Here is a 56037-nt window from a genome sequence, read left to right on the forward strand (position 1 = left end):
TCGCCGCCTTCGTCGCGAGCACGCCTGCGCTCTACGTGCCGATCTTCACCACGCCGCTGAAATGGGTGGTGATGCTGGCCCCGCTCGCCTTCATCTTCGTGCTGTCCTGGCGCTTCGACCGGATGTCCTCGTCGGCGCTCCAGATGACGTTCTGGGCGTTCTGCGCCGTCATGGGCGTATCGATGGCGTCGATCTTCCTGGTCTTCACCGGGGCCAGCGTCGCCCGCGTCTTCTTCATCACCTCCGCGATGTTCGCGGCGACCAGCCTGTGGGGCTACACGACCAAGACCGACCTGTCCAGGATGGGCTCGTTCCTCATCATGGGTCTGATCGGCATCGTGATCGCCAGCATCGTCAACATCTTCCTGGGGTCGAGCGCGCTGCAGTTCGCCATTTCGGTGATCGGCGTCGTGGTCTTCACCGGCCTGACCGCCTATGACACCCAGAACATCAAGGAGAGCTACGCCGAGCATTACGGCCATGACACCAACACCAAGCTGGCCGTGATGGGCGCCCTCAGCCTTTACCTGAACTTCATCAACCTCTTCCAGATGCTGCTCCAGCTCACCGGGCAGCGCGAGGAGTAAGCGGGCGGAAGCCTTGTCCTTCGCCCCATCGCCATCAGACCCATAACAATCTCAGCGGGACAACCATGGACCAGAACGAACGCCAGATCATCGAGGAACTCTTCGGCAAGCTGCGCCAGGCCGAGGCCCAGTCCGGGCCGCGCGACGGCCAGGCGGAGAGCTTCATCCGCGAGCAGGTGACCCGGCAGCCGGCGGCCCCTTACCTGATGGCGCAAGCGATCGTCATCCAGGAGCAGGCCCTGGCAGCTTCCCAGGCCCGCATCCAGGAGCTGGAGCAGGAACTGCAGTCGCGCCCCGCGTCGGGCGGCGGCGGGCTCTTCGGCAGCCTGTTCGGCGGCGGTTCGCAGCAGCGCCAGCCGGCGCCGCCGTCCAACTCGCCGTGGGGAAGCCAGCGGCAGGCGGTCCCTCCCGGTGACCCGCGGGTGGCGGCCTATGCCAACCCGCAGTACCAGCAGCGCCAGGGCGGCGGCTTCATGGCGGGCGCCATGCAGACGGCCATGGGCGTCGCCGGCGGCATGCTGATCGGCAACGCGCTCGGCAGCATGTTCTCGTCGGGCGAGGCGATGGCGGAGGACGCCGTCGGCGCGGTCGAGGAGCAGGTTCCGGAAGACTTTGCTGCCGACGACGGCGGCGATTTCTTCGGGGGCGACGAGGAGCTCTGACCCTTCCCCCCTCGTCGGGGCTGAGGCAATGTGATCACCGGGGGCGCGGGCATCCTGTCCGCGCCCCCGGACCGTATTGCGGGCCGGCTTCCGCCAGCGGTCCGGTGCCTCGGGAGATCCCACCGTGTCGTTCAAGTTCCGCTTCGTCCTGCTGTTCTCCTCCGTGCTTGCCTTGGCGGTGCTGGTCGCCGGCGTCGCGGTCGTGGTCAACGCCCGGACCGCGGTCGAGACCGAAGTGGAAGCGGGAATGGAACTGGCGACGACGCTGGTGATCCGGACGTTGGCGGGAGCACCCGATCCCAGATCGGCGGCGGACGCCATCAGTTCCGCGCTGGCGATGCTTCCGCTCAGGCATGTCCGGATCGCGATCGCCGCCGACGGAGCCGCGACCGCCCTGCCGGCGCTCGTGGCTACCCGGGTTCCGGACTGGTTCTACCGTCTGATCGGTCCCGACCATCGTCAGCAGGAGATCAGGATGCGCCTGTCCGACGGCGCGCCCGCGCGCGTCCTCGTCGTCGCGGCGCCGGAGGACGAGATCGCCGAGGTCTGGGCCGACCTGTCCAACCTGGCGCTGATCCTGGCGGCGGTGTCGGCCGCGGCGATCATCCTTTCCTGGATCGCCATAGACAGGGCCTTGCGGCCGCTGACGCAGCTGTCCGGCGCCCTGGAGCGTCTGGGGCGCCACGAGTACCAGGTTCGCCTGGAGCCGATCCGTGTCCACGAGCTCCGGCGCATCGGAGACACGATCAATACCCTGGCACAGGAACTGCGCCGGGCGGAGGACAGGAACCGCGAACTCGGCCGCAAGCTGATCGAGGTGCAGGAAGCGGAGCGGCGCCAGATCGCGGGCGAGATCCACGACGAACTGGGGCCATGCCTTTTCGGCATCCGGGTCGAGACCCGGTCGCTGGCGCAGGTCGCGCGGACGCTGCCCGACGGTCCCGGCAGCGCCGTCACGGAAAGGTGCGACGCCGTGCTGGAACTCGCCGATACGGTTCAGCGCATGAGCCGGCGTCTGCTCGACCGGTTGCGGCCCATGGCACTGGAGCATCTGCCGCTCTCGTCCGTGCTCGCCGAGACTGTCAAGCGCTGGCACGTCAACATGCCGGGTATCGACTGGCGCCTTCGCCTGCCAGCCGACGTTGCCCGCACCATCGACCGACTTGACGACACCGCCTCGGTGACCCTCTATCGGGTCGTCCAGGAGAGCCTGATGAACGCGGCCCGACACGCCGGAGCCACCCGGGTGGAGGTCGAGATCGGTTGCGCGCCGGAACCGGACGCCGGTGCCGCGGTCGGGTTCAGCGTTCAGGACGATGGCCGGGGGATCGCTTCCGACGGCCGGGCCGGGATCGGCATTCACGCGATGTCCGACCAAGTGAGGGCGCTGGGCGGTTCCATCGCCATCCTGTCGCCACCCGGGGGCGGCGTAACGGTCCAGGGAAGGATCCCGTTCGTCCCGGGCTGCGACCCGGCGTCAGAGGAGATAGAGGATGACAGCAGCGCCCGCCGCAACGCCTGAGAGATTGCTGCTGGTGGACGACCATCCCGTGGTCCGGACCGGCTGCCGCCGGCTTCTGGCGTCCGCCGGTCCCTACGAGATCATGGAAGCCGATAACGGAAGCCGGGCGCTGGAACTCTGCGAGGGCGAGCCGCCCGACGCGGTCGTCCTCGACCTGGGGCTGCCGGACATGGGCGGACTGGAGTTGTTGGACCGGTTGCGCCGGGCAGTTCCCGATATCCGCGTCCTGGTCTTCAGCATGCATGACGACCCCGTATTCGCGGCGCGCGCGCTGGAGGCGGGGGCCCGTGGCTACGTCACCAAGAACGACGCCCCCGAGGAACTGGTCGCCGCGGTCGAGACGGTGCTGGCCGGCGGCATCTATCTGAGCCGCGACATGGCGCGGGAGGTCGCCGTGATGAACTTCGCACCGAACCGCAGCTCCTTGCAGGGATTGACGGCCCGGGAACTCCGCGTCCTTGCGGAACTGGGGCAGGGAAGTGCCATAGCCGACATCGCCGATCGCCTGGGCGTCAGCTACAAGACGGTCAGCAATACCTGCACCGCCATCAAGACCAAGCTTGGCGCCCGCAGCGTAAGGGATCTGATTCGCATCGCCGTCGAGCATCGCGTGACGCCCTGACCCGGGTCCCGAAGGGACAACCGGGAAATTTCGGCAAGTTCGCCCGGGAAGAAGAGGAAATCCGGGAGTTCCGAAACAAGAATACAGATTGTTCGAAAAGAAAACTGTTGCGCAGTATCACATGTCTTATGAAACTATGCCCGGAAAAGAAGAGCGATAAACATGAGGAAACGTCACATGGTGGTTCCCATTGACACATTGAAGCGTATTTTGCTTGGCAGCGTCCTGGCGATCGCCTCGGCCTTGCCGGCCGCCGCCGACACGATCTACGTCTCGAACGAAAAGGATAACACCATTTCGGTCGTGGACGGCGATACGCTGACCGTCACGGAAACGATCCGCGTCGGTCGCCGGCCGCGGGGGATCACCTTCAACCACGACATGACGCAGCTTTACGTCTGTATCGGTGACGAGAACCGGATCGACGTGATCGACCTGTCCACCAACAAGGTCGTCAACCGCCTGCCGTCCGGCCCGGATCCGGAACTGTTCGTCCACCACCCGACCGAGAACGTGCTGTACGTCGCGAACGAGGACGACAACATGGTCTCCGTCGTGGACACGAAGGAACGTAAGATCCTGGCCGAGATCCAGGTCGGCGTCGAGCCGGAGGGGATGGGCATCAGCCCGGACGGCAAGTTGCTGGTCAATACGTCCGAGACCACCAACATGGCCCATTTCATCGACACCTCCACGAAGGAGATCGTCGCGAACGTGCTGGTGGACAGCCGTCCCCGAGTGGCCGAGTTCACCTCCGACGGCAAGAATGTATGGGTTTCGGCCGAGATCGGCGGTACCGTCAGCGTGATCGACTCCGCGACCCGCCAGCCGGTCAAGAAGATCGAGTTCGCCGTCAGCGGCGTGTCGAAGGAGGCCATCCAGCCGGTCGGCATCCAGATCACGAAGGACATGAAGCGCGCCTTCGTCGCCCTGGGGCCCAGCAACCGCGTGGCGGAGGTCGATCCCGCGACCTACGAGGTGCGCAAGTACCATCTGGTCGGCCAGCGCGTCTGGAACCTCGCGCTGTCGCCCGACGAAAAGCGTCTCTATTCCACCAATGGCGTCAGCAGCGACATCAGCGTCATCGATGTCGAGAACAGCAGGGTCATCAAGTCGATCCCGGTCGGCCGCGCGCCCTGGGGGGTGGTCGTAAAGCCCTAGCGGACATCCAGTAACCTCCAGCAAACGCAACCGAGACTTCCCGCCCCGGACCGCCGCCAGACTGTCCGGGTACTTTTTTGCGTCCTCGTAACAGTTTGTTACATTGCGGCGCTTGTCAGACATACTCCAGTCATCAACGTTCCGTCTAATGGTGGCGTTGCTCGCGACGGGAACGGCGTGTAGCCCATTCGACTGTTGATGACAGAGGTTGATCCTTCGATGAAGATGGCTGGTCTCATGGCGGCCGCGCTTGCCGTCGGCGTGGCGGTTGCCGGCGCGGGCTATTGGCACTCCGACGGCGCCCGCGCCCAGGGACAGCAGCAGGGCAGGCGACCGGCGCCGGCTCCGGCCGTCGAGGTCGCACCGGTCAAGGTGGACCGTGTCACGACCATGATCGACGCGGTCGGTACCCTGGAGCCGGCGGAGTTCGTTTCCCTGGCGCCCGAGATCGAGGGGACCCTGGCGGAGATCCTGTTCCGCGAGGGTACGCCCGTCCCGGCCGGCCAGGTACTGGCGCGCCTGGATGACGCCATCCTGAAGGCGGAACTGGCCAAGTCCCGCGCCGAGTTGGTCCTGGCGGAGGCGAATTTCGAGAGGGCCGACACGTTGCTGCGGCAACGCTCGGGCACCCAACGCACGCGCGACGAGGCTTTCGCCGCTCTCCAGTCGGCCAGGGCGTCGGTGCAGCTGGCCCAGACCCAGCTGGACAAGACGGTGCTTCGGGCGCCGTTCGACGGCATTCTCGGCCTCCGCGCCGTCAGCAAAGGGGAGTTCGTCAGCCGCGGCGACACCCTGGTCACGCTCCAGTCGATCGACCCGCTCAAGGTCGACTTCCGAGTGCCGGAGACGCTTCTGTCCAGCATACGGGTCGGGCAGAAGATCACCTTGCGGACCGACGCGCTGCCCAGCCGCTCCTTCGAGGGGGAAATCTACGCGCTCGACCCGCAGCTCGACGTGAACGGGCGGGCGCTGAAGATCCGGGCGGAGGTCGACAACTCCGACCAGGTGCTTCGGCCCGGGCTGTTCGCCCGCGTCGGCATCGCCGCTTCCAGCCGAGACAACGCCATCCTGATCCCGGAGTCGGCGGTCGTGCCGGAAGGGAACGGCCGCTACGTCTTCAGGATCGTGGACGGCAAGGCGGTCCGGACCGAGGTCAAGCTGGGCCAGCGCCGCGCCGGCGAGGTCGAGATCGTCGAGGGGTTGTCTCCCGGCGACACGGTGGTGACCGGGGGACAGCAGCGGGTCCGTCCCGGCGCCTCGGTCGAGGTGGTCAACCGCGCGCCGGGCGTCTGAAGCCATGCGGATTTCCGACATCTGCATCCGCCGTCCGGTCTTCGCGACGGTGATGAGCCTGATCCTGATCCTGCTCGGCGTCGTCAGCTACGACCGGCTGAGCGTGCGGGAATATCCCAACATCGACGAGCCGGTCGTCTCGGTCAACACGACCTATCTCGGCGCCTCGGCCGAGATCATCGAGACCCAGGTCACCCAGGTGCTGGAGGGCTCGATCGCCGGCATCGAGGGCATCGACGTGCTGTCCTCCGTCAGCAGGCCGGAGAGCAGCCGGATCACCGTGCGCTTCCGTCAGAACGTCGATCCGGACGTCGCGGCGAGCGACGTGCGCGACCGGGTCGGCCGGGTCCGCGGCCGCCTGCCGGACGAGATCGACGAGCCGATCATCTCCAAGGTGGAGGCCGACGCCCAGCCGATCATCGTGATGCCGTTCACCAGCGACCGCCTGTCAGGGCTGGAGATCACCGACTATATCGACCGTTTCATCGTCGACCGGTTCAAGAACCTGCCCGGCGTCGCCGACGTCCAGATCCTGGGCGAGCGCCGCTATGCCATGCGCCTGTGGATCGACCGCGCCCGGCTGGCGGGATACGACCTGACCGTCCAGGACGTGGAAGCAGCGCTTCGCGGGCAGAACATTGAGGTCCCGGCCGGCCGGGTCGAGAGCACCGACCGGGAGTTCACCGTACTGTCGCGCACGGGCCTCGTGGAGCCGGAACAGTTCGGAGACATCGTGGTCAAGCTGGCCGACGGCTTTCCGATCCGCGTACGCGACATCGCGAGGGTGGAACTGGGCGCCGCCGACGAGCGCCGGGTCAGCCGATCCAACGGCCGGAACTCGATCGCGATCGGCATCATCAAGCAGGCCACGGCCAATCCGCTCGACGTCTCGGAGGCGGTGAAGAAGACCCTTCCCCTGGTTCTGGAAGATCTGCCGGAAGGCATGCGGGGCGAGATCGTCAACGACAGCGCGGTCTTCATCGACCGCTCGATCCAGGCCGTGTTCCACACGATCCTGGAAGCCGTCGTACTGGTCGTGCTGGTGATCCTGTTCTTCCTGCGGACCGCGAGGGCCACGATCATTCCCGTCGTCACCATTCCGGTTTCGCTGATCACCACCTTCGCGCTGATGTACGCGGCCGGCTTCACGATCAACACGCTGACGCTGCTTGCCATGGTGCTGGCGATCGGTCTCGTGGTGGACGACGCCATCGTCGTGCTGGAGAACGTCTACCGCCACATCGAGATGGGAAAGAAGCCGATGCAGGCGGCCCTGGTCGGCACGCGGGAGATCGGCTTCGCCGTGGTCGCCATGACCCTGACCCTGGCCGCCGTCTACGCCCCTGTCGCCTTCGCGCCGGGCCGCACCGGGCGGCTGTTCCTGGAGTTCGCGCTGACCCTGGCCGGCGCCGTCCTGGTATCGGGCTTCGTGGCGCTGACCCTGACGCCGATGATGTGCTCCAAGCTGCTGAAAGCGCACGAGAGCCACGGGCGGTTCTACAACGCGCTGGAGCGGTTCTTCGTGGCGCTCGGCAACGGATACGACCGGCTGCTCCGGGCCAGCCTGCGGGCACGGCCGCTCGTCGTGCTGCTGGCGCTGGGCGTCGCGGGGGGAAGCGTCGTGCTGTTCCTGTCCCTGAAGTCGGAAACCGCGCCGGTCGAGGACCGGGGCGTGATCCAGGGCCTGGGCGTGGCTCCCGAAGGATCCACCATCGACTTCAATGCCCGCTACGGCCGGGAACTCGAACAGGTCTATGCCGGGGTCCCCGAGATCCAGAGCTACATCGTGATCTCCGGCGTGCCGGAAGTCACCCGCACCCTGTCGTTTGCCCGCCTGAAGGACTGGGACGAGCGCGAGCGCAAGCAGCAGGACATCGTGGCCGAGCTTCAGCCGAAGCTGTCCAGGATCGCCGGCATCAGCGTGTTCGCGCTCAACCCGCCGTCGCTCGGGCAGCGCGGGGGCAGCAAGCCGGTCGAGTTCGTGATCCAGACCTCCGGCACCTATGCCGAACTGGACGGCTATGTCAGCCGCATGCTCGACAGGATCGCGGAGTATCCCGGCCTGATCAACGTCGACAGCGACCTGAAGCTGAACAAGCCGCAACTCGACGTCGTCGTCAACCGGGACAAGATCGCCGACGCCGGAATACAGGTCGACGTGGTCTCCCGGACGCTGGAAAGCCTTCTGGGCGGCCGTCAGGTCACCCGGTTCGAACGCAACGGCGAGCAGTACGACGTCTATGTCCAACTCGGCGAGTCCGATCGCGCCACGCCGGGCAACCTCAGCCAGATCTATGTCCGGGGCGGCGACGGCGCGATGATCCAGCTCTCCAACCTGGTCGAGGTGAGGGAGGTGGTCGCGCCGAAGGAGCTCAACCGTTTCAACCAGCTCCGTTCCGCGACGATCAGCGCCAGCCCGGCTCCGGGCGTGTCGCTCGGCGAGGCGCTGGCCTTCATGGAGCAGGCGGCGGAGGAAGTCCTGCCGCAGGGCGTCCAGGTCGATTATGCCGGCCAGAGCCGCGAGTTCCGCGACGCCGGCTCCAGCCTGCTGTTCGTCTTCGTGCTGGCCCTGGGCTTCATCTACCTGGTGCTGGCGGCCCAGTTCGAGAGCTTCGTCGATCCCTTCGTGATCATGCTGACGGTCCCGCTGTCGATGACCGGCGCGCTGCTGGCGCTGTACCTGAGCGGCGGCACGCTGAACGTCTACAGCCAGATCGGCCTGGTGACCCTGGTCGGGCTGATCACCAAGCACGGCATCCTGATCGTCGAGTTCGCGAACCAGCTCCAGGACGAAGGCAGGGAGAAGCTGGACGCCGTGATCGAGGCCGCCGTGCTGCGCCTGCGCCCGATCCTTATGACCACGGGGGCCATGGTGCTGGGCGCCCTTCCTCTGGCCCTGGCGACCGGTGCGGGGGCCGAGAGCCGCCAGCAGATCGGCTGGGTGATCGTCGGCGGCATGTCGCTCGGCACGCTGCTGACCCTGTTCGTCGTTCCCACCATGTACACCCTGATGACGGGCAAGCGCGGCCAGGTGGCGGAGGACGATCTGGAGGCTGGGCAAGCCGCGCCGGCGGAGTGAGCGGTCTCCCGCGCATTGCCACTTGCCAGAAGGCCCGCCGGTGCGACATGTCTGGGACCGAACGAGCCGCGGCGGGAACCGTCGCGGGGCATGGCAGGAGGAGCAGCGGAATGTTCATCGCGATGAACCGCTTCAAGGTGGTACCCGGCGCGGAAGCCGATTTCGAGGCGGTCTGGCTGAACCGGGAGAGCCACCTGCACAAGGTTCCCGGATTCGTCGAGTTTCACATGCTTCGTGGTCCGCAGCGCGACGATCACCGGCTCTACAGCTCCCACACTGTCTGGCAGTCGGAGGAGCACTTCCTGGGCTGGACCCGGTCGGAAGCCTTCCGGGACGCCCACAGGGGAGCCGGCGGAAACAAGCCGCTGTACCTGGGCCATCCCGAGTTCGAGGGCTTCGAAGTCATCCAGACCGTGACCAATCCCCCCGCCGGGGAATAGCGCCTTGGCCGGAGCCGGACTGTCGGAGTTCTTCACCCTGTTCCCGATGCGCCGGGTCGGCAGCGCCGATCTGGACGCGGCGCTGTCCGAACAGGCGCCCGAAGCGCTGACGGTGCTGTTCCTGTGGGGGCGCAACTGCCCCAATTGCGACATCGCGAAGCGGGCGATGATGTCGGCGCCGGAGCGCTTCCAGTCGCCGGACGTTCGATGGTTCCATGACAATGTCTACGACGACTTCGACATGGCGACCCGTTTCGGCGTCCACGGCATTCCGGTCTTCTTCCTGTTCCATGGACGCAAGCAGCTCGGGCGGATCACAAGCTGGCCGGGCTCCGACGCGTTCCTGGACGTGATCGGCCGGCAACTGCGCCGGATCGCTCCGGCGTAGTTGCCCGTCCCGCCTGTCAGCTGTGCTTCAGCGGGCAGGTGCGGATGCCCAGCAGGGTGTATGCCGGGCAGAAGCCGACGAAGGCGGTCAGCAGCGGGACCAGACCGATCCAGCCCCACGGGGTCTGGGGACCTACGAAGACCAGCGAGATCAGCACGAGGCCGGCGACGATCCGCAGGGCGCGGTCGATCATTCCCATATTCTTTGGCAGCGACATGGCACGTTTCCTTTCCATCTTGGGGCCGTGCCGCAAGCATCGCGCGGTGCGCCGCTTGGCTCAGTGACTAAGTCACATTGGGCCTCAGCCGGGGGGCGCCGTGGCAAGATACCGCAGGCCGCCGGGGTCCAGCACCTCCAGCCGACCGCGTCCCAGCCCGACCAGCCCCCGGTGCTCGAAGTCCTTGAGTTGCCTGCTGACGACCTCGCGGGCGGTGCCGAGCTCGGTCGCCAGGGCTTGGTGGGTGAGGGGAACGACGCCGCCCCCGGGCGCGTGCTTGACCAGTGCCTCTGCCAGCCGGCACTCGATCCTGCCGAACGCCACCTCGCTGACCAGCTTCATCAGGTCGGTCAGCCTGGCCCCGAAGCTCCTGAACACGAAGTCACGGAAAACGCCGGATCGGGTGATCAGCATATCGAACGCAGCCTTGGGCAGCGCCACCGCCGAAACCGCCGCTTCGGTCACGCCTTCCGCGCTGTAGCACTCGCTCCCGATCAGGCAGGACGTGGTCAGGACACAGGTCGATCCGGGTCCGACCCGGTAAAGCACGATTTCGCGTCCCAGTTCGGACAGCAGGTGGACGCGCACCGAGCCTTCCAGGACGATCAGGAAGTTCGTGCAGAGATCGCCCGGCCGGAACAGCACCGTCCCGGCTTTCAGGGTGACCAGTTCCGCCTGCCGGGCAAGGATGTCGCGGGCCGCGTCGTCCAGGTGCCGCAAGGCGGGAAACGATCCCAGCCAATCGATCGCCATGCTCATTTCCGATGGGGACTCCCGGCTCAGGTCACCCGTTGCGGGCCTTGACGTCACGGAACTCGTCATAGGCCTCCAATGCCTGGGCAGCATACATGACGCTGGGACCCGCGCCCATGTAGACGGCCATGCCCATCGTCTCCAGCACTTCCTGTCGGGTGGCTCCCTGCTTCACGGCGGCTTCGGCATGGAAGGCGACGCAGCCGTCGCACCGGGTGGCGACCGCGATCGCGAGCGCGATCAGCTCCTTCGTCTTGGTATCCAGCGCGTCGGCCTTCAAGGCGGCCTGCGCCAGCGCCGAGAAGCTCTGCATCACCGCGGGAGCGCCGCCGCGCAGTTCCTTGATGGCGGCCGACAGGTCGATCGTAGTGTTCGTCCAGCTTCCGGACATGGGGGATCCCTCGGATATGGAAAAGAATGCAGTTGCGACGCTAGGGCTGCCGCATTATATAAGTCAATGCTAATTTAAAGGGTGAGGCACTCGGAATGGACGGGTTCACGCCATATTCATCGGCAGCGGGCGGCGCGCTGATCGGCGCCGCCGCTGCCCTGCTGTGGTACGGGGCCGGGCGCATCATGGGCGTCAGCGGTATCGTCGGCGGCCTAGCGACTGCGCGGGGCAGCGATATCGGCTGGCGGCTCTGTTTCCTGGCGGGGCTGCTGGCAGCGCCCCTGCTGCTCTGGGCCGTGGCCGGGATCGACCGCCCTCCCTCCCTCCAGACCTCTCCGATGCTGCTGATCACCGCCGGATTGCTCGTCGGCTACGGCACCAGGCTGGGCAGCGGCTGCACCAGCGGCCATGGTGTCTGCGGGCTGGCACGCCTTTCCCCGCGTTCGCTGATAGCGACCGTTCTGTTCATGGCGAGCGGGGCAGCGGTCGTATTCGTCGCCCGCCACCTGCTGGGAGCGTGAAACCATGCCCATGATGATCGTGGCACTGCTTTCCGGCCTGCTCTTCGGCTCCGGACTGGTCGTTTCCGGGATGATCGATCCGACGAAGGTGCTCGCCTTCCTCGACGTCGCGGGTAACTGGGACCCGAGCCTTGCCTTCGTGATGGCCGCCGCCATTCCGGTCGCGATGATCGGTTTCAGGGCGTCCCGCAGATGCCGGCAGCCGGTCTGCGGCGGCAGCTTCTCCGCGCCGACGAAGACTGCGCCGGATGGCTCGCTGGCCCTCGGCGCAGTGCTGTTCGGTGCCGGATGGGGACTTGTCGGCTATTGCCCCGGGCCGGCCCTGGCCGCGCTTTCATACGGCGATCCGGCTACTTGGCTGTTCGTCGCGGCCATGGCGGCCGGCATGGCCGCGCGCGGCCTGCCGATGCCGGGCAGAGCCACGCGGTCCAGGGCCTGATGCCTCGCCTACAGAAGCCATGAGGTATGGTGCGCGACTTCCTGGCTGCCTCGATAGATCATGTCGAGCGCCACGTAGGTGATGATCGCCAGCCCAATCCAGCCGATCCAGCGATACCGGTGCAGGACATGGGCGATCATGTTGGCGGCGGCGCCCATCAAGGCGACGGACAGCAGCAGCCCGATCACCAGGATCGTCGGATGCTCCTTGGCGGCGCCGGCCACCGCCAGAACGTTGTCGAGAGACATGGAGACGTCCGCGACCACGATCTGCCAGATCGCCGCGCCGAAGGTCTTGGTATGCCCGGGCGCAGGAGCACCCGCTTCCAGCGCCTCGTCCGGAGCCACCTCGTCCTTGCCCTGCTCGCGCAGTTCGCGGAACATCTTCCAGCAGACCCACAGCAGCAGCACGCCGCCGGCCAGGGTCAGGCCGATGATCGCGAGAAGCTGGGTCGTGATCAGGGCGAAGAAGATGCGCAGCCCGATGGCCGCGCCGATTCCGTAGAAGATGACTTTCCGCCGCTGTTCTATCGGAACCCCGGCGGCAGCCATGCCGACAACGATCGCATTGTCGCCGGCCAGCACAAGGTCGATCGCGATTACCTGCCCGAGGGCGATCATCTGCGACCACAGCCCAACGTCTTCCATGATGTCCGCTTTTCCTTGTTCGAGCCATGGCCGGCCTCCGGGAAGGCGCCTGACTCAGCAGGGCGCGCTCCCGGAGCACTCTTCGACCAAGGCCGGTCCGAGCCTCCTCAGTCGTCCGGCCGTCTTTTGTCCGAGACCTCGGTGTCCGCGTCGCGCAGAACCTTCGCGGTTTCGCGCTGGTTGCGCTCGATGCCTGAAGGAGGTGTCCGGAGGCCGGAGTCCGGTCCCGGGACAGCCGTCCCGGAGGTCTCGTCTTTCGTCTTGTCGCCGCTCATGTCGGTCTCCCGCCCGCTGTTCCCGGCCCCATGCCGGTGGAACCGATGAAACAGGCGAGCGGGAACAACGCTCCAGGATCACGGCGTGGTGGGAGTTCCTCCGACGAGGTCGGGGGTGGCCTCGGCCGTGCCCCGGCGAAGCCGGTGCTCGCCCAGATACAGCAGGATCGGCGCCGCGATGAAGATCGACGACGACGTCGCCAGCACCACGCCGAACAGCAGCACCAGCGCGAACTCCTGGAGCGCCTCGCCGCCGAACAGGGCCAGCGGAAGGGTCGCCAGGAAAAGGGCGACCGAGGTGCCGATGGTCCGGCTCAGCGTCTCGTTGATGCTCCGGTCGATAAGCTCGCCCAGGGGCATCTTGCGATACAATCTCAGGTTCTCCCGGACGCGGTCATAGACGACGACCTTGTCGTTGATCGAGTAGCCCATGATGGTCAGGATCGCCGCGATGGCCGTCAGGTTGAACTGCATGCCGGTCAGGGCGAAGAAGCCGATGGTCTTCGTCACGTCGAGCAGCATGGTGACCACGGCGCCGACGCCGAACTGCCATTCGAATCGGAACCAGATGTAGATCAGCATCGCGACGGCGGCCAAGCCGAGCGCCAGCATGCCCTGCTGGAACAGTTCGCCGCTGACCGACGCCCCCACGGATTCGACGCGCCGGATGGTGGTCCCCGGGAACTCCGAGATGAGCTTGTCCTGGACAGCCCTGACCGCCTGCTGCTGGGCCGCCTCGTTGCCGGGTTGCCGCTCGAAGCGGATCAGCACGTCGGTGGGTTGGCCGAACTGCTGGAGTTGGACGGGACCCAGGTTGAGCTGGGCGAGGCTTTCGCGAAGCTCGGGGAAGTCGGCTGGCTGCTCCGTCCGGACCTCGATCACGATGCCGCCCGCGAAGTCGACGCCGTAATTCAGCCCGGGCTTGAAGAACAGGCCGATCGAGGCGAGGCTCAACAGCACGGACAGGATGAGGCCCATCCGCTTGCCCCGCATGAACGGGATCTTCGTATCGTCGGGCGCCAGCCGGAACCGCGTGGCGATCGGAAGCACCTTGGGCCGGTTCCGCTTCAGCCAGGTGACCATCAGCAGGCGCGTCACGACCGTGGCGGTGAACATCGACGTGATGATGCCCAGGCTGATCGTGACGGCGAAGCCGCGGATCGTCCCGGTGCCGACCGCATAAAGCAGCACCATCTTGATCAGCGTCGTCAGGTTGCTGTCCGTGATGGTCGCGAAAGCGCGGGAGAAGCCGGTCTCCATCGCCGCGAAAGCCGAACGGCCTCGCCTGGTTTCCTCCCGGATACGCTCGTTGATCAGGATATTGGCGTCGACGGACATGCCCAGCGTCAGCAGGATGCCGGCGATGCCCGGAAGCGTCAGCGTCGCCTGGAGGAGCGACAATGCCGCCACGGTGAGGAACAGGTTGAAGATCAGGGCGATGTTGGCGAACACCCCGAACAGCCCGTAGGACATCACCATGTAGCCGACGACCAGCACGAAGCCGACGAGGCAGGCGATGATGCCGGCGCGGATCGAGTCGGCGCCCAGGTCAGGCCCGATCGTCCGTTCCTCGATGATCGTCAAGGGAGCCGGCAGCGCGCCGGCGCGCAGCAGCACGGCGAGGTCGTTGGCACCCTGGGTGGTGAAGTTGCCGCTGATCTGACCGCGACCGCCGGTGATCGGCTCGCGGATGACCGGTGCGCTGATGACCTTGCCGTCGAGCACGATGGCGAAGGGGCGGCCCACGTTCTGCTTGGTGATCTCGCCGAAACGGCGGGCACCCGGACCGTCGAACTCGAAATTGACCACCCAGCTTCCGCTGCGCTGGTCGTTGCCGGGACGGGCATCCAGCAGGCTGGCACCGTCCACCTCGACCTTGCGGCGCACCAGGTACTGCTGCCCGCGGGACGCAGGATCGACCGAGGGAAGCCACTGGGTTCCGGCGGGGGCGGGTGTGCCCGGCGCCACGGTCTGGTCGCCCAGCAGGTGAAAAGTCATCTTGGCGGTCTGGCCGAGCAGGCGCTTCACCCGGTCGGGGTCGGTCACGCCCGGCAGTTGGACAAGGATGCGGTTGGTCCCCTGGCGGGCGATCACCGGTTCGTTGACGCCGGTCTCGTCGATCCGTCGGCGAACGATCTCGATGGACTGCTCGACGGCCCGTGCCGCCCGGTCGCTGACCGCGGCGTCTGTGAAGTCCAGGCGGACACGCCCCCCTTCGGAGGAGAAGGTGAAATCCCGCTGCGGCGCGCCCGGCCCGGCTACCAGCAGGTCGGCGAGCGCGGCGCGCGCCGCCTCGGCCTGCCCGGCGTCGGGCAGGGTGAATGTGACGGACCGGTCACGTACCGCCAGGTCGGCGTAACGGATATCGGCGGTGCGCAGCGCCGTTCGGGTGCTGTCGAGCGCGCTTTCCAGGCGCTCGCGCACCACGGTGTCCATGTCGACTTCGAGCAGCAGGTAGGAGCCGCCCTGGAGGTCGAGGCCAAGGTTGACGCGTTGCTGAGCCATCCATCCCGGGAGAATACCCGCGGGGATGAAGTTGGGCAGCGTGAAGAGGACACCCAGCGCACAGATGGCCGAGATGATCCAGATCTTCGTCTTGGAGAAATGAAGCACGGATGACAACTTTCTCACGCCGGCATTCGGCATGATCCAGGCATTGCAGCGATGGTGGAGTCTTGAAGGCTGTCAGCCGGCGACGGGGGGGCCTGTGGGAATGCGTGGGCTTGCCCGGCCGATGCCCGGTGCCGGGATCGGTTCGGACGGGCGCACCGGGACCCGGACAAGGACCCCGGCCGCCATGAAGGCGATCGTCACCAGGATGGCGAAGACCGGTTCCGGCATCGGCGGGTCGCGCAGGGCCGTTCGGGAAGCCTCTACGAAGATCTGCCGGGGCAGGTAGAACTTTTCACCGGCACCGGTATCGCCGCCGCCCGAACCGGCGGCTCCGTCGAAGGGCGCGGAACTCCTCGCGGCGGCGATACCGGGCGCGGACGAGTACCCCGTCCAGCAGAAGGCCGACAACAGGCACAGCACCAGCGCCAGAGCGACGGCTCTGAAACCTTGGCCTGACGGAAATCGGCGTGCTCGGATCCCGGTCATCGAACTGAAGGCTGGAGGAGATCGGCGCAAGCTACACGTGCGGCGGAATGTCGGCCAGGATTATCTTGGTCAAGCCCGCTCATTCCTCCTCGTCGGCCTCCCCGAACAGGTAGTCGATGTCGCCGGTGCCGAGGGTGCTGAAGAGGGCGGTGCCCTCGATCGTCGCCGCGGCAAGGTTGTCCTTGCGGCGCTGGAGTTCGAGGATCCGCTCCTCCACCGTGTCGGCGGCGATCAGCTTGTAGACGAAGACCGGCTTGTCCTGCCCGATCCGGTGCGCCCGGTCGGTCGCCTGGTTCTCGGCCGCCGGGTTCCACCAGGGATCGTAATGGATCACCGTATCGGCGGCGGTCAGGTTCAGGCCGCGCCCGCCGGCCTTCAGGCTGATCAGGAACACCGGCACGTCGCCGCGCTGGAACCGTTCGACCGGCTCGTTTCGATCGCGGGTCGCCCCGGTGAGTTCGACGAAGGCGATGCCGGCCTTGCGGAGTTCCGGCTTGATCAGTTCCAGCATCGAGGTGAACTGCGAGAAGATCAGGATGCGGCGTCCTTCCGGCACCATCTCGCCGACCATCTCGATCAGGCTGCTCAGCTTGGCGCTTTCCCCCACGGCAGCGGCCGCCGGGATCTTGACCAGACGGGGGTCGCAGCAGACCTGGCGCAGCTTCAGCAGCGCGTCGATCACCGTGATGGCATTGGCGGACAGGCCGCTGTTGGCGATCGCCGTCCGGACCTTCTCGTGGACGGAAAGGCGGATCGTCTCGTACAGGTCGCGCTGCTCCTGGTCCAGTTCGATATGCCGGATCACCTCGGTCTTGGGCGGCAGTTCCTTCGCCACCTCCGACTTGGTCCGGCGTAGCAGGAACGGCCGGGTCCGGCGCAGCAGCAGGCCGGCGCGCGTCGCATCGCCGCGCTTCTCGATCGGCGTCCGGAACCGCTTCTGGAAGTCCTTACGGTCACCGAGCAGCCCGGGCATGAGGAACGCGAACTGGGCCCACAGTTCGCCCAGGTTGTTCTCGACCGGCGTGCCCGACAGGCACAGCCTGTGCTTCGCCCTGAGGGCGCAGACGGCGCGGGTGGAACGGGAATCCGGGTTCTTGATCGCCTGCGCCTCGTCCAGCACGACCAGATGCCAGGAACACTCCGTCATCTGGTCCATGTCGCGGGCGACCACACCGTAGGTGGTGATCACGATCTGGGCCGACGCGATCTCGGATCGGCGCTCGTGCCGGTCGAGGCCGTGAAGCACCAGCGTGCGGAGGTGCGGCGTGAAGCGCTTCGCCTCGTTGACCCAGTTCGGCACCAGGCTGGTCGGGACCACCACCAGGCATGGGTCCTCCAGCCGGCCGCTCTCGTGCTCCAGGGCGATGTGGGCCAGCGTCTGCGCGGTCTTGCCCAGGCCCATGTCGTCGGCCAGGATGCCGGCGACCTTGTTGGCCGCGAGGCGCTGGAGCCAGGCGAGGCCGGTGCGCTGATAGTCCCGCAGGTCGCCGCGGAAGCTGGCCGGCGCCTTCACCTCGGGGAGGGTCTCGTCCTCGCCCAGCTTGCGCAGGAACGCCTCGATCTGGGCGCTTTCGTCGGGCCGGCGGGATACCAGGTCGTCGATGTCGACCAGCAGGTCCGCCTCGCCGATCGGCACCTGCAGTTTCTCCTCGAACCGCCGCCCGGTCTCCAGCATGGCTTCCAGCACGCTGAACAGCCGCTTGATCCTGTCGGCCGGAACGGCGAGCACGCTGCCGTCCTCCAGCATGACATGGGCCTGCCCGTCGATCACCCGCATCGCGGCCATGCCGCCCCGGTCGATCAGCCGGGCGAGGATGGGCAGCAGGAAACGGCGCTGCCCCTCGATCTCGACGCCGACCTCCATGTCGAACCAGCCTTCGCCGGCGTCGCGCACGGTGATCGCGACGTCGCCGGCGGATTCGACCATGCGGGTGCCGAAGTCGGAGCCGATATGGATGGTCCAGCCCTCGGCCTCCAGCGCCGGCATCTGGGTGGTGAAGAACGCCCGCCACGCGGCGTCGGGGTCCTTGCCGGTCATGCGGTGAACCCGCGTGCCGCGGTCGTCCAGCGATCCCTTCGGCGGGTCGATCCGAAGCTGGGCGAACCCGATGCGGGCGAGACGCGCCATGGCCTCTTGCTCGGCAGCCTTGTCGCGGCGCGCGAACACGGGAGACCCGTCGGGCGTCTCGATCCGGGCGAACTGGCGCTGGTCGTCGGCCTCGATCTCCGCCGACTGCCCGGGATCGCCGTAATCGAACGACAGCCGCAGGATGTCGATCATGCCCTCGCCGGCCGACACCACGCGGCCGAGGCGGGCCGTGATCCTGGGGCTGCGCTCGACGATGACGGCGGGGTCGGAGCGGGTGGGGCGGGACGGAGCGTCGGACGGCACCATCCGGGGCGCCGGGGTTCGCTGGGCCGACCGGCGAGCCACGATGCGGGGCTTCTGGGGCTCCGGCTTCGCAGGGGGCGTCGGCGTCGCAGCTTTCGGCATGGTCACGATCTGGAGATCGACCGCGCAGATCTGCCCGGCGCCGGGGTCGACGCACCAGTGGCCCAGGCCCTTGATCAGGGCTCCCCCCTCCGGCAGGCCGGTCGGCCTCACCGTCCCGGTCCGCGGGTCGCGGAAGGCGCGCACCACGCGCTTGGGACCGGCGACCAGGGAGGCGCCGCTGTGCCACCGCACCCGCCCGGTCGCCAGCAGGCAGCGGAGCAGCTTGTCGACCGCATCGGCCTTGCCCTTGGGTACCGGGGTGCGAACCAGCGCTCCGGCACCCAGCAGGCGGGCGACCGTCCGGTCAGGCCCGGCCTGCTCGATCCCGGCGGCGTGGTCGACGACCTGACGCGGAGTGGCGGGCCGTTCGGGGCCGCCGCCGACCGTCAGGGTGGCGGTCACGTAGAGGGCGTTCTCGCCCTGGCCCGGTTCCAACGTCCAGTAGGCCAGCGGTATCCCGGTGGGAGTCCCTGTGGGGGCAGGCTCCGGCGCCGGCTGCGCCTTGGGCGCGGGGCCCCGGTCCAGGAAGGACGACTGCACCGGCCGCCGCCACTCCGGCCGGCTGTCGAGCGCCAGGAGCGCCGCGGCCGCCATGTGCGCGCAGGTGGAGCGTCCGCAGGTGCAGGTCCGCTCCAGGCTGACGCGCTGGTTGCGATGCGACGGCACCACCATCACCGTATGGGTCCGGCCCAGGTCCGTCACCGTCGCGGCGATGTGCTCCCGGGCAGGCAGAAGCCGCGCAGCGCCGGCGAGCAGGAGCCCGCGGGCACGCTGAAGGGTTTTCTGGTCGAAGACGCGGGATACGTCCTCTTCGGCAAAGGGAACCGGGGCGCCGGCAGGCGATGAAGCCCGCGCAGTGTGGTTGACCAGTGGCATGAATCTTTTTGCTGGATGTTACGGAGGCGTCGGATCTCAAGAGAGGGCGAAGGACGGAGCATACCTATTTTTGGCCGCCATTGCCACACACCTCTGTCTCGGCATATCAGCAGAGACCGATCACGACAGGTTACGCGAAACGGTATAGCTTGCTTTTCCGGCATATTGCCGATCCTTGCACAACGAAGGACAGGATCCATGGCCGCCGCTTCCGGCAAAGGTCAGGCCCAGGCGGCCAAGTTCACGTCGGGATCGCCGTTGCGTCACGTCGTGGTGATGACGACCACCGGTTCGGTCGGCCTCATGGCTGTCTTCGCGGTCGATCTGGCGAACCTGTTCTACATCTCCATGCTTGGCGTCCGGGAATTGGCCGCGGCGGTCGGATTTGCCGGGACGATCCTGTTCTTCCAGATCTCGCTGTGCATCGGCCTGACCATCGGCACCGGCGCCATCGTCGCCCGGGCGATCGGCTCCGGCGACCGGGATGAGGCCCGCCGGCTCGCCGGCTCCAGCCTCGTCGTGATGCTGGCGGTGACCCTGGCCGTCGGCACGCTGACGGTCCCGTTCCTCGATCTCATCCTGTCGGCCCTCGGAGCCCAGGGGGAGACCAAACGGTTCGCCGAAACCTACCTGACGATCGTCTCGCCGACCATGCCGCTGCTCGGCGTCGGCATGTGCTGCTCGGCGCTGCTGCGGGCCGTCGGGGATGCCCGGCGGTCCATGAACGTGACCCTGTTCGCTGGCGCGGCGACGGCCGTGCTGGACCCGATCCTGATCTTCGGCTTCGACCTCGACCTGATGGGGGCCGCGATCGCGGCGCTGCTGTCCCGCTGCGTCCTGGTCGCGATCGGGTGGCACGGCGCGTCCACGGTCCACGGGCTGGTCGGGCGCCCCTCGATGGTGGCGCTCCCGCGGGATGCCCGTGCGCTGTTCCGGGTCGCGGGGCCGGCGATCCTGACCAATGTCGCTACCCCCGTCGCCTCGGCCTACGTGACCTTCTCCATGGCGAGGTTCGGCGACGCGGCGGTGGCCGGGCTGGCGATCGTCGACCGGGTCGTGCCGGTCGCGTTCGGCGTGATCTTCGCCCTGAGCGGCGCGGTCGGGCCGATCTTCGCCCAGAACCTGGGCGCCCGCATCTTCGGGCGCATCCGCGAGACCCTGCGGGCCAGCCTGACCGTGATGCTGACCTATGTCACGGCGGTCTGGTTCGTCCTGTTCCTGGGCCAGGACCTGCTCGTCCAGGCCTTCTCGGTCGAGGGCGTGGCGGCGGACATCGTGCGCCTGTTCTGCACGCTGACCGCCGGCGGGTTCCTGTTCATCGGCTGCCTGTTCGTCGCCAACGCGGCCTTCAACAACCTGGGATTCCCGCTGCTGTCCACCGGCTTCAACTGGGGCCGGGCCACCCTGGGCACGATTCCCTTCGTCACCCTGGGCGCCTGGGCGGGAGGCGCCCAGGGGATCGTGATCGGCCAGGCGGCCGGCGCCCTCGTCTTCGGTCTGGCCGCCGTGGTCGTCGCTTTCCGGGTGGTCGGCCGGCTGAAGGACGACCGGCTCGGACCCGAGCCGGCGCCCGAATGGCCCGAGGCGCCGGCCCAGCCCGTCTCGTCGGGCAAGGCGGCGCTCGCGACCCTCGCCGCGCCCCGTCCGGCCGCGGGCGAGGACTGACGGGCGTCAGGCGACGGGCAACGCCCCCAATGTGCCGGCCGAGCGGATCAGCCGAACCTCCAGCGTCGCCTTCCGGCCGCGGACGGGGACGAACTGCAGGGGGTGCCGACCCAGGTCGATGCCGGCCCGTGCCTCGACCTCGCGGCTGACCACCAGCTCGACCTCGTTGTCCTTGGCGATCTGTTCCAGCCGGGAGGTGGTGTTGACCGGGTCGCCGATCGCGGTGAAGGAGCGGGCGCGGCCGTAGCCCATCTCGCCCAGGATCACCGTTCCGGCATGGATGCCGATGGCGACGCGCAGCGGGTTGGGCAGGTCGTGTTCCAGGTCGCGGTTGAGGCGGTCGATGCGCTCGGCGATGGCTCGGGCCGTCGCGAGCGCGTCGTTCGCAGCCCTGACGGGATCGTCGTCGATGCCGAACAGCGCCATCATGCCGTCGCCGATGAATTTGTCGATATGGCCGTTGTTGCTCTCGACCGCCTGCCCGACGGCCTCGAAATAGCGGTTCAGGACGAAGACGACGTCGTAGGGCAGCCGCGCCTCCGACAGGCTGGTGAAGCCGCGGAGGTCGGCGAACAGGATCACGATCTCCCGCTCCTGGCCCTCCAGGTGGGTGGAAGGCTGGAGCGCCAGCTCGGGCGTCGAGGCCGGCGGCATCAGCGGACGCACCGTCAGGCTGTGCTTCGGCCTGACCATGCAGGCGAGGCGGACGTCGGCCGCCGCGCCGATCCGGGTCAGCACCCGCTGTTCGGCGGAGGAGGGCGGCGGCAGCCGGTCGCGCCCCTGTCCGACGCTGACGCGGCAGGTCGAGCAGCGGCCCCGTCCGCCGCAGACGGAAGCGTGCGGAACGCCGTAGGCCCGGCTCATCTCCAGGATGCTGGCGCCGGGAAGGAGGGTTACGGTCGGACCGTCCGCGTAATTGAGCGTCATCGTCCCGAACCGTGACGACAGCAGGTTGCGGACACCCCGGGCGAACAAGGTGGCCGCGATCAGCGCCGCGAAGCCGTAGCGGAAGAACAGGGCCGTCTTGCCGACGAAGGCGCCCGAGGTCGGCCCGGGGACCTGCGCCGCCTTGAGGATTTCGGCGATCGCGGCGCCGTCCGCCGTCTCGACCAGCAGTGCCCGTCCCGACACGACGAAGCCCAGCAGCGCCAGGGTCGGGACCAGCACCGCCAGGGTGAAGAGCCCGGGCGCCACCGACCGGTACCAGGGCCGCAGCCGCAGCCAGAAATGCAGCCCGACGCAGCCATGGACCCAGGAGATGATCATGACCGTGCTTTGCAGGATGCCCAGGTGGGGCGCCAGCCGCCAGTAGGTCAGCTGGACCAGGGCGTAGCTGGGCTGCACGCCGTAGAGTTCGGCAACCGCCCGCGTGCCCAGCACGTGCTCGATCAGCAGGAACGGGATGGCGAGCCCGAGCAGAAGCTGCATCAGCTGCCAAGCCGGCATCCGCATCACCCGCCGGTCGTACAGCGACCAGAGCGCATGGAGGGTATGGACGACCGCCGCCGTCAGGACGACGATCCAACCGCCGGCGAACTGCCAGGAGAGCAGGAAGCGCCAGCGGTCCATCGCCTCGAGCGAGACGAGGCCCAGCGAGTGGTTCAGCATGTGCATCAGCACATAGGCGAACAGCACGAGTCCCGAGAGCGTACGCAGTTGCTGGAAGCGGCGGCTTCCGGAGAGAGTGGGCATCGGGAACTTCGAACTGATCGTTGGTGCGGCGCAGGAGCTTAACAGAACTGGTCCCGGATCGTGCTTTGACCAGAGGCACGATCCGGGGCATCGGTGTCAAGCCGCTTTGGCCCCGCCGTCAGCCGACCAGGGCGCGCGTCGCGATGAACAGCACCGACGGCGCCATCAGGCATCCCAGCCCGGTGTAGAAGGTCGCCGTCATGGCGCCGTAGGGGACCAGCTTCGGATCGGTCGCGGCGAGGCCGCCGGCGACACCGCTGGTGGTTCCCATCAGCCCGCCGAACACCATGGCCGAGCGCGGATTGTCCAGCCCGATGCTCTTGGCGACGAAGGGCGTCCCGATCATGACCAGGATCGACTTGATCAGGCCGGCGGCGATGCTGAGCGCCATCACGTCGGAGCTGGCGCCGAGGGCGGCGCCCGTCACGGGGCCGACGATGTAGGTCACCGCTCCGGCCCCGATGGTCGCCATGCTGACCGCGTCGGAATAGCCGAAGGCCATGGCGACGGCGGCGCCGACCACGAAGGAGACGATGATTCCGGCGAACAGCGCCACGACGCCGCTGAGGCCGGCCTTCCGGATCTCGCCGAAGCTGACGCCGAAGGCGGTCGCGATGATCGCGAAGTCGCGCAGCATGGCGCCTCCCATCAGGCCGATGCCGGCCAGCAGGGGCACGTCGGCGATGCCTTTGTTTCCGCCGGTCATGATCCCGCCGAAATAGGCCGCGACCAGCCCGAGGATGATGGCGACGGCGGACCCGTGCAGCCAGCCCCGGGTCAGCTTGGCCGAAAGCCAGTAGGAGATCCAGATGGTGGCGCCGACCACCGCGAAGGCGGTGACGAGGCCGTTCTTGACGAGGATATCGCCCAGGGTCTCAAGCATGGCCGATCACTCCCCGCCCTTGACCGCCACGGGGTCGGCCCGTCCGGCCTTCTCGCGCGGCTGGCCGATCCGGGTGATCACCGGGACCAGCGCGAAGCTGACGACCACCGCCAGGGTGCCCGCCAGAACCGCCGCCGGCCCGCCCTTGAGGGCGGCGACCACGTTCTGCTGGGCCGCCATGGCGACGACGATGGGGATGTAGATGGCGCTCCAGAAGCCGATGCCCTGCTGGCACCACTGGTCCAGCCGGAAATCCTTCTTGAGGTAGTCGGTCGCCAGGATCAGCAGGAGCATCGCGATGCCGACGCCGCCGACATTGGCCTGGACGCCGATCGCCATGCCGAGAAGTTCGCCGATCACCATGCCCACGAGCATGCAGATCGACAGGAGTGCAACTCCGTAGATGACCATTTGAACGTTTCCTCGGATTCAATCTGGGTTCTTGCTTCGAAGCCCGGATCAGCCCGTCTTGGCGCGGGCGTAGAGATCCTTATTGGCGTCGCGCAGCAGGTTCTTCTGCACCTTGCCCATGGTGTTGCGGGGCAGTTCGTCGACGAAGAGGACTCGCTTCGGCTGCTTGTACTTGGCGAGCCGGCCTTCGAGGGCCTGGAGGACCGCGCGCTCGTCGATGTCCGCGCCCGGCCTGCGGACGACCAGGGCCGTCACGCCTTCGCCGAAGTCGGCATGGGGAACGCCGATCACGGCGCTTTCGACCACGCCCGGCAGCGCGTCGATCTCGACCTCGACCTCCTTGGGATAGACGTTGTAGCCGCCCGTGATGACGAGGTCCTTGCCGCGACCGACGATATGGACGTAGCCGCTCCCGTCGATCTTGCCCAGGTCGCCGGTGATGAAGAACCCGTCCGGCCGGAACTCGGCCGCCGTTTTCTCCGGCATGCGCCAGTAGCCTTTGAACACGTTGGGTCCCTTGACCTCGATCATGCCGATCTCGCCGCCGGGCAGGGGCCGCCCGCTGTCGGGTTCCGTCACGCGGACGGTGATGCCGGGCAGGGCGGGACCGACCGTCCCGGCGATCCGGTCGCCGTCATAGGGATTGGAGGTGTTCATGTTGGTTTCGGTCATGCCGTACCGCTCCAGGATGCGGTGGCCGGTCCGCTCGGCCCAGGCGTCATGGGTTTCGGCCAGCAGGGGGGCCGAGCCGGAGACGAACAGGCGCATGTGGGAGACGGCGTCGCGGGTCAGTCCCGGATGTTGGAGCAGGCGGACATAGAAGGTCGGAACACCCATCATGACCGTCGCGCGCGGCATCAGCCGGAGCATCGTGTCGGCGTCGAACCGCGACACGAAGATCAGCGAGGAGCCGGCCATCAGGGTGACGTTGGTGGCGACGAACAGGCCGTGGGTGTGGAAGATCGGAAGCGCGTGGAGCAGCACGTCGTCCGGCGAGAACCGCCAGGACCCGGCGAGGGTCAGCGCGTTCGACGCGAGGTTGTCGTGGCTGAGCATCGCGCCCTTGGAGCGGCCGGTCGTCCCCGAGGTATAGAGGATCGCCGCGAGATCGTCGGGGCCGCGCTCCACGTCGGTGAAGCCGGTCCCGCACGCGGCGGCACCGTCCATCAGCGATCCGGTCCCGTCGGTGCCCAGCGTCTCGACCGCCGCCACGCCCTTCGACCGGGCCAGAGGCTCCAGGGCCTCCCTGGCGGAAGGGGCGCAGACGACGACGCGCGGTTCCGCGTCGCCCAGGAAGTAATCCAGCTCGGTCAGGGTATAGGCGGTGTTGAGCGGCAGATAGACGGCGCCGGCGCGCAGGCAGGCGAGATACAGGACGATGGCCTCCGCGCTCTTTTCCAGCTGGACCGCGACCCGGTCGCCGGGTTGGACGCCGCGCCGGATCAGCAGGTTCGCCATGCGCGACGACAGCGCCACCGCGTCGCCGTACGTCATCACCCGGGAGGGGCTTCCGGATTCTTCGACGGCGGGCGTTTCGATGAAGGTCCGGTCATCGGCCGGCATGCGGTCGCGCATCAGCGCGAACAGATGGTTTGGCATCGCTCTAACCTTTACCTGCGGGAACTTTCGTTTGGGCCTTGCCGGCCTGCTTCTGCGGTTGCGTGTCGGCGCGCAGCAGCTTGCGGACCGCGCTGGAGGCGACGACCTCGCCCTGGGCCGCGAACCGCTCGTGGTTGGTCTCGATATCGTCGAGCTTGTACAAGTAGTTGACCATCAGCCCGTGGGCTTGGCGGAGGCCGCGCTCCGACAGGTCGCCCAGGGAGTTCAGGCGCTCCAGCCGGGCGCCGTTGCCCAGGTGGAACTTGGCGACCGGATCGACCGGCTTGCCCGACGGCGACTTCGCCTTGAGCAGATAGCAGGCGGCGGCGGGGGTCAGCACCGCCTGGACCTTGTCGCGGACGGCGGGATCGGTGTGCCAGCCCGGGCGGTCGAGCGCCTCCAGCGTGGATCTGTCATCGGAGGTCAGCATCGTCGAAGCCCCGTCCGCCCGTTCGCGCGCCAGCCAGCCGGCGAAACCCGGGACCGGGGACAGGGTGACGAAGGTCGTCAGGCCGGGCAGCTCCCGCTTCAGGTCCTCGACCACCTGCTTGATCAGGAAGTTGCCGAAGGAGACCCCGCGGAGTCCTTCCTGGCAGTTCGAGATCGAATAGAAGACCGCGGTGGTCGCTTCGTCCGCCGGGATCGGCTGGCGATCCTCGGCCAGCAGGGTTCCGATGGCCGACGGAATGTCCTTGGACAGCGCTACCTGGACGAAGATCAGCGGCTCGTCGACCAACTGCGGATGGAAGAAGCCGAAGCAGCGGCGGTCGGTCGGCTCCAGCCGGCGGCGCAGGTCGTTCCAGTCCCGGATCGTATGGACCGCCTCGTAGCGGATGATCTTCTCCAGGATGTTGGCCGGCGTCGTCCAGTCGATCCGGCGCAGCACCAGGAAGCCCCGGTTGAACCAGGACGAGAACAGGTGGACGAAGTCGGCGTCCAGCGCGGCGAGATCCGGGTGGCTGCCGAGATGGCGGGTCAGTTCCTCCCGGATGCGGACCAGCGCCTCCGTCCCGCACGGCGCCAGGTTCAGGCGGCGGATCACCTCCTGCCGCCGTGGCTCCGCCGCCTTGTGCAGGGCCAGGATGGTTTTGGCGTCCCCCGACGCATGGTAGCCCTCGATCGCGCGCTCCAGCCTGGCCTTGTCGGGGCCGAAACGTTCCGCCAGCAGGATGAGGAAGGCGCGGCGCGCGTCCGAGTCCAGCTTTCGCCAATGGGCCAGGATCTCGCCTGCCAGCGCCACGCCGGATGCCTCGCCCCGCCCGCTGAGCAGCGCCTCGCACAGGGTGGCGAGATCGGCGGGCGACACGGGGCCGCCGGTGGAGCCGCTGCGGCCGAGCAGCGACCGGCCACGATCCGCGATCGAGACCATCAGGTCGCCAAGGAAGGAAGTGCTCGTGTTCATGGAGCGGGCCTCATCAGCTTTGCTGGCATTCGCATGGTTCTTCCTCCACACAGGGGTCTTGTATGCGATCGGCGCCGGTGTGCATTATGAAGCGCGATCCTGTAGACAAAGTCAACAGGTCTTGTATACAAGAATGAGGTTTATGTGGACATGACTGGGCGAGACCCGGACGAACCACCGCTCAAGCTGAGGGACCGGATCGAAAACGAAATCCTGACCGGTGCCATGCCGCCGGGGTACCGGCTGGACGAAACGACCCTGGCTGCGCGGTTCGGCGTCTCGCGGACACCGGTCCGCGAGGCCCTGTTCCAACTGGCGTCGGCGGGCCTGATCGAGATCCGACCGCGCCGGGGCGCGATCGTCACGGAGGTCGGGCCGGAGCGTCTGGTCCAGATGTTCGAAGTGATGGCGGGCCTGGAGGGAATGGCCGGTCGGCTCGCCGCGCGGCGCCAGACCGACGCCGACCGCCGGAACCTGATGGAAACCCACGAGGCGTGCCGGCGCGCGGCGGAGACCGCCGACACCGATGCCTACTATTATGAGAACGAGCGGTTCCACCACGCGATCTACGTGGCGAGCCACAATGCCTTCCTGATCGAGCAGTGCGCGGCCCTTCACCGCCGCCTGAAGCCATACCGGCGCATCCAGCTCCAGGTCATGAACCGGGTCGCGAGTTCGCTCGCCGAGCACGAGGCCGTGGTGGACGCCATCGTGAAGATGGACGGCGACCGGGCGGAGCGCCTGCTTCGGGACCACATCATGATCCAGGGCGACCGCTTCTCCGACCTGATGGCATCCTTGGCCGAGCGGACCCCGGAGCGGTCGAAGGGCGCCTAGTTGACGCAGGGTGTCGGCGTTCGCCCTGACGGGCGAAGGCCCAGTTACGGCACTGGGAGCGGACCGGGCTCAGGCGGCGATTCCGCCTTCCACCTGACCGATGCGCGCGGCGAGTTCGGTCCAGGACAGGCCGGCGATCTCGTCGGGCAGGTCGTCCAGCAGGTCGGCGGGGAGATCCGCCAGGAATTCGGGAGGGAGAGCGGCCGCGAAGGCTTCGATCAGGTTCGCGGGCAGTCCGGAAGCCGGAGGGGCGGCGGGGTCACCATCGGGAACCGGCGAAAGGTCATCCTTGGTCACTGCCGGAGTATCGGACGCGGTCTCGGGGGCTGGAGGCTCGGGGGTTTGGGTCTCGGGGACCTGGGAAGCGGGGGCGGGCGGGACGGCGTCCATCCACTCCTTCGGGTCGGGGACCATGTCCTGGACATCGGCGTCAGGCGACCGGCTCTCGCCGTGGAAGTGGTGGGCGATCCGGCGGTCCTGGACGACGCCGAGCAGCTTGAGCTGGAACTCCACGGCGCGCATGGCGATGCCCGGCTTCTTCGCTTCCACGGCGTGGGCGATGATCGTCTCCATCACCTCCGCGGCGCGGTCGAGGCGGGACCGATGGAACGCCCGCCGTTCGGCGCGGAGCGCGTCGATGCGGATGCGGATCTCCTCCCGGCCCAGCAGGAAATGGCCGCGCTGCTTCGCCCCCCGGGGCGAGTAGCCGGCCCGCCGGGCCGCCTCCGCCGCCGACGCGCCGGCGGCGATCTCCTCGCAGAAGAGTTCCTGTCGGATGGCGAGCTGGGGCGCGGGGGCGGTCATGGCGGCACGCTTTCGGTAGCGGTTGGGTTTAAGGAAAAATATCCTACACCCTTCCGCTGCGTCAAGCTTTTTAGCTACGGGCGCCCTGAGTTGACGAAGGAATCGGTCCGAGCACGAAGATAAAGGGAAGAGGATGCCGCTGGAAAGCGTTCCTATGGTTAATAAGCAACAACCGTGCCGGACAGCTGTGGATCGTACCAGGGCTTCATTTGTGCTGAGCCGGGAAATCGCGGATGAACTCGAGGAGGACGCGGACGGTCAGGTCGGCGTCCTCCACGGTGATGGATTCGGCGGGATTGTGGCTGATGCCGCCCCGGCAACGGGTGAAGAGCATGCCGACCGGGCAGAGGGATGCGATCGCCATCGCGTCGTGGCCGGCGCCGCTGGGGAGACGGCGGGCGTGCAGGCCGCAACGTTCGACCGCTGCGGACAACCGGTCGATCAGCGCCGGGGCGCAGGCCGTCGCGGGGGCGTCGTGGGTCTTCCCGATCGAGAGGGTCAGGGCGCGGCGGGCGGCGATGGCGGCGAAATCGTCGGCGATGGCTTCCATCGCCGCGAGACGCACGGTGTCGTCCGGGGAACGGATGTCGATCGTGAAGATGGCCTCGCCGGGGATCACGTTCACGGCGCCGGGCCTGGCCTCGATCCGGCCGACCGTCGCTACGAGGTCCGGGATCGCCCGGGCTCGGCGTTCGACGGACAGGATCATCTCGGCGGCCCCCGCGACGGCGTCGCGTCGAAGGGACATGGGAACGGTGCCGGCGTGCCCCGCCGTCCCGCCGACCGTCACCGCATAGCGGGAGGCGCCGTTGATCCCGGTGACGATGCCGACGCCGAGGTTCTCGGCCTCAAGCACCGGACCCTGCTCGATGTGCGCCTCGACATAGGCCAGGATGTCGGCGGGGTCGCGCGCGGCCGACGCGATGGCATCGGGATCGCCGCCGAAGGCGCGCAGGGCGTCGGCATAGCCGATGCCGTCGGCATCGACCGCGTCGAGGGCGGCGGGATCGAAGCGGCCGGCGAGGGCGCGGCTGCCGGTCAGGGTAATCGGGAAGCGGACGCCTTCCTCGTCGCCGAAGCCGACGACCTCGATCGCGAAGGGCAGGCGTTCGCCGCGCCGGTGCAGTTCGGAAACGGCGGCGACGCCGGCCAGGACGCCCAGGTTGCCGTCATACCTGCCGGCGTTGCGCACGGTGTCGATGTGGGAGCCGATCAGGAGTGCCGGCAGGCCGGGCCGGGTTCCTTCGTAGCGGCCGACCACGTTGCCGGCCGGGTCGATCCGGGCCGCCATGCCGGCCTCGGCCATCCAGGCCATGAGCCGGTCGGCGGCGGCGCGGTGCTCGGGTGTCAGGAACAGCCGGGTCAGGGCGCCGGGTTCCGCTGAGATGGCGGCGAACCGGTCGAGGCGGTCCATCAGCGTCCTGCCGAGCGCCGGACCCAACTGATGGAGGCGGAGGAGGGCGATGCGCTCGACCTGGGCCAGGGCGGTCTCGAATTCCTGCTCGGGCGTGTTGTCGATCCGATGCTCGAAGGCTTCGAGGATGTCCGCGCGGGTCAGCCCCCGGACGGCGATGATGAAGGGGAAGCCGAACTTCTCCTTGTAGGAGTCGTTGAGGACCTGAAGGCGCTCGAACTCTTCCGGCGTGCAGCGGTCGAGACCGGCGCCGGCCTGTTCCGAGGCGGAGTCGGCCGTCAGCCCGCCGGCGACGGCGAGCTTGCCGGCGAGGTCCGGATGCGCCCGGAGAAGGGCCAGCTGGCGGTCCCGGCCGGCGGCGCGAACCGCGGCGCACATCCCGGCATGGAGCGCCGGTATGTCGGCGAAGGCGATGGCGGGATCGGCGGCGAGAGCTGTCTCCGCCACCCAGGGCGAATGCTCGAACACGCCGCCGAAACGGGTCACGAAATCGGTGGCGGCCCTGTCGGCCGGCGCGGCCTCCGTTGGCATGGCGGTTGCGAGACCCTTCGAACTATCCGGAGACATTTGCACCCTTCCACCAATAGGATCGTGGCGTCAAACTAATGCCATGCCCGTGGCGTGACCTTCCTGAAAGTTTTGAAACTCTTTCCGCCCAAGGGACGTCGACGGCGGAGACGGAGTGATGAAAGAATAATTTAGGAAACTCCGCAAAGCGATAACAAGTCGAAAACAGGCGAGCAAGGAGAGACACATGGCGACGACTTCACGAACGGCGGCGAGCGGAGGACGCCTCACCACCCATGTCCTCGATACCATGCACGGAACGCCGGCGGCGGGGATGGCGGTGACGCTGTTCCGGATCGACGGCGACAGGCGGGAGAAGATCACCGAGGCCAAGACGAACACCGACGGCCGTTGCGATGAGCCGTTGCTGTCCGGCGATCAGATGCGGGCCGGGATCTACGAGCTGGTGTTCGAGGTGGACGCCTATTTCCGGAAGATCGCGGTAGACCTGCCGGACCCGCCGTTCCTGGACGGCATTCCGCTGCGCTTCGGGATCGCGGATGCGGGTGCCCACTACCATGTGCCGCTGCTGGTCAGCCCGTTCGCCTATTCGACCTATCGCGGAAGCTGACGCGAGGAGAGACGTAGCATGCGCGATTGCGTAAGGTTTCTGCTGGGCGACCGGCTGATCGAGATCCGGGAGGTCGATCCGACCCTGACGGTCCTGGACTGGCTGCGGCTGGACCAGCGCAAGGTCGGCACCAAGGAAGGCTGCGCGGAAGGCGACTGCGGCGCCTGCACGGTGGTGGTCGGGCGGCTGGAGGACGGCCAAGTCCGGTACGAGGCGGTGAACGCCTGCATCCGCTTCGTCGCGACGCTGGACGGCTGCCAGGTGCTGACGGTCGAGCACCTGAAGGGAGCGGACGGGTCGCTCCATCCGGTGCAGCAGGCCCTGGTGGATTGCCACGGGTCGCAGTGCGGTTTCTGCACGCCCGGCTTCGTCATGTCCATGTTCGCGCTGTACAAGGGCGAGGAGGCTCCGGACGGGGCCGCGGTGGACGACGCGCTGGCCGGCAACCTGTGCCGCTGCACGGGATACGCGCCCATCGTCGCGGCGAGCGAGCGGATGTACGCGCTGGGAGCGCCGGCGGCGGACCGCTTCGCGGCGGAGGCCGCGGCCATGGCGGAGCGGCTGGCAGGCTTGCAGGACGACGAGACCCTGCGCGTCGGCAAGGGCGGGCGGCTGTTCCATGCCCCGGCGACGCTGGAGGCTTTCGCCGACCTGCTGGCCGAGCATCCGGATGCCCGCATCGTCTCGGGGGCGACCGACGTCGGGCTCTGGGTCACCAAGTTCCAGCGGGTGCTGGACGTCGTGATCTACACGGGACGCATCCGGGGTTTCCGGGAGATCCGGGACACCGGCACCGCGCTGGAGATCTCGGCCGGAGCCACCTATACCGACATCAAGGATCCGGTCGGGGCGCTCTATCCCGATTTCGGCGAGCTGATCCGGCGGATCGGGGCCGTGCAGGTCCGGAACGTCGGCACGATCGGCGGCAACATCGCCAACGGCTCGCCGATCGGCGACACGCCGCCGGCCCTGATCGCGGCCGGCGCCACGCTGGTGCTGCGGTCGAAGGACGGCCGGCGGTCGATGCCGATCGAGGACTTCTTCATCGACTACGGCAAGCAGGACCGGCGGGCGGGAGAGTTCGTCGAGGCCGTCGTCCTGCCCAAACCCGCGCCGGGTGCGCGGTTCCGTGCCTACAAGATCACCAAGCGGTTCGACCAGGACATCTCGGCGGTGTGCGCCTGCTTCTCGGTCAGGATCGACGGCGGCACGGTGGCGGAGGCCAGGATCGCCTATGGCGGGATGGCCGCGACCCCGAAGCGGGCGGTCGAGGCCGAGAGGGCGCTTGTCGGAAAGCCCTGGAGCGAGGCGACCGTGCGCGACGCCATGGCGGCGCTGAGCCGGGATTTCACCCCGCTGACCGATTGGCGGGCCAGCGCGTCCTATCGCATGACCGTGGGGGCCAATCTGCTGATGAAGCTCTATGTGGAAACCACCGACCCCGGCGCGGATACGCGCCTGGTCGGCGACCGGAGGCTGGTCCATGCCTGATTCAACGGAGGCGGGTCACGTCGAGCGCATTTCCGGTGCCGTGCATTCCGACCGGCGGCACGACAGCGCCCACAAGCACGTGACCGGCGAGGCCGTCTATGTCGACGATATCCGGGAACCCTCGGGGCTGCTGAACGTCTATCTCGGCCTGAGCGACCGGCCCCATGCGCGGCTGGTGTCGCTGGACCTGTCGGCGGTGAGGGCGGCACCGGGGGTGGTCGAGGTCGTCACGGCGGCCGACGTGCCGGGCGTCAACGACGTGAGCTGCATGGGGCGGCACGACGAGCCGCTGTTCGCTGACGACCTGATCGAGTACGCGGGCCAGCCGCTGTTCGCGGTGGCGGCGGAAACCCGGGAGCAGGCGCGCCGGGCGGCGCGGCTCGCGGTCGCGACCTACGAGGACCTGGAGCCGGTACTGACCCTGGACCAGGCGCGGGAGCGCGGAACCGTGGTCTTCCCGCCCATGACGCTGAAGCGGGGCGAGGCGGAGGCGGCGATCGCGGAGGCACCCCGCCGTCTGGAAGGCCGGATCGTCATCGGCGGCCAGGACCATTTCTACCTGGAGGGCCAGATCGCCATGGCCGTCCCCGGGGAGGACGACGAGGTGCTGGTCCATTGCTCGACCCAGCACCCCAGCGAGGTCCAGCACATCGTCGCCCACGTGCTGAACGTGCCGGCCAACGCGGTGGCGGTCGAGGTCCGGCGCATGGGCGGGGCGTTCGGGGGCAAGGAGACTCAGGCCAACCTGTTCGCGGCGACGGCGGCCGTGGTGGCGAAGAAGACGGGGCGGGCTGCCAAGCTTCGGCCGGACCGCGACGACGACATGGTGATCACCGGCAAGCGCCACGACTTCGAGGTGGACTACCGCGTCGGGTTCGACGACGACGGGCGGATCCGGGGCGTCGAGTTCCTGTTCGCGGCGCGCTGCGGGTTCGCCGCCGACCTGTCCGGGCCGGTGACAGACCGTGCCCTGTTCCACTGCGACAACACCTATTTCTACGAAGCAGTCACGGCCAAGTCGCTGCCACTGAAGACCAACACGGTGTCCAACACGGCATTCCGCGGGTTCGGCGGACCCCAGGGGATGGTCGCGGCGGAACGGGTGATCGAGGAGGTCGCCTATGCCGTGGGCAAGGACCCGCTGGAGATCCGCAAGCTGAACTTCTACGGCGGCGAGGGCCGGGACCTGACGCCCTATCACCAGACCGTGGAAGACAACATCGCGCCGGAGATCGTTTCGGCGCTGGAGGATCGGTCGGACTACCGGGCGCGGCGCGACGCGATCCGGGCGCACAACGCCAGGGGCGGCTGGCTGCGGAAGGGCATCGCGCTGACGCCGGTCAAGTTCGGCATCTCCTTCACCGCGACCCAGTACAACCAGGCCGGGGCGCTGGTCCATGTCTATACCGACGGCACCGTCCACCTGAACCACGGCGGGACCGAGATGGGGCAGGGGCTTTACGTGAAGGTCGCCCAGGTCGTCGCCGAGGAGTTCCAGATCGATATCGAGAAGGTCCGCGTCACGGCGACCACGACCGGCAAGGTGCCCAACACCTCGGCCACCGCGGCGTCGTCGGGGGCGGACCTGAACGGCAAGGCGGCGCAGAACGCGGCGGCAACGATCAAGGAACGGCTGATCGGCTTCGCGGTGGAGAACTGGGGCGTGCCCCGCGAGCAGGTGGTGTTCCTGCCCAACCGGGTGCGGATCGGCAACCAGGAGATCCCGTTCGGCGACCTGGTGCGGACGGCCTACATGGCGCGCATCCAATTGTCCTCCACCGGATTCTACAAGACGCCGGAGATCCACTGGGACCGGGCGGCCGGGCGGGGCAAGCCGTTCTATTACTTCTCCTATGGCGCCGCGGCGGCGGAAGTGACCGTCGATACGCTGACCGGGGAGTACAGGGTCGACCGGGTCGATATCCTGCACGACGTCGGGCAGTCGCTGAACCCGGCGCTGGACCGCGGCCAGGTCGAGGGCGGCTTCGTGCAGGGCATGGGCTGGCTGACCATGGAGGAGCTGTGGTGGGACAAGCGGGGGCATTTGCGGACCCACGCACCCAGCACCTACAAGATCCCGGCCTGCAGCGACCGGCCGCGTATCTTCAACGTCCACCTGCTGGAGAACGCGCGGAACCGGAAGGACACGATCTACCGCTCCAAGGCGGTCGGGGAGCCGCCCTTCATGCTGGGCATGTCGGTGCTCCACGCGATCTCCGACGCGGTGGCGAGCGTCGGCGACTACGCGGCCTGCCCGAGGATCGACCCGCCGGCCACCCCGGAGAAGGTGCTGGCGGCGATCGAGGCCCTGCGGGCGGGAAAGCGGCCGGCATGAGCGGGCTGGCGCCGGCGCTGAAGGCCATGCTGGCGCGTGGCGAACGCGCGGCGCTGGTGACGGTGGCCGGGGCGCGGGGCTCCACCCCGCGCGAGCCGGGCGCGCGGATGCTGGTCGGACCGGCGGCCACGGCCGGGACGATCGGCGGCGGCCGGCTGGAGTGGGACGCGATCGCCCGGGCCAGGGCCCTGGCAGGGCCGGAGGAGGTGATCGAGGTGCCGCTGGGTCCCGCGATCGGCCAGTGCTGCGGCGGCCACGTGACGCTTCGGCTGGAGCAGGCCGACGCGGCGGTGCTGGCGCGGCTCCAGGCCGAGGAAGCGGACGCCGCCGCCAGGCTGCCCCGGGTGCTGCTGTTCGGCGCCGGCCACGTGGGCAAGGCGATCGCGTCGGCGCTGGCGCCGCTGCCGCTGGACGTGCTGTGGATCGACGGGCGGGCGGAGGAGTTTCCGGATGCCATGCCGGGGGCCAACGTACGCCGGGTCGTCACGGAATCACCGCTCGACATGGTGGCCGAGGCGCCGCCGGGGGCCTGCTACCTGGTGCTGACGCACCTGCACGCCCTGGACTACCAGATCACGCAAGCGGTGCTGAGACGCGGGGACTTCGCCTATGCCGGCCTGATCGGCTCGGCGACCAAGCGGCGGCGGTTCGAGCGGACCTTCATCGCCCACGGTGGCGCCGCCGGCGTGCTGGACCGGCTGACCTGCCCGATCGGGTCCGCCCTGCACCGCGACAAGCGACCGGAGGTGATCGCGGCGCTGGTCGCCGCTGAACTCTTGATAACGACCGCCGAAGCGTCCAAAGAGGCATCAGAACCCGCGAACGCCGAGGCATAGAGGGAACAGGGTCCCGACGAACTGGGAGAGTGAAACATGACCAACGATGCCGGCGGGGTTCCTCCCCGCCTCGAGCTTCGCGGAATAACGAAACGATTTCCCGGCGTCGTCGCCAACGACGGCGTCGGCTTCTCGGTCCAGCCGGGCGAGATCCATGCGCTGCTGGGGGAGAACGGCGCCGGCAAGAGCACGCTGGTGAAGATCATCTATGGCGTGCTCCATGCCGACGAGGGCGAGGTGCTGTGGAACGGGCAGGCCGTCCAGCTTGCCAACCCGCACGCGGCGCGCCGGCTCGGCATCGGCATGGTGTTCCAGCATTTCTCGCTGTTCGACGGCATGACGGTGCTGGAGAACATCGCGCTGGGGCTGGAAGGCAAGCCCGACATGCGCAGCCTGTCCGGGCGGATCGTCGAGGTGTCGCAGGCTTATGGGCTGCCGCTGGACCCGAGGCGCGAGATCCACACCCTGTCGGTCGGCGAACGCCAGCGGGTCGAGATCGTGCGCTGCCTGCTCCAGGACCCCAAGCTGCTGATCATGGACGAGCCGACCTCCGTGCTGACCCCGCAGGAGGTCGAGCGGCTGTTCGGCACGCTGCGGCTGCTGGCGTCCGAGGGCTGCTCCATCCTCTACATCAGCCACAAGCTCCAGGAGATCAAGGACCTCTGCGACCACGCCACGATCCTGCGCGGCGGCAAGGTGGTCGGGGAGTGCGACCCGGCGGTGGAATCCACCCGCGGCATGGCGCAGATGATGATCGGCGCCGAGCTGAAGACGCTGGCCCGGCGCGGGACCCGGCCCAAGGCCGCCACCCGGTTTACGGTCGAGGCGCTGGACCTGCCGACCGACCAGCCGTTCGGGACCACGCTGAAGCGCGTCGGGTTCGAGGTCGCGGCGGGGGAGATCTTCGGCATCGCCGGCGTCGCCGGCAACGGCCAGAACGAGCTGATGCGGGCGCTGTCGGGCGAGCTGACGGTCGGGAACCCGACAAGCATCAGGCTGGACGGCAAGCCGGTGGGCGACCTGGGCGTCGAGCGCCGGCGTGCCCTGGGCCTGTGCTGCGTTCCAGAGGAGCGCAACGGCCACGCCGCGGTGCCCGACATGAGCCTGGCGTCGAACGCGCTGATCAGCGCGCGGAACCGCATGAAGCTGGCGCTGCGCGGCTGGATCAGGCGGGACGCGACGCGGGAATTCGCCGAGCGGATCATCCAGGAATTCGGCGTGAAAGCGCGCGGGCCTGACTCGGCGGCCCGGAGCCTGTCCGGCGGCAATCTTCAGAAATACATCGTCGGCCGCGAGATCCTCCAGGCGCCCGAGGTTCTGGTGATCGCCCAGCCGACCTGGGGCGTCGATGCGGGTGCCGCCGCGGCGATCCACCAGGCGCTGTTCAACCTGGCGCAGAACGGGGCGGCGATCGTCGTGGTTTCCCAGGACCTGGACGAGCTGCTGACCCTGTGCGACCGGCTGGCGGTGCTGAATGTCGGCACGCTGTCGAAGGCGATCGACACGGCGGATGCCTCTCTGGAGGAGATCGGGCTGCTGATGGGCGGCCTGCACGGGATGTCGGCCGACGTGCCGGCAACGCACGGGCCGGAGAACAAGGGGGGCTCCCAGCATGTCGCTTAAGTTCGAACCGCGGCGGGAGATCCCGAAGTCGCTGGTCTACGGCACGCCGCTGCTGGCGATCGCGCTGACCATCCTGTCGGGATACCTGCTGTTCATGTTCCTGGGGCTGAACCCCGGATCGACCCTGTACATCTTCCTGGTGTCGCCGCTGGAGACCCAGTTCGGCCTTGCCGAGCTGGCGGTGAAGGCGGGGCCGCTGATCCTGATCGCGACGGGGCTCGCCATAGGCTTCAGGGCCAATGTCTGGAACATCGGGGCCGAGGGGCAGCTGACCATCGGCGCGATCTTCGGCGCCGGCGTGGCCCTGGCCTTCTGGGGCGACGAGGGCTTCTGGATCCTGCCGCTGATGTTCGTGGCCGGTGCCCTGGGCGGCATGCTGTGGGCGGCGATCCCGGCGTTCCTGAAGACGAAGTTCGAGGTCAGCGAGATCCTGACCAGCCTGATGCTGACATATGTCGCGACGCTTGTGCTCAGCATCCTGGTCCATGGGCCGTGGCGCGACCCGGAGGGCTTCAATTTTCCGCAGAGCCGGCTGTTCACCGAGGCGGCGATCCTGCCCATCGTCCTGGAAGGCACCCGGCTGCATGCCGGCGCGTTCGTGGCACTTTTCGCCGCCGTGGCGGCCTGGGTCCTGCTGACCCATACGGTGACCGGCTTCCAGGTCAAGGTGGTCGGGCAGGCGCCCATGGCGGCCCGCTTCGCCGGCTTCAGCCAGAAGGGCACAGTGTGGCTCAGCCTGCTGCTGGGTGGCGCCCTGGCCGGGCTGGCCGGCATGATCGAGGTGGCCGGACCGATCGGCCAGCTGACGCCGCAGCTCACCCCGGGCTACGGCTTCACCGCGATCATCGTCGCCTTCCTGGGGCGGCTCAACCCGCTGGGGATCATCCTGGCCGGGCTGGTGATGGCGATCTCCTACATCGGCGGCGAGAACGCCCAGGTCTATGCCCAGCTGCCGCAGGCGGCGACCGGCGTGTTCCAGGGGATGCTGCTGTTCTACCTGCTGGCATCGGACTTCCTGGTCCGGTACCGCATCCGTTTCCAGTCGGCCAGGCACCAGGCCGCCAAGCCCCGCCGGGAGGTCGCCGCCACATGATCGATTTCCTCGTCCTGATCGCGGTGTCAGTGGTGATCGCCGCGACGCCGATGCTGTTCGCCGCCGTGGGCGAGCTGGTGGTGGAGCGCTCCGGCGTGCTGAACCTGGGCGTCGAGGGCATGATGCTGATCGGCGCGGTGGTCGGTTTCGGCGTGACCATGACGACCGGCAGCGCTGTCCTGGGCATCGGCTCGGCGGCGTTGGCCGGTGCTGCGCTGGCGCTCGTCTTCGCGGTTCTGGTGCTGACCCTGATGGCCAACCAGGTGGCGACGGGCCTCGCCCTGACCATCTTCGGGATCGGGCTGAGCGCCCTGGTCGGCGCCGGCTTCGTCGGCATGCCGATCGCCGGGCTGCCCAAGCTGGACATCCCCGGAGTCAGCGACCTGCCGATCGTGGGGCCGCTGCTGTTCCAGTACGACGCGATGGTCTACCTGTCGGTGGCGATGACCCTGGCGGTCGGCTGGTTCCTGAAGCGGACCCATGCCGGCATGGTGCTGAGGGCGGTCGGCGAGTCGGCGGAATCCGCGCATTCGATCGGGCATCCGGTGATCGGGGTGCGCTATCTGGCGACCCTGTTCGGCGGCGCCATGGCCGGGCTGGGCGGTGCGTTCCTGTCGCTGTCGGTGACGCCCATGTGGGCGGAGAACATGACGTCGGGACGCGGCTGGATCGCGCTGGCGCTGGTGGTGTTCGGATCGTGGCGGCCGGGCCGGGTGCTGCTGGGCGCCTATATCTTCGGCGGAGTCACGATCCTCCAGCTCCACGCGCAGGGCAGCGGCGGGCTGGGCTTCGGGCTGCCGGGGCAGGTGTTCACCATGCTGCCGTACCTGGCGACCATCGCGGTGCTGACGATCATCTCGGCCGGCCCCTGGCGCGGCCGGTTCCAGGCGCCCGCCTGCCTGGGACAGCCTTTCCGCCCGTCGGTGTGACGGGGGGTGTGCCTCGACTTTCCGTTCGGTTCATCAACGGGCCGGACGGAAAGTCGATATTTCCATCCGCTATCCTTCAGGACTCCGTTGAATGCGATGAGGGTATATTTGGAGCCCATTCTTCCGATCAGTCAATGCGGTGCCGGGTTTCTGCCAACAGGTTCAGATTTCTTCCCACCGGTCCGCATACTCCGGGCGTCGCCTGGCCTCGACCAAGGTCATCAATTCGTCGTGGTGGCGGCTCAGGTATTCGGCAAGGCTGCGGGGAGGGGGCGGCTCTTCGTGCGAGGCTGCCTCGCGCATATCTCGCGGCCCCGGGCTGCCGGATCGGTTCAACAGGAAATGATACGCCATCCATCGCACTCCTTGCCCGGCGAATTTACCACTTTATAGAAGTCTGGAGCAAGGCTTCCCGGATATGCGAACCATCTGTCGGCTGACGCCCGGGGACTTCGGGGAGCGACCGGGCGAGCCCTGCGTTTGCCGCAAGGCAACGTAGACTTCACAGGCCGCGTTTCCTGTGTATAGTGCCGCAAATTTTTCGCCAGGAGACGGTTAATGGCCCAGATAGCGCAGTTCCGCGAAGCCCTCACCTTCGACGACGTCCTGCTGGTGCCGGCCGAATCCTCGGTCCTGCCGGCCCAGACGGACACCCGCACCCGGCTGACCAAGACGATCGAACTCGGCATTCCGCTGATGTCCGCCGCCATGGACACGGTGACCGAAAGCAGCCTCGCCATCGCCATGGCGCAGGCCGGCGGCATCGGCGTGCTCCACCGCAACATGGATATCGAGCGGCAGGCGGACGAGGTCCGGCGGGTCAAGCGGTTCGAATCCGGCATGGTGGTCAACCCGATCACGATTGAGCCGACGGCCTCCCTGGCCGACGCCCTGGGCCTGATGGCGAACTACCGCATCTCCGGGATTCCCGTGGTCGAACAGCCCTCGGGCAAGCTGGTCGGCATCCTGACCAACCGCGACGTCCGCTTCGCCTCCAACCCGCAGCAGCGCGTCTCGGAGCTGATGACCAGCGAACGGCTGGTGACGGTCCGCGAAGGCGTAGACCGGGAGGAGGCCAAGCGGCTGCTCCACCAGTTCCGCATCGAGAAGCTGCTGGTGGTCGACGACGCCTACCGCTGCATCGGGCTGGTCACCGTCAAGGACATCGAGAAGGCGCAGCTCCACCCCAACGCCTGCAAGGACGAGAAGGGCCGGCTGCGCGCCGCCGCCGCGACCGGCACCGGCGAGGACGGGCTGGCCCGCGCCGAGGCGCTGTTCGACGCCGAGGTGGACGTGCTGGTGGTCGACACCGCCCATGGCCATTCCCGCAAGGTGATGGAGCAGATCGAGCGGGTGCGCCGGCTGTCCAACTACACCCAGGTGGTCGCCGGCAACGTCGCCACGTCGGAAGCCGCCAAGGCGCTGATCGGGGCCGGCGTCGATGCGGTGAAGGTCGGCATCGGCCCGGGATCGATCTGCACGACCCGGATGGTCGCCGGCGTCGGCGTTCCGCAGCTGACCGCGGTGATGGACGTGGTGGAGGAGTGCCACCGCCAGGGCATCCCCGTCGTCAGCGACGGCGGCATCAAGTATTCCGGCGACCTCGCCAAGGCGATCGCGGCCGGCGCCGACTGCGCGATGCTGGGCAGCCTGTTCGCGGGCACCGACGAGAGCCCCGGCGAGGTGATCCTTTACCAGGGCCGGAGCTACAAGAGCTACCGGGGCATGGGCTCGGTCGGCGCCATGGCGCGCGGTTCGGCCGACCGGTATTTCCAGCAGGAAGTCCGCGACACCATGAAGCTGGTGCCCGAGGGCGTCGAGGGGCGCGTGCCCTACAAGGGCCCGGTCGGCGGCGTGATCCACCAGCTGGTCGGCGGGCTGAAGGCGGCCATGGGCTATACCGGCAACAGCACCATCCCGGAGATGCAGACCCGCTGCAATTTCGTGAAGATCACCAACGCGGGCCTGCGCGAGAGCCACGTCCACGACATCATGATCACCAACGAGGCGCCCAACTACCGCCGCGACCTCTAGGCGGCGGTCGGCTGGGACGGGGTGCCGCCGGACGGCGTCCCGTTCGGCGCCGTGGCGACCTCGATCTTGAAGCCGCGGCTGGGCGGGAAGCGCGTGGCGGCCTTCTTCACGGCGCGCTCCATCGTCGTCGCCCAGACCAGGAAGCGGAGGTTGCCGCTCCAGTTCTCGTTGCCTTCCTCGCCGGTCGCTTCGGGCAGGGCTCCGCCGCCGCCGGAGATGACGACGATCCAGCGGTGATCCTCGGGCAGCCGGCGCTCGTCGAGGACGACCAGGCGGTTGTCGCTCTTGCGGATGGACTTGAGCTTCTCCTCCAGCTTCGCCGCCTCCGCCGTCAGGCGGTCGACCAGGAGGTCGCTGTCGGCGGCCTTGCGCTTGGCGGTCCTGCAGCCCTTGGCCGACTCGCGGATCGCCGCGACCTGCCGCGCCCGGTCCCGCTGCAGGCCGTTGACCACATGGCGGGCGACCGCGATCTTGTCCAGCGCCAGGCGCAGGCCCATCAGCACGCCGAGATAGCCGGTGAAGAAGGACAGGATGTAGGTGGTGATCATGCGGCCGCCCCCTTGCCATCCGCCGCCGCGCCGGAAGGCTCTTCAGGTTCGATCATCTCGATCAGGATGAAGCCGAGGCTGACCGGGAATCGGCTGTCCAGGCTGGCCTTCGCCTCCGGCAGGTTCTGGGCCCAGATCTCGACATGCTGTGCCCGCGCCCAGCTGCCGTCGAGCAGCCCATGCGGGCGCCCTTCGCGCAGTGCCGCCTGCACATGGCGGTTGACCATGACCGCCTTGAACAGCCGGCAGCCGGGCCGCTTGCGGCCGACGATCCGGATCAATTCGTCGTCCCGCTGCTGCAGTTCCTCCAGCTTGGACTGGAACTGGTCGATCTGGCGCTCGACCGAGCGGCGTCGGGCCTCGCTCTGAGCCAGGGCGATGCGCAACCTGGCCCGGCGCTGCTCGAAGGCGGGCAGCAGCGGGGCGCAACGCTTGAGCTTGGTCCGGGCGCGGGTCGCGGCGGCGCTCGTGAGGATCATGCGCGACCAGGCCTCGCCCCCCAGGCGGGCCACGAAGAATCCGACCATGCCGGACAGTCCGGCGAACATGATATCAGTGACGATCTCGACCGGCGACATAGCCGACGCACCATTGAAGTTATTACCAAATCGTGCTCGCTCCCGAATGATGGTGCGCCGCACCATCATTCGGTCATAGGACTATGGGGTTAGTCCGCCCGCGCGGCAATACATCATCGAAGCTTCTTCATGCCGCAGTACCCAGGGCGGCACTTTCATGGCCCGTTCGTGGCGCCGGAACGACGAAAGCTGTTGCGTGGCGGCGTTTCATCGCCCATGTCACACCTTCGCGTTTTTCCCGTGCCCACGTCCGATCAGCAGAGACAAGATGACCCCCGGCGCCCGCCTGCAAGCCGCCATCGAACTCCTCGACGAGGTGGAGTTGACCCCGCGTCCGGCAGACGCCGTGATCAGCGCCTTCTTCCGTGCGCGCCGATTCATCGGCGCCAAGGACCGCGCCGCCGTGGCCGAGACGGTCTACGGCGTGCTGCGCCGCCACGCGCGGCTTCGCTGGTGGTTCCAGCATGCCGGCGGCTTCCCCGTCACGGCGCGCACGCTCCTGATCGCCGACCAGATCCTGGCCCAGGGGCGGCCGGCCGACCACCTGGACAAGCTGTTCAGCGGCGGCCGATTCGCGCCGGCCCAGTTCAGCCAGGGGGAGATCCGGCTGGCCAACAAGCTGGAGGGCCACACCCTGGACCACCCCGGCATGCCGGAGGAGGTGGCTGTCGAATGCCCGGACTGGGCGGCCGGGCACCTGCGCGAGTTCTTCGGCGACCGGTTCGTGCCGGAACTGGCGGCCTTGCTCGATCCCGCCCCGCTCGACCTCAGGGCGAATCCGGTCAAGGCGGACCGCGACGCGGCGCTGGCGGCGCTGGCAGCCGCCGGGATCGAGGGCGAGCCGACCCGCTGGTCGCCGTTCGGCATCCGGATCCACGGGCGGCCTCCCCTGGCCTCCACCGATGCGTTCAAGAGCGGGATGGTCGAGATCCAGGACGAGGGGTCGCAGCTGATCGGGCTGCTGACCGACGCCAAGCCCGGCCACCAGGTGGTGGATTTCTGCTCCGGCGCCGGTGGCAAGGCGCTGGCGATCGCGGCCGGCATGCAGAACAAGGGCCGGCTGGTCGCCTGCGACGTGCTGGAGAAGCGGCTGAAGCGCGCGGCGGAGCGGATCCGCCGCGCCGGCCTCCACAATGTCGAGACCCGGGCGCTGTCGAGCGAGCGCGATCCCTGGGTGAAGCGCCACAAGGGCAAGTTCGACCGCGTCCTGGTGGACGCGCCCTGCACCGGGACGGGCACCTGGCGTCGCAACCCGGACAGCCGCTGGCGGCTGCTGGGGCCGGGGCTGGAGGAACTGGAGAAGCTCCAGCACGGCATCCTCGACTCGGCGTCGCGGCTGGTGAAGCCGGGCGGGCGGCTGGTCTACGCGACCTGCTCCCTGCTGCCCCAGGAGAACGAGCGGCAGGTCGAAGCCTTCCTGGCGGCCCATCCGGACTTCGCGGTCAAGCCGGTGGACGAGCTTTGGACGAGCGCCGTCGGCACCGCCAGTCCGGGAACCGGCCCCTTCATGCGCCTGTCGCCGGCGCGCCATGGCACGGACGGCTTCTTCGCCGCCGTGCTGGAGCGCGGGAGCGCCGCCGAATGATCGGGCGGATCCGGCGCGCACGGCTCGACGATGCCGCCGCGATCGCCTATGTCCACGTGGCCGGCTGGCGCGAGACCTATCCCGGCATCGTCCCGGACCGCACGCTGGCCGCCATGGACGTGTTCAGCCGCACGCGGTACTGGGCGCAGGTGCTGGACAACAAGCGGAACCGGATCGACGTGTTCGTGGCCGAGATGCCGGTGGACGGCGAGGATCGGGTCGTCGGGTTCGGCGTCACCGGACCGGAGCAGGTCGGCCTAGCCGATTATTCCGGGGAGTTCCACGCGCTCTATGTCCTCCAGGTCGGACAGGGGCGCGGGCTGGGCACCCGGCTGATGACCACCATGGCGGCGAGCCTGGTGCTTCGGGGCATGACCGCCTGCACCGTCTGGGCCTTGCGCGACAATTTACGCGCCCGGCGTTTCTATGAGAAAATGGGCGGCGTGCTGGTGAGCGAGCGTCCGCTGATGTTCGACGGCACGCGGGTGATGGAAGTAGCCTATGGGTGGTCCGACGTGACGCCGCTGGCGCGGCGAAGTGAGGAGGCATGGCGCTGATCCGTCCCGCCCGTCCGGAAGACGCGGCGGGCATCGCCGAGGTTCATGTCGCCAGTTGGCGAACGACATATCCGGGCATGGTGCCCGACAGCTACCTGCTCGGCCTATCCGTCCCGGGTTACACGCACCGCTGGCGCAGGATCCTGGCCGACCGGTCCCGCATCCATGGCAGCTTCGTCGCCGTGGAGCCGCCGGCCGAAGTCGTGGGGTTCGCATCCTGCGGGACCCAGCGGACCGCCATCGAAGGTTATGGCGGCGAATTCTACGCGCTTTATCTTTACGACCATGCGCAGGGCCGGGGGATCGGCCGCCACCTTATGGCCGCCATGGCGACCGAACTGATCAATTACGGGATGAACTCCGCGGTGGTCTGGGTGCTGGCGAACAACCCGTCGCGCTGGTTCTACGAACGCCTGGGCGGCTGCCGGCTGGCCGAGAAGATCGTTCCCTTCGCCGGTGCGGACCTGACGGAGGCGGCCTATGGCTGGCGCGACCTGGCACCGCTGGCGCGCTTGTCCGCGGACCCTCCGGTGCGCTAACACACGATTTTACGAAGCAAGACCTTCCCACGCTTGAAGCGAGTAGACATGACCGCCCCCCTTTCGAACGACCTGACCGCCGATCGCGTTCTCATCCTGGATTTCGGGTCCCAGGTGACCCAGTTGATCGCCCGTCGGGTGCGCGAGAGCGGCGTCTATTGCGAGATCCATCCGTTCAGCATGGCGCCGGAGAAGGTCAGGGAGTTCGATCCCAAGGCGATCATCCTGTCCGGCAGCCCCGCCTTCATCTCGCAGGAGAACTCGCCGCGTCCGCCGCAGGAGGTCTTCGAGCAGAAGGTGCCGGTGCTGGGCATCTGCTATGGCCAGCACGTGATGTGCGCCCAGCTGGGCGGCGAGGTGACCGGCTCCGAGCACCGCGAATACGGCCGCGCCTATGTGGACGTCAAGGAGCCCTGCGCGCTGTTCGAGGGCATGTGGGAGCTGGGAGCCCGCGAGCAGGTCTGGATGAGCCACGGCGACCGCGTCACCCGGCTGCCGGAAGGCTTCCGCGCGGTGGGGCAGAGCGACGGCGCGCCGTTCGCCGTCATCGCCGACGACGACCGGCATTTCTACGGCGTGCAGTTCCACCCCGAGGTGGTCCATACCCCGCACGGCGCCCAGCTGCTGAGGAACTTCACCCACCATGTCGCCGGATGCCGGGGCGAGTGGACGATGGCCGCCTTCCGCGAGGAGGAGATCGCCCGCATCCGCGCCAAGGTCGGCAAGGGCAAGGTGATCTGCGGCCTGTCCGGCGGCGTCGACAGCTCGGTCGCGGCGGTCCTGCTCCACGAGGCGATCGGCGACCAGCTGACCTGCATCTTCGTGGATACCGGGCTGATGCGGTCCGGCGAGGCGGATCAGGTCGTCACCCTGTTCCGCGACCACTACAACATCCCGCTGATCCACCGCGACGCGTCGGACCTGTTCCTGGGCAAGCTGGCCGGGGTGTCGGACCCCGAGCGGAAGCGCAAGATCATCGGCGCCACCTTCATCGACGTGTTCGACGAGGAGGCCCACAAGATCGGCGGCGCGGAGTTCCTGGCGCAGGGCACGCTGTACCCCGACGTGATCGAGAGCGTGTCGCTGTCCGGCGGCGGCATGACGATCAAGTCGCACCACAATGTCGGCGGCCTGCCCGAGCGTATGAAGCTGAAGCTGGTGGAGCCGCTGCGCGAACTGTTCAAGGACGAGGTCCGGAAGCTGGGACGGGAACTGGGCCTGCCCGAGAGCTTCATCGGCCGGCACCCGTTCCCCGGGCCGGGCCTGGCGATCCGCATCCCCGGCGACATCACGCCGGAGAAGCTGGCTATCCTGCGCAAGGCCGACACGATCTACCTGGAGGAGATCCGCAACGCCGGCCTCTACGACGCGATCTGGCAGGCCTTCGCGGTGCTTCTGCCGGTACGGACAGTCGGCGTGATGGGCGACGAGCGAACCTACGACTATGCCTGCGCGCTCCGGGCGGTGACGTCGGTGGACGGCATGACGGCGGACTACTACCCGTTCGACCACGAGTTCCTGGGCCGCGTCGCGACCCGGATCATCAACGAGGTGCGGGGCATCAACCGCGTCACCTACGACATCACCAGCAAGCCGCCGGGCACGATCGAGTGGGAGTGATTCCTGCCAATCCGAGTGTCTTCGAAACGCCGCCAGAATGCGACGCAACCACCTGTAAGAAGTAGTATAGTGCACCGATACCCATCGGGAGCTATCGGTGGGCATGATTCGCGTTCGGCGGTCCCGTTGATGGACTCCGCCCCGTCCTGATTGTCCGTAGAATCGACAGTACCGTCATGAGACTTATGCATGAGCGGCGAGATCAGCGGCAATACGCTTGCGAATTGACTTTAACGCTGCTTCAGACTCAGGGCCGTGGCGTCTCACCGCGTCGGAGACGACCGCCGCCAAGCCTGCACCGCCGATCGCAGCACCAACCGCCGCCTCCGCCCCACCGCCGAATGCCAGCCATCCGCAGGTCGCAGCAAGCGCAGTCGCCCTTTCCACGCAGTTTTCAAAGAATGCCATGTCAGACCCCTACCCATAGCAGGTACAGCGGAGTCGTTCATTCACGGTCTGCGTCAGGGTCAATCCATGTCCAAGGATCGATCACCGTCAGGCCTGCGGCATTGAACGCGCTCGTGTCGCGCGATGCCACGGCGAAACCATGCGCAGCGGCGATCGAGGCGATGTACCCGTCGGGCGTTGGGAAGCCCTTCCCAGCCGCGCGTGCCTTGACGGCGAGATCGGCATAGCGCCGCGCTGCCGGGGTATCGAATGGCAGGATGCGGGCGGCAAAAACGTCCAACACGTCGTCGAGCGCAGCGGCCAAGGCGTTCTTGCGCCTTCCGGCTGGCAATGCACCAATGCCGAACAGAAGTTCGGCGACGGTGATGCTTGAAAGAAACAGCGTCTCGGCCGACTGTGCATCGAGCCATTCGCGCACCCGAGGATGCGGTTCTCGCGTCATCGCTTCCGAGACGACGTTAGTATCCAGCAGGATCATTCGGGCATCCCGTCATTCAAACTTCATGGGCTCGGCAGGACGCGTATCCCGGACCTGTGCAATGGCTTCGATGTCAGCATTGGCGATGTCGTATTTCTGCCCGATCTCCCGCAAAACCGTGCCCAGCAGCAAGCGGCCCTCGGGACGCACGGCGGCCTCGAGGATGGCGCGCATCTCCGCTTCGGCGCTGCGATTGTGCTGGGCGGCGCGGACTTTCAGGGCGCGATGTGCCTCCTCGGAGAGGTTGCGAATGGTGACAGCGGCCATGATGGCATCCTCCACGAAATGACTACGATGCTATCAAAATAGGGTAGTTGATAGCATCTTTCCAGGGTGATGGCGGCGCCCACCCGGCGCGGGTTTACGTCGCCGCGATCAGCGCAGGCGTGTTCTATCCGCTGTTCGGAACCATTGCGACCACCCTCGTCCGACTGTTCGCAGCCTGGACGCTCCATCTGATCAACCTCTGAGGATCATCACGCATCCCAGGCTCGGAACATCAGCCGGTTATGGTGAGGTCAGATATCCGATATCCGAATGGGAGTGAGGACAGCGTCCGACAGCAGCGGATCGGCCCGGAAGCCGGCGGCGAGGAAATCGACCACCGCCCGAACCTTGGGGGACGTGAAGCGCCGGGAGGGCCATACTGCATGGATGGGGAGGCTCTTCGGCGCGAAGTCCGGAAGGGCGATCTCGACGCGGCCGGTGCCGATCTCGTCGCCGAACAGCCAGACCGGGCATACCGCGATGCCGATGCCGGCAAGCACCGCTTCCCGAACCGCCTCGGAATTGTTGGCTTTCACATTGCCGCGCACCCGCACCGCCGTTCGGCCCGCCGGGCCGTCGAACAGCCATTCGTCGCCCGTCGCCAGGTAAGTATAGACGATGCAGTTGTGCCCAATGAGATCCTGGGGTTGGGTCGGCCTGCCCCGGCGCTCGAAATAATCGCGCGAGGCGACCGTGACGCGCCGGGTGACTCCGATCCTCCTCGCGATCAGAGTGGGCTCGTCCAGATCGGCGATCCTGATCGCGACGTCGAGCCCGGCTTCCACCAGGTCGGCGGCACCGTCGCCCATCACCAGGTCGATCTCCAGCGCCGGATGGAGATCCATCAGCGCCGCGAGGCGCGGAACGACGTGCAGGCGGCCGAAAGCGACGGGGGTGCCCAGCCGGACCACGCCGGTGGGCGCCCGGCGCCGATGGCCGAACGCCTCCTCGAAGGCGGCGGCGTCGTCCAGCAGGTTCCGCGCCTGTTCCAGCGCGAGGCGGCCGTCCTCGGTCAGCGAGAGTTGCTGGGTCGAGCGCTGGAACAGCCGCGTTCCCAGCCTTTCCTCCAGCGCGGCGACCGACTTGCTGACCGTCGGCTGGGTCAGGCCGAGGTCGCGGGCGGCAGCCGTGAAGCCGTGCAGCTCGGCGGCGCGGGTGAAGATTCGGAGCAGAGTCAGCAGATCCATGGTTCATGCCGTACAGGAATGAAGCTTGTTCCAATACCACATCTTCATTGCCAAGAAGAATGGGAGGATGTTTCAGCCGGAACCTGCTTCGGAAAAGGACATCGTCATGGATCTCGCTGGAAAACGGGTGCTGGTCACGGGTGGATCGAGCGGCATCGGCCTGACTCTCGCCCGGTCGCTGGGCGCGCGGGGAGCCCGGCTCGTGCTGGCGGGGCGGCGCGAAGCCCCGCTTCGGGAGGCGGCCCAGTCGCTCCGGGCCGAGGGGGTCGAGGTGGAGACCGTGGCCGGCGACGTGGCCGACCCGGCGGCGCGCGCGGCCTTCCTCGACGCCGCCGTCAGGGCCTTCGGCGGCCTCGACATCCTGGTCAACAATGCCGGCGTGGTCCGTGCCGGCCGCCTGGAGTCGATGGACGAAACCGAGATCCGCGCCATGGTCGAGGTCGACCTGCTGGCCCCGATCCTGCTGACGCGCGCGGCGCTGCCCCTGCTTCGTGCGTCGGGCGAGGCGATGATCGTGAACGTCGCGTCGGCGATAGCCCTGGTCGGCGTCCCGTTCTACGCGGTCTATGCGGGTGCCAAGGCGGGGATCGGCCGCTTCGGGGAAGCCTTGCGCCGGGAACTGGCGGGCGAGGGCATCCATGTCCTGACGGCCTATCCCGGCGCGACCGACACGCCGATGATGCGGTCGAACAATGCCGGTCCCGAGCTGGGTTTCAGCAAGGAACCCGTCGAGGCGGTCGCCGAGGCGATCGTGGCGGGAATGATCGCCGACGCCCTGGAGATCGTGCGCGGCGGTGAGACCCGGGCGCAGATGCTGGAGACCAACCGCACCGATCCCGCGGCGCTCGACCGGCGGTTCCTCGGCCTCAAGCCCGCCCTGGAGGAGGCGGTGCGCGGCCACAAGGCGCTCTGAGGCCGCGCCGTCTCGGATCAGTCCAGCGCCTCCCACGTGAGGGCGCCGCGATAGCGGTGGGAGACCCGGCCCGACTCCGACATGGCGAAGAGGTGGATCCAGGCGTTGTCGACGAGGTTGCGGACCGTTTCATGCTTCGCGATCACCCCGTCGATCGCCTGGACGGGCGCTTCGATGAAGGCGTTCAGGCGGAGCGGTTCATGGATGAAGCGGGTGCCGTCATGGACCGACTGCCAGGGCAGGCCGACCTTCAGGTCGCCCGCATTCCCCTCCAGGACGCCCAGGGTCCCGGTCACGTTGTGGAGCACCTTGTTGCCGCTGCCGAAGACCCTGTTGTTCACCGTCGAGCCGTAATATTGCAGGTTGATCCAGCTTGCGACCACCAGCGGCGCCGTCATGATCAGGGTGAGCACGGCGAAATCCGCGTCCTTCCGCCAATCATAATTGTGCAGGAAGGCCCGCCCGCCGAGGTCGATGCCGCAGGTGCGTCCGCGCGGCGCCGCGATGAAGGCGGCGTTGCCGGCAAGGCCCCATTCCGGACGCACCTGCGCCCAGTCGCGGCTTCGGCCGATCACGGCGGCATGGACACCGGGCGCCCGCGGGGAAAGCCCGAGCAGGGCCGACCGTTCCAGGCGGGCAAGCTCGGAGGCCCGCGCCAGCCATCCGCGCAGCCGCTCCAGGTCTTCCGCGTGGGATTTCGGAACCTCGTCGGCGTCGTGGATGGTGACCTCGTCCGTCGTCGTGTCGTGCAGGCAGCCCAGGAACCAGGTATCCTCCGGCACCGCGATGCCGCGTTCCTTCAGGCCGGCGCGGACACCCGGATCGTTGAGGATCGCCGCGGCGACGCGGGCGTTCGCCTCGCCGGTGTGGCCGCCGCAGGCGCCGCAGTCCAGCCCGGAGGCATGCGGGTTATTGACGGTCGTGCTGCCGTGCCCGGTCAGCATGACCAGCCGCGCGAACCCCTCCGTCAGCGACATGGCGCGCAGCACGGCTTCGGCCATGGCGACGCGCTGCCCGTCGGTGAAGCCGGTCTGTCGCCCCCCGACGGTGCGCGGAGCGAGGCGCGGCCCGATCCGGCCGACGGTGGAGCGGTCCAGGCCGTCGGTGTCGGGATCGCTGACGGTCCGGGTGAGCCCGGCGCCGTCGCTCAGCATCTTGGCGCCGAACAGCAGGCCCGCCGTCTCCACGTAGGTGAAGGACGACACCGCGGAGGTCTTGAAGGATTTCCAGGCCTTGGCCGCCCGGCGGCGCAGCAGGCGCAGCCCCAGGATCTCCGTCTCCTCCTCCTCCGAGGCCTGCTCGACCGCCTCGCAGACGACGAAAGCCGGCTTTAGCAGGACCGGGCATTGGGCGCCGCCGGTGACGCGGCCGATCGGCACGTACTCGATGGGAAAGCCGAAGAAGCCGGCGAAGCCGACGGTTTCGGCTTCGGGACAGGCGGTTTCCAGCGCGCGCCGGTAGACTTCGGAGCGAACGTCGATGCAGAACGCCGCCTGGAGCCTGCTGCGGCCTTCCGGCGGGCGGGCCCGGCCGGCCCGAGTGCCGCCCGCCGCGAGCCGGGACAGCAGACGGCGCTGGTAGCCGGATTCGTAGGCATCCTGGAGGATCAGGTCGACGGCGAGGTCGGGATCGTCGCCGGGCCGCCCGTCCTGCGGCAGGACCGCCGCCTCGTCCATCGCGCGCCGCCAGGCATCGGTGAAGGCCGGATCGGTCCGTTCGAGGAAGAGCGCGTAGCCCCAGGCGACCCGGATCGCCAGGAGATGGACCAGGGTATCGTCCCGGCGTCCATGGAGTTCGTTGTTCCAGACCAGATAGCGCGCATAGGCAGCCCAGCCGCCGATGTCGAACAGCGCCCGGTGCAGGTAGTCCGCGACGGCGCGGGCGGGAATCCCGAGATTCCCGACGACGGCGGCGATCGCCTCCACCGGGTCGTCGGGCAGGCCGGCGACGGCCTTGCGGAACCCCCGGATGCCCATCGCCTCCGGGTTGCGGTCGTGGCGCATGGATGCCCGCCAGGCCGGATAGGGGCGCAGATGGCGCGACGGCAGCCGCCAGTTCGCCTGTCCCTCGTCGAAATAGGCCGCGCACCATTTGGAGATCTCGTCGATCATGAACGACGTGCGCGAGGCCTGCCGGTCACCGGCGGCCAGCATGTCGAGGATCTCGGCGACGGTGGCGACGACCGCCCTGGGACGGCTGCCGAGAGGGTCGCGGGCCAGCGCCTGCTTCAGGGCCGGAAGGTCGGCCGGCCGGCCGGCGCCTTCCGGCATGGCGGCGAGTGCCGCTTCCAGATCCCGGTCGTCCAGCGCGCCGTCCGCCAGCGCCTGCCGATAGAAGCTCCGGGGCATCAGCATGTCGGTCCGCGCGACCCGCCGCAGGGTGGCGCAGGTGGCCGCGAAGCTCTGGCCGGAGAATCCGAGGAACGGATTGACCGCGACGAAGTGCTTGAGCGGCCAGAGCGGCGCTATCCTGCCGCAGGCCGTGGATATCGCCGCCAGCAGGGCAGCCCGGTCGGGGCCCGTGATGCCGGTCCCGGTGCCGACCTCGGCTTCGATCGCGGGCGTGATGGCCAAGGCGATGCTCATCTGTGCGCTCCGTTCATGCAAGTGGCGGCCTGGGACGTGGACCGGCCCGGCGGAAGGCCGGGCCAGAAGCGCAGGACCAGCCGGTTGGCGATCGTGTTGACGTAGAAGCCGTTGGCGATGTGGACGTGGAGCGCCTGCCAGCGCGGTTCCCCGGCGTGGCGGGGCATCAGGTTCTGGAACACCGTCAGCGCGCCGAAACCGAGCACGACCGCCGCGACGATCGCGTAGTCGAGCGGGCTTCCCGGTCCCTGGACCGCCGGGAGCGACCCGGCGAGCAGGCGCTCGGCACCGAACTGCAGGGCGAAGTAGGCCGTGGCGACCAGCACCGCGAGCGCCGCGGCCCGGCCGATGACATATCCCGTCGGCCGCTCGTCGATCGCGCCGGCGATCAGGTGGACGAGGCCGAAGAGCATGATCGCGCCGAGGGCGAACACGCCCGGCTTTTCCGCGAGGCTCGCGCCGGACAGCGTTCCGATCACCAGCACCGCCGCCAGGACCGCGGCGACGGCCATCGTCATCCGCGCGGGGTGCAGCCTGCCGCCCGGGCTGGGCGACCAGGACGCCCGCGCGATGTCGATCACGCTGCCCGAAGACAGGAAGGCATGGGCCTTGTAGAGCGAGTGGGCGACGATGTGCAGCAGAGCGGCGGAGTAGGCGCCCAGCCCGCATTGCAGCATCATGAAGCCCATCTGGGCGATGGTGGAGTAGGCCAGCGACACCTTCACCGAGGTCTGCGTCAGCATCACCACGGACCCGAACAGGGCGGTCAGCCCGCCGACCACGGCCAGGAGGTGGAGCGAGGGCATCGACAGCGAGATCACGTCCGCGAGGCGCAGCACCAGGAAACCTCCGGCATTGATGATGCCGGCATGCAGGAGGGCGGATACGGGGGTGGGCGTTTCCATCACCTCCGTCAGCCAGCCGTGGAGCGGGAACTGGGCCGACTTGAGCAGGGCCGCGACGACCAGCAGGAGGGCGATCCCATGGACCGAGGCGGACTGGACCGGGTCCGTCCCCGAGTCCCGAAGGGCGTCGGCGGCGGCGAAGATCCCGGCGTAGTCCAGGCTGCCGAAAACCCGGTGGATCAGCACCATCGCGGCGATCAGGCAGGTGTCGCCGATGCGGCTCGCCAGGAACTTCTTGCGCGCCGCCAGCACGGCGGCGGGCCGTTCGCCGTAGAAGACCAGCAGGCGGTGCAGGCCGACGCTGGTCCCGACCCAGGCGAGGGCGAACTGGAACAGGTTGCCGGAGACGATCAGCAGCAGGACGGCGGCGAGGGTCACGCCCAGCCATCCCATGAAACGGGCGTGGTTCGGGTCGCCGTCGAGATACCTGGCGCTGTACCGGATCACGACGGCGCCGACGAAGGCGACGAGGACCAGCATCACCGCGGTCAGGCCGTCCAGGTAGATCCCGAAACCCACGCCCGCGATGCCGACGGTCCCGGTCCGCAGCGTTCCATGGACGGCCCAGGCCGCCGCGGCCGCCAAGGCGACGGCCAGCGCCGCGAGGCTGGCGGCGAACGCGGGTCCGGCCGCGGAGCGGCGGGTCCGGTCGGAAGAGGGGGCCGATGACGAAAGGGACGGCATCGCGACCGCGATCAGAAGGAGCGGTCCGGCGGCGCAGAGCCAGAGGAGTGATGTGTGCATGGTCGGCTCCGGTGAGAGGCGACCGCTGGATTATCCCGAACCTCGACTTCTATAAAATAGAAAGATTGAATGATATCGTTCGCTTTTATGAAAGGACGCCATGCCAGCGCTGAATTATCGCCATCTCCGCTATTTCCGGGCGGTCGCCCATGAAGGCAACCTGACGCGAGCGGCGGAGCGGCTGAACCTGTCCCAATCGGCGCTCTCCGTGCAGCTTCAGAAGCTCGAGCTTCAGCTCGGGCATCCTCTGTTCGAGCGGCAGGGCAAGCGCCTCGTCCTGACCGAAGCCGGGCGGATCGCGCTGGACTATGCGGATACCGTGTTCCAGGCCGGCGAGGAACTCCTGAGCACCTTGCAGGGGCGCGGCGGGCAGAGCAGGCAGATGCTTCGGGTCGGCGCCATCACGACACTCTCCCGGAACTTCCAGATCGAGTTCCTGCGTCCGCTGATGGCGCGCCGGGATGTCGGCATGGTGGTCCGCTCCGGGACGATGGGCGAGCTGCTGGCCCGGCTGGAAGCCCACGAGCTCGACCTGGTCCTGTCCAACCGTCCGGTGCAGCGCGATGCGCGGACACCCTGGCACAGCCACCTGCTGGACGTGCAGCCGGTCAGCCTGGTCGGCCGCCCCGGCCCGGAAGCGGCGGGCTTTTGCTTTCCGCGGGACCTGGCGACCAGGCCGGTGCTGCTGCCCAGCCTGGACAGCGATATCAGGACAGGTTTCGATCGGATCCTGGAGGTCGCGGGCGTGCGGCCGGTCATCCTGGCGGAAGTGGACGACATGGCCATGCTCCGCCTCATGGCGCGCGAGAGCCCCGGATTGGCGCTGGTCCCGCCCATCGTCGTGCGCGACGAGTTGCAGGCCGGCGTCCTGGTCGAATGGTGCCGGATCCCCGACGTCAGGGAAACCTTCTACGCCATCGCGCAGAGCCGCCGCTTTCCAAACCCGCTGATCGCCGGCCTGCTGTCGGGGAGGGGCGGCCCCCAGGATGCGGAGGGCACCCCTTAGCGGCCGGGGCGCCGGTCGCGGCGGTTCAGCGTCGATCCCGCCACGCCTCCTCCTGCTCCCGCTCGAATTCGAAGGTGCCGTAGGCGGACCGCCGGGACTGGCGCTCGCGCTGCTCCTGCGTCATGCCGGACCTGCTCGCCGACTCGAAATACTCCTCGTCGGACTGCACGCAGCCGGACAGCGGCACGGCGAGAAGCGATGCCAGGAATATCAGGGTGATCGTACGCATTGCCTGGGAACCCCGTGCTGGATGGATTCTCGCGGGGCTCAACAGGTGGACAGGGTCAAGGTCATGCGGTGATCTTCGCCCGGGGACGGGCCTTCCAGCCACTGCGGCGGGTCCTGGAGCGGCTGCTCGGCCCCGGCGGGGGGCGCCTCCGCCACGCGATTGTCGTTGGCCTGCCAGTGATAGGCGATATCCATCAGCAGGTCATCCGGGATGTCCTGGTTGAGGATGGTATCAAG

53 protein-coding genes (2 of these 53 only partly in view) are annotated in these 56037 nt (G+C 68.1%); 28 read left to right on the plus strand and 25 right to left on the minus strand.

Annotated features, from left to right (window positions below; genetic code table 11):
- From JL101_RS11105 to JL101_RS11145, 9 genes are all read left to right on the plus strand, one after another.
- Window positions 1-587, plus strand: partial view of a Bax inhibitor-1/YccA family protein gene (locus tag JL101_RS11105; protein WP_203095119.1) — the 3' portion only. The gene continues 151 nt to the left of window position 1, outside the view; 587 of the gene's 738 nt are visible here — the last part of the coding sequence; its start codon lies beyond the left edge, outside the window; its stop codon occupies window positions 585-587.
- Between the two features lie 65 nt (window positions 588-652).
- Window positions 653-1249: a DUF2076 domain-containing protein gene (locus JL101_RS11110; RefSeq protein WP_203095120.1), complete on the plus strand. Its 597-nt coding sequence runs from the start codon at window positions 653-655 to the stop codon at window positions 1247-1249.
- Between the two features lie 124 nt (window positions 1250-1373).
- Complete coding sequence (locus tag JL101_RS11115; protein WP_203095121.1) at window positions 1374-2771, plus strand: histidine kinase; 1398 nt, start codon at window positions 1374-1376, stop codon at window positions 2769-2771.
- A complete protein-coding gene (locus JL101_RS11120; RefSeq protein WP_203095122.1) occupies window positions 2743-3393 on the plus strand; it encodes a response regulator transcription factor in 651 nt (216 codons plus the stop codon). Before JL101_RS11115 ends, JL101_RS11120 begins: the two co-directional genes overlap by 29 nt.
- Window positions 3394-3570: 177 nt before the next feature.
- Window positions 3571-4554: a PQQ-dependent catabolism-associated beta-propeller protein gene (locus tag JL101_RS11125; protein WP_203095123.1), complete on the plus strand. Its 984-nt coding sequence runs from the start codon at window positions 3571-3573 to the stop codon at window positions 4552-4554.
- Between the two features lie 219 nt (window positions 4555-4773).
- On the plus strand, window positions 4774-5847 hold the full coding sequence (locus JL101_RS11130; protein WP_203095124.1) for an efflux RND transporter periplasmic adaptor subunit: 1074 nt from the start codon (window positions 4774-4776) through the stop codon (window positions 5845-5847).
- 4 nt (window positions 5848-5851) lie between these two features.
- The gene (locus tag JL101_RS11135; RefSeq protein ID WP_203095125.1) at window positions 5852-8926 is read left to right on the plus strand and encodes an efflux RND transporter permease subunit; all 3075 of its coding nucleotides are present in this window, start codon (window positions 5852-5854) and stop codon (window positions 8924-8926) included.
- 110 nt (window positions 8927-9036) lie between these two features.
- Complete coding sequence (locus JL101_RS11140; protein WP_203095126.1) at window positions 9037-9366, plus strand: antibiotic biosynthesis monooxygenase family protein; 330 nt, start codon at window positions 9037-9039, stop codon at window positions 9364-9366.
- 4 nt (window positions 9367-9370) lie between these two features.
- The gene (locus JL101_RS11145; protein ID WP_228435405.1) at window positions 9371-9754 is read left to right on the plus strand and encodes a thioredoxin family protein; all 384 of its coding nucleotides are present in this window, start codon (window positions 9371-9373) and stop codon (window positions 9752-9754) included.
- A gap of 16 nt (window positions 9755-9770) precedes the next feature.
- On the opposite strand, the gene JL101_RS11150 is transcribed toward JL101_RS11145, so the two are convergent.
- The 3 genes from JL101_RS11150 to JL101_RS11160 form a co-directional block, all read right to left on the minus strand.
- Window positions 9771-9971 carry a YgaP family membrane protein gene (locus JL101_RS11150; protein ID WP_407697425.1) on the minus strand — a complete coding sequence of 67 codons (201 nt, stop codon included), beginning with the start codon at window positions 9969-9971 and terminating at the stop codon, window positions 9771-9773.
- An 84-nt stretch (window positions 9972-10055) separates the two neighbouring features.
- Window positions 10056-10724: a Crp/Fnr family transcriptional regulator gene (locus JL101_RS11155; RefSeq protein WP_203095127.1), complete on the minus strand. Its 669-nt coding sequence runs from the start codon at window positions 10722-10724 to the stop codon at window positions 10056-10058.
- A 31-nt stretch (window positions 10725-10755) separates the two neighbouring features.
- Window positions 10756-11115, minus strand: coding sequence for a carboxymuconolactone decarboxylase family protein (locus tag JL101_RS11160; RefSeq protein WP_201080555.1), 360 nt, complete (start codon window positions 11113-11115; stop codon window positions 10756-10758).
- Between the two features lie 95 nt (window positions 11116-11210).
- Between JL101_RS11160 and JL101_RS11165 the strand changes: the two genes are divergently transcribed.
- Both JL101_RS11165 and JL101_RS11170 read left to right on the plus strand, forming a co-directional pair.
- Window positions 11211-11636, plus strand: a complete 426-nt coding sequence (locus JL101_RS11165; RefSeq protein WP_203095128.1) for a YeeE/YedE family protein — start codon at window positions 11211-11213, stop codon at window positions 11634-11636.
- A gap of 4 nt (window positions 11637-11640) precedes the next feature.
- Window positions 11641-12075 (plus strand): DUF6691 family protein, encoded by a 435-nt coding sequence (locus tag JL101_RS11170; RefSeq protein WP_203095129.1) that lies wholly within the window; start codon window positions 11641-11643, stop codon window positions 12073-12075.
- An 8-nt stretch (window positions 12076-12083) separates the two neighbouring features.
- On the opposite strand, the gene JL101_RS11175 is transcribed toward JL101_RS11170, so the two are convergent.
- From JL101_RS11175 to JL101_RS11195, 5 genes are all read right to left on the minus strand, one after another.
- The gene (locus tag JL101_RS11175; protein WP_203095130.1) at window positions 12084-12722 is read right to left on the minus strand and encodes a TerC family protein; all 639 of its coding nucleotides are present in this window, start codon (window positions 12720-12722) and stop codon (window positions 12084-12086) included.
- Window positions 12723-12829: 107 nt separating this feature from the next.
- Window positions 12830-12997 (minus strand): hypothetical protein, encoded by a 168-nt coding sequence (locus JL101_RS11180; RefSeq protein WP_203095131.1) that lies wholly within the window; start codon window positions 12995-12997, stop codon window positions 12830-12832.
- Window positions 12998-13075: 78 nt separating this feature from the next.
- On the minus strand, window positions 13076-15610 hold the full coding sequence (gene secD, locus JL101_RS11185) for a protein translocase subunit SecD (RefSeq protein ID WP_203096009.1): 2535 nt from the start codon (window positions 15608-15610) through the stop codon (window positions 13076-13078).
- Between the two features lie 72 nt (window positions 15611-15682).
- A complete protein-coding gene (locus JL101_RS11190) occupies window positions 15683-16018 on the minus strand; it encodes a hypothetical protein (RefSeq protein ID WP_203095132.1) in 336 nt (111 codons plus the stop codon).
- A gap of 157 nt (window positions 16019-16175) precedes the next feature.
- Window positions 16176-19466: a DEAD/DEAH box helicase gene (locus tag JL101_RS11195; protein WP_203095133.1), complete on the minus strand. Its 3291-nt coding sequence runs from the start codon at window positions 19464-19466 to the stop codon at window positions 16176-16178.
- Window positions 19467-19664: 198 nt separating this feature from the next.
- Between JL101_RS11195 and JL101_RS11200 the strand changes: the two genes are divergently transcribed.
- Window positions 19665-21131, plus strand: coding sequence for an MATE family efflux transporter (locus JL101_RS11200; RefSeq protein ID WP_203095134.1), 1467 nt, complete (start codon window positions 19665-19667; stop codon window positions 21129-21131).
- 6 nt (window positions 21132-21137) lie between these two features.
- Here the strand turns inward: JL101_RS11200 and JL101_RS11205 are convergent, their stop codons facing one another.
- The 5 genes from JL101_RS11205 to JL101_RS11225 all read right to left on the minus strand — a co-directional run bounded on the left by JL101_RS11205 (window position 21138) and on the right by JL101_RS11225 (window position 27118).
- On the minus strand, window positions 21138-22823 hold the full coding sequence (locus JL101_RS11205) for an adenylate/guanylate cyclase domain-containing protein (protein WP_203095135.1): 1686 nt from the start codon (window positions 22821-22823) through the stop codon (window positions 21138-21140).
- 118 nt (window positions 22824-22941) lie between these two features.
- Window positions 22942-23706 (minus strand): malonate transporter subunit MadM, encoded by a 765-nt coding sequence (gene madM, locus JL101_RS11210; RefSeq protein ID WP_203095136.1) that lies wholly within the window; start codon window positions 23704-23706, stop codon window positions 22942-22944.
- A gap of 6 nt (window positions 23707-23712) precedes the next feature.
- On the minus strand, window positions 23713-24117 hold the full coding sequence (madL, locus tag JL101_RS11215; protein ID WP_203095137.1) for a malonate transporter subunit MadL: 405 nt from the start codon (window positions 24115-24117) through the stop codon (window positions 23713-23715).
- Window positions 24118-24165: 48 nt separating this feature from the next.
- The gene (locus tag JL101_RS11220) at window positions 24166-25716 is read right to left on the minus strand and encodes a malonate--CoA ligase (protein WP_203095138.1); all 1551 of its coding nucleotides are present in this window, start codon (window positions 25714-25716) and stop codon (window positions 24166-24168) included.
- A gap of 4 nt (window positions 25717-25720) precedes the next feature.
- Window positions 25721-27118, minus strand: coding sequence for a malonyl-CoA decarboxylase (locus tag JL101_RS11225; protein ID WP_203095139.1), 1398 nt, complete (start codon window positions 27116-27118; stop codon window positions 25721-25723).
- A gap of 150 nt (window positions 27119-27268) precedes the next feature.
- On the opposite strand from JL101_RS11225, the gene JL101_RS11230 reads away from it, so the two are divergent.
- A complete protein-coding gene (locus JL101_RS11230; protein ID WP_228435406.1) occupies window positions 27269-27955 on the plus strand; it encodes a GntR family transcriptional regulator in 687 nt (228 codons plus the stop codon).
- Between the two features lie 69 nt (window positions 27956-28024).
- On the opposite strand, the gene JL101_RS11235 is transcribed toward JL101_RS11230, so the two are convergent.
- Together JL101_RS11235 and JL101_RS11240 are read right to left on the minus strand one after the other, a co-directional pair.
- On the minus strand, window positions 28025-28759 hold the full coding sequence (locus tag JL101_RS11235) for a terminase small subunit (protein WP_203095140.1): 735 nt from the start codon (window positions 28757-28759) through the stop codon (window positions 28025-28027).
- A 205-nt stretch (window positions 28760-28964) separates the two neighbouring features.
- Window positions 28965-30704, minus strand: coding sequence for an allantoate amidohydrolase (locus tag JL101_RS11240; RefSeq protein WP_203095141.1), 1740 nt, complete (start codon window positions 30702-30704; stop codon window positions 28965-28967).
- Window positions 30705-30927: 223 nt separating this feature from the next.
- Between JL101_RS11240 and uraH the strand changes: the two genes are divergently transcribed.
- Genes uraH through JL101_RS11275 form a run of 7 tightly spaced genes read left to right on the plus strand, consistent with a single transcriptional unit; the run spans window position 30928 to window position 39618 of the window.
- Entirely contained in the window at window positions 30928-31311 is a 384-nt protein-coding gene (uraH, locus tag JL101_RS11245) for a hydroxyisourate hydrolase (protein ID WP_203095142.1), read from the plus strand.
- Between the two features lie 18 nt (window positions 31312-31329).
- On the plus strand, window positions 31330-32802 hold the full coding sequence (xdhA, locus tag JL101_RS11250) for a xanthine dehydrogenase small subunit (RefSeq protein ID WP_203095143.1): 1473 nt from the start codon (window positions 31330-31332) through the stop codon (window positions 32800-32802).
- On the plus strand, window positions 32795-35137 hold the full coding sequence (gene xdhB, locus JL101_RS11255; protein ID WP_203095144.1) for a xanthine dehydrogenase molybdopterin binding subunit: 2343 nt from the start codon (window positions 32795-32797) through the stop codon (window positions 35135-35137). The genes xdhA and xdhB overlap by 8 nt, the downstream gene beginning before the upstream one ends.
- Complete coding sequence (gene xdhC, locus JL101_RS11260; protein WP_203095145.1) at window positions 35134-35973, plus strand: xanthine dehydrogenase accessory protein XdhC; 840 nt, start codon at window positions 35134-35136, stop codon at window positions 35971-35973. Before xdhB ends, xdhC begins: the two co-directional genes overlap by 4 nt.
- A gap of 36 nt (window positions 35974-36009) precedes the next feature.
- Window positions 36010-37596 carry an ABC transporter ATP-binding protein gene (locus JL101_RS11265; RefSeq protein ID WP_203095146.1) on the plus strand — a complete coding sequence of 529 codons (1587 nt, stop codon included), beginning with the start codon at window positions 36010-36012 and terminating at the stop codon, window positions 37594-37596.
- Entirely contained in the window at window positions 37586-38689 is a 1104-nt protein-coding gene (locus JL101_RS11270; RefSeq protein ID WP_201080089.1) for an ABC transporter permease, read from the plus strand. The genes JL101_RS11265 and JL101_RS11270 overlap by 11 nt, the downstream gene beginning before the upstream one ends.
- Window positions 38686-39618, plus strand: coding sequence for an ABC transporter permease (locus JL101_RS11275; protein ID WP_203095147.1), 933 nt, complete (start codon window positions 38686-38688; stop codon window positions 39616-39618). Before JL101_RS11270 ends, JL101_RS11275 begins: the two co-directional genes overlap by 4 nt.
- 162 nt (window positions 39619-39780) lie before the next feature.
- Here JL101_RS11275 and JL101_RS11280 read toward each other — a convergent pair whose 3' ends face one another.
- Window positions 39781-39972, minus strand: coding sequence for a hypothetical protein (locus JL101_RS11280; RefSeq protein ID WP_203095148.1), 192 nt, complete (start codon window positions 39970-39972; stop codon window positions 39781-39783).
- 204 nt (window positions 39973-40176) lie between these two features.
- On the opposite strand from JL101_RS11280, the gene guaB reads away from it, so the two are divergent.
- A complete protein-coding gene (gene guaB, locus JL101_RS11285) occupies window positions 40177-41652 on the plus strand; it encodes an IMP dehydrogenase (RefSeq protein WP_203095149.1) in 1476 nt (491 codons plus the stop codon).
- On the opposite strand, the gene JL101_RS11290 is transcribed toward guaB, so the two are convergent.
- The gene (locus tag JL101_RS11290) at window positions 41649-42200 is read right to left on the minus strand and encodes a hypothetical protein (RefSeq protein WP_203095150.1); all 552 of its coding nucleotides are present in this window, start codon (window positions 42198-42200) and stop codon (window positions 41649-41651) included. The two genes, guaB and JL101_RS11290, sit on opposite strands and share 4 nt — an antisense overlap.
- Window positions 42197-42778 (minus strand): hypothetical protein, encoded by a 582-nt coding sequence (locus JL101_RS11295; protein WP_203095151.1) that lies wholly within the window; start codon window positions 42776-42778, stop codon window positions 42197-42199. Before JL101_RS11295 ends, JL101_RS11290 begins: the two co-directional genes overlap by 4 nt.
- Before the next feature lie 268 nt (window positions 42779-43046).
- On the opposite strand from JL101_RS11295, the gene JL101_RS11300 reads away from it, so the two are divergent.
- The 4 genes from JL101_RS11300 to guaA are packed head-to-tail and all read left to right on the plus strand — an operon-like array spanning window position 43047 to window position 47079.
- Window positions 43047-44363, plus strand: a complete 1317-nt coding sequence (locus tag JL101_RS11300) for an RsmB/NOP family class I SAM-dependent RNA methyltransferase (protein WP_203095152.1) — start codon at window positions 43047-43049, stop codon at window positions 44361-44363.
- Window positions 44360-44920, plus strand: coding sequence for a GNAT family N-acetyltransferase (locus tag JL101_RS11305; protein ID WP_203095153.1), 561 nt, complete (start codon window positions 44360-44362; stop codon window positions 44918-44920). Before JL101_RS11300 ends, JL101_RS11305 begins: the two co-directional genes overlap by 4 nt.
- Window positions 44911-45459, plus strand: a complete 549-nt coding sequence (locus tag JL101_RS11310; RefSeq protein ID WP_203095154.1) for a GNAT family N-acetyltransferase — start codon at window positions 44911-44913, stop codon at window positions 45457-45459. Before JL101_RS11305 ends, JL101_RS11310 begins: the two co-directional genes overlap by 10 nt.
- A 48-nt stretch (window positions 45460-45507) precedes the next feature.
- A complete protein-coding gene (guaA, locus tag JL101_RS11315; RefSeq protein WP_201080105.1) occupies window positions 45508-47079 on the plus strand; it encodes a glutamine-hydrolyzing GMP synthase in 1572 nt (523 codons plus the stop codon).
- A 445-nt stretch (window positions 47080-47524) separates the two neighbouring features.
- Here the strand turns inward: guaA and JL101_RS11320 are convergent, their stop codons facing one another.
- Together JL101_RS11320 and JL101_RS11325 are read right to left on the minus strand one after the other, a co-directional pair.
- On the minus strand, window positions 47525-47965 hold the full coding sequence (locus JL101_RS11320) for a type II toxin-antitoxin system VapC family toxin (RefSeq protein ID WP_203095156.1): 441 nt from the start codon (window positions 47963-47965) through the stop codon (window positions 47525-47527).
- Between the two features lie 12 nt (window positions 47966-47977).
- Complete coding sequence (locus JL101_RS11325) at window positions 47978-48232, minus strand: FitA-like ribbon-helix-helix domain-containing protein (RefSeq protein ID WP_203095157.1); 255 nt, start codon at window positions 48230-48232, stop codon at window positions 47978-47980.
- Between the two features lie 47 nt (window positions 48233-48279).
- On the opposite strand from JL101_RS11325, the gene JL101_RS11330 reads away from it, so the two are divergent.
- A complete protein-coding gene (locus tag JL101_RS11330; RefSeq protein ID WP_203095158.1) occupies window positions 48280-48435 on the plus strand; it encodes a benzoate/H(+) symporter BenE family transporter in 156 nt (51 codons plus the stop codon).
- Window positions 48436-48483: 48 nt separating this feature from the next.
- On the opposite strand, the gene JL101_RS11335 is transcribed toward JL101_RS11330, so the two are convergent.
- Entirely contained in the window at window positions 48484-49419 is a 936-nt protein-coding gene (locus JL101_RS11335; protein ID WP_203095159.1) for a LysR family transcriptional regulator, read from the minus strand.
- Between the two features lie 106 nt (window positions 49420-49525).
- Between JL101_RS11335 and JL101_RS11340 the strand changes: the two genes are divergently transcribed.
- Window positions 49526-50332 carry an SDR family NAD(P)-dependent oxidoreductase gene (locus tag JL101_RS11340; RefSeq protein ID WP_203095160.1) on the plus strand — a complete coding sequence of 269 codons (807 nt, stop codon included), beginning with the start codon at window positions 49526-49528 and terminating at the stop codon, window positions 50330-50332.
- 17 nt (window positions 50333-50349) lie between these two features.
- Here the strand turns inward: JL101_RS11340 and JL101_RS11345 are convergent, their stop codons facing one another.
- Both JL101_RS11345 and JL101_RS11350 read right to left on the minus strand, forming a co-directional pair.
- The gene (locus JL101_RS11345) at window positions 50350-52917 is read right to left on the minus strand and encodes a YbcC family protein (protein ID WP_203095161.1); all 2568 of its coding nucleotides are present in this window, start codon (window positions 52915-52917) and stop codon (window positions 50350-50352) included.
- Window positions 52914-54566 carry an NADH-quinone oxidoreductase subunit L gene (locus tag JL101_RS11350; protein ID WP_203095162.1) on the minus strand — a complete coding sequence of 551 codons (1653 nt, stop codon included), beginning with the start codon at window positions 54564-54566 and terminating at the stop codon, window positions 52914-52916. Before JL101_RS11350 ends, JL101_RS11345 begins: the two co-directional genes overlap by 4 nt.
- 100 nt (window positions 54567-54666) lie before the next feature.
- Between JL101_RS11350 and JL101_RS11355 the strand changes: the two genes are divergently transcribed.
- The gene (locus JL101_RS11355; protein ID WP_203095163.1) at window positions 54667-55572 is read left to right on the plus strand and encodes a LysR family transcriptional regulator; all 906 of its coding nucleotides are present in this window, start codon (window positions 54667-54669) and stop codon (window positions 55570-55572) included.
- Between the two features lie 25 nt (window positions 55573-55597).
- On the opposite strand, the gene JL101_RS11360 is transcribed toward JL101_RS11355, so the two are convergent.
- The gene (locus JL101_RS11360) at window positions 55598-55801 is read right to left on the minus strand and encodes a hypothetical protein (RefSeq protein ID WP_203095164.1); all 204 of its coding nucleotides are present in this window, start codon (window positions 55799-55801) and stop codon (window positions 55598-55600) included.
- A 38-nt stretch (window positions 55802-55839) separates the two neighbouring features.
- Window positions 55840-56037, minus strand: the 3' portion of a protein-coding gene (locus JL101_RS11365) for a hypothetical protein (RefSeq protein ID WP_203095165.1). Its footprint extends 15 nt past the window's final position; only the last 198 of its 213 coding nucleotides appear in the window; its start codon lies off the right edge, out of view; its stop codon occupies window positions 55840-55842.

Origin of the sequence: Skermanella rosea (genome assembly GCF_016806835.2) — a bacterium.
In the GTDB taxonomy this organism is placed as follows: domain Bacteria; phylum Pseudomonadota; class Alphaproteobacteria; order Azospirillales; family Azospirillaceae; genus Skermanella; species Skermanella rosea.

Coding starts and splice junctions, on each gene's coding strand:
- JL101_RS11340 (WP_203095160.1), top strand. CDS start 49,526: ATGGATCTCGCTGGAAAACGGGTGCTGGTCACGGGTGGATCGAGCGGC.
- JL101_RS11345 (WP_203095161.1), bottom strand. CDS start 52,917: ATGAGCATCGCCTTGGCCATCACGCCCGCGATCGAAGCCGAGGTCGGC.
- madL (WP_203095137.1), bottom strand. CDS start 24,117: ATGGTCATCTACGGAGTTGCACTCCTGTCGATCTGCATGCTCGTGGGC.
- JL101_RS11120 (WP_203095122.1), top strand. CDS start 2,743: ATGACAGCAGCGCCCGCCGCAACGCCTGAGAGATTGCTGCTGGTGGAC.
- guaB (WP_203095149.1), top strand. CDS start 40,177: ATGGCCCAGATAGCGCAGTTCCGCGAAGCCCTCACCTTCGACGACGTC.
- JL101_RS11180 (WP_203095131.1), bottom strand. CDS start 12,997: ATGAGCGGCGACAAGACGAAAGACGAGACCTCCGGGACGGCTGTCCCG.
- JL101_RS11310 (WP_203095154.1), top strand. CDS start 44,911: ATGGCGCTGATCCGTCCCGCCCGTCCGGAAGACGCGGCGGGCATCGCC.
- JL101_RS11290 (WP_203095150.1), bottom strand. CDS start 42,200: ATGATCACCACCTACATCCTGTCCTTCTTCACCGGCTATCTCGGCGTG.
- xdhA (WP_203095143.1), top strand. CDS start 31,330: ATGCGCGATTGCGTAAGGTTTCTGCTGGGCGACCGGCTGATCGAGATC.
- JL101_RS11170 (WP_203095129.1), top strand. CDS start 11,641: ATGCCCATGATGATCGTGGCACTGCTTTCCGGCCTGCTCTTCGGCTCC.
- JL101_RS11360 (WP_203095164.1), bottom strand. CDS start 55,801: ATGCGTACGATCACCCTGATATTCCTGGCATCGCTTCTCGCCGTGCCG.
- JL101_RS11235 (WP_203095140.1), bottom strand. CDS start 28,759: ATGACCGCCCCCGCGCCCCAGCTCGCCATCCGACAGGAACTCTTCTGC.
- JL101_RS11225 (WP_203095139.1), bottom strand. CDS start 27,118: ATGAACACGAGCACTTCCTTCCTTGGCGACCTGATGGTCTCGATCGCG.
- guaA (WP_201080105.1), top strand. CDS start 45,508: ATGACCGCCCCCCTTTCGAACGACCTGACCGCCGATCGCGTTCTCATC.
- uraH (WP_203095142.1), top strand. CDS start 30,928: ATGGCGACGACTTCACGAACGGCGGCGAGCGGAGGACGCCTCACCACC.
- JL101_RS11350 (WP_203095162.1), bottom strand. CDS start 54,566: ATGCACACATCACTCCTCTGGCTCTGCGCCGCCGGACCGCTCCTTCTG.
- JL101_RS11265 (WP_203095146.1), top strand. CDS start 36,010: ATGACCAACGATGCCGGCGGGGTTCCTCCCCGCCTCGAGCTTCGCGGA.
- JL101_RS11325 (WP_203095157.1), bottom strand. CDS start 48,232: ATGGCCGCTGTCACCATTCGCAACCTCTCCGAGGAGGCACATCGCGCC.
- JL101_RS11200 (WP_203095134.1), top strand. CDS start 19,665: ATGGCCGCCGCTTCCGGCAAAGGTCAGGCCCAGGCGGCCAAGTTCACG.
- JL101_RS11140 (WP_203095126.1), top strand. CDS start 9,037: ATGTTCATCGCGATGAACCGCTTCAAGGTGGTACCCGGCGCGGAAGCC.
- JL101_RS11155 (WP_203095127.1), bottom strand. CDS start 10,724: ATGGCGATCGATTGGCTGGGATCGTTTCCCGCCTTGCGGCACCTGGAC.
- xdhB (WP_203095144.1), top strand. CDS start 32,795: ATGCCTGATTCAACGGAGGCGGGTCACGTCGAGCGCATTTCCGGTGCC.
- xdhC (WP_203095145.1), top strand. CDS start 35,134: ATGAGCGGGCTGGCGCCGGCGCTGAAGGCCATGCTGGCGCGTGGCGAA.
- madM (WP_203095136.1), bottom strand. CDS start 23,706: ATGCTTGAGACCCTGGGCGATATCCTCGTCAAGAACGGCCTCGTCACC.
- JL101_RS11230 (WP_228435406.1), top strand. CDS start 27,269: ATGACTGGGCGAGACCCGGACGAACCACCGCTCAAGCTGAGGGACCGG.
- JL101_RS11135 (WP_203095125.1), top strand. CDS start 5,852: ATGCGGATTTCCGACATCTGCATCCGCCGTCCGGTCTTCGCGACGGTG.
- JL101_RS11270 (WP_201080089.1), top strand. CDS start 37,586: ATGTCGCTTAAGTTCGAACCGCGGCGGGAGATCCCGAAGTCGCTGGTC.
- JL101_RS11130 (WP_203095124.1), top strand. CDS start 4,774: ATGAAGATGGCTGGTCTCATGGCGGCCGCGCTTGCCGTCGGCGTGGCG.
- JL101_RS11335 (WP_203095159.1), bottom strand. CDS start 49,419: ATGGATCTGCTGACTCTGCTCCGAATCTTCACCCGCGCCGCCGAGCTG.
- JL101_RS11195 (WP_203095133.1), bottom strand. CDS start 19,466: ATGCCACTGGTCAACCACACTGCGCGGGCTTCATCGCCTGCCGGCGCC.
- JL101_RS11165 (WP_203095128.1), top strand. CDS start 11,211: ATGGACGGGTTCACGCCATATTCATCGGCAGCGGGCGGCGCGCTGATC.
- JL101_RS11275 (WP_203095147.1), top strand. CDS start 38,686: ATGATCGATTTCCTCGTCCTGATCGCGGTGTCAGTGGTGATCGCCGCG.
- JL101_RS11220 (WP_203095138.1), bottom strand. CDS start 25,716: ATGCCAAACCATCTGTTCGCGCTGATGCGCGACCGCATGCCGGCCGAT.
- JL101_RS11110 (WP_203095120.1), top strand. CDS start 653: ATGGACCAGAACGAACGCCAGATCATCGAGGAACTCTTCGGCAAGCTG.
- JL101_RS11160 (WP_201080555.1), bottom strand. CDS start 11,115: ATGTCCGGAAGCTGGACGAACACTACGATCGACCTGTCGGCCGCCATC.
- JL101_RS11175 (WP_203095130.1), bottom strand. CDS start 12,722: ATGGAAGACGTTGGGCTGTGGTCGCAGATGATCGCCCTCGGGCAGGTA.
- JL101_RS11150 (WP_407697425.1), bottom strand. CDS start 9,971: ATGTCGCTGCCAAAGAATATGGGAATGATCGACCGCGCCCTGCGGATC.
- JL101_RS11240 (WP_203095141.1), bottom strand. CDS start 30,704: ATGCCAACGGAGGCCGCGCCGGCCGACAGGGCCGCCACCGATTTCGTG.
- JL101_RS11205 (WP_203095135.1), bottom strand. CDS start 22,823: ATGCCCACTCTCTCCGGAAGCCGCCGCTTCCAGCAACTGCGTACGCTC.
- JL101_RS11320 (WP_203095156.1), bottom strand. CDS start 47,965: ATGATCCTGCTGGATACTAACGTCGTCTCGGAAGCGATGACGCGAGAA.
- JL101_RS11295 (WP_203095151.1), bottom strand. CDS start 42,778: ATGTCGCCGGTCGAGATCGTCACTGATATCATGTTCGCCGGACTGTCC.
- JL101_RS11355 (WP_203095163.1), top strand. CDS start 54,667: ATGCCAGCGCTGAATTATCGCCATCTCCGCTATTTCCGGGCGGTCGCC.
- JL101_RS11125 (WP_203095123.1), top strand. CDS start 3,571: ATGGTGGTTCCCATTGACACATTGAAGCGTATTTTGCTTGGCAGCGTC.
- JL101_RS11305 (WP_203095153.1), top strand. CDS start 44,360: ATGATCGGGCGGATCCGGCGCGCACGGCTCGACGATGCCGCCGCGATC.
- JL101_RS11300 (WP_203095152.1), top strand. CDS start 43,047: ATGACCCCCGGCGCCCGCCTGCAAGCCGCCATCGAACTCCTCGACGAG.
- JL101_RS11280 (WP_203095148.1), bottom strand. CDS start 39,972: ATGGCGTATCATTTCCTGTTGAACCGATCCGGCAGCCCGGGGCCGCGA.